The 56,377-nt window shown below is 70.3% G+C and carries 54 protein-coding genes, 2 tRNA genes and 1 pseudogene (2 of these 57 running past the window's edge); 26 read left to right on the top strand and 31 right to left on the bottom strand.

The genetic code is table 11. The features are described from left to right. The 9 genes from ACZ6ZP_RS20240 to rfbB all read right to left on the bottom strand — a co-directional run. A protein-coding gene (locus tag ACZ6ZP_RS20240; protein ID WP_399975578.1) for a ThiF family adenylyltransferase crosses the window boundary here: on the bottom strand, window positions 1-516 show its beginning. The gene continues 624 nt to the left of window position 1, outside the view; 516 of the gene's 1,140 nt are visible here — the first part of the coding sequence; the start codon lies at window positions 514-516; its stop codon lies off the left edge, out of view. 16 nt (window positions 517-532) lie between these two features. Then, the gene (locus tag ACZ6ZP_RS20235; RefSeq protein ID WP_383815664.1) at window positions 533-1,618 is read right to left on the bottom strand and encodes a ketoacyl-ACP synthase III family protein; all 1,086 of its coding nucleotides are present in this window, start codon (window positions 1,616-1,618) and stop codon (window positions 533-535) included. A gap of 52 nt (window positions 1,619-1,670) precedes the next feature. Beyond that, window positions 1,671-2,441, bottom strand: coding sequence for an SDR family NAD(P)-dependent oxidoreductase (locus tag ACZ6ZP_RS20230; RefSeq protein ID WP_351169016.1), 771 nt, complete (start codon window positions 2,439-2,441; stop codon window positions 1,671-1,673). Window positions 2,442-2,526: 85 nt separating this feature from the next. Further along, window positions 2,527-4,176, bottom strand: a complete 1,650-nt coding sequence (locus ACZ6ZP_RS20225) for an FAD-dependent monooxygenase (protein WP_469407755.1) — start codon at window positions 4,174-4,176, stop codon at window positions 2,527-2,529. 50 nt (window positions 4,177-4,226) lie between these two features. After that, on the bottom strand, window positions 4,227-4,676 hold the full coding sequence (locus ACZ6ZP_RS20220; RefSeq protein ID WP_361466594.1) for a VOC family protein: 450 nt from the start codon (window positions 4,674-4,676) through the stop codon (window positions 4,227-4,229). 4 nt (window positions 4,677-4,680) lie between these two features. Beyond that, window positions 4,681-5,805, bottom strand: a complete 1,125-nt coding sequence (locus ACZ6ZP_RS20215) for a glycosyltransferase (protein ID WP_469407754.1) — start codon at window positions 5,803-5,805, stop codon at window positions 4,681-4,683. A gap of 104 nt (window positions 5,806-5,909) precedes the next feature. Beyond that, a complete protein-coding gene (locus tag ACZ6ZP_RS20210) occupies window positions 5,910-7,115 on the bottom strand; it encodes an acyltransferase family protein (protein ID WP_469407753.1) in 1,206 nt (401 codons plus the stop codon). Window positions 7,116-7,195: 80 nt separating this feature from the next. Next, window positions 7,196-8,065 carry a glucose-1-phosphate thymidylyltransferase RfbA gene (gene rfbA / locus ACZ6ZP_RS20205; protein WP_351169031.1) on the bottom strand — a complete coding sequence of 290 codons (870 nt, stop codon included), beginning with the start codon at window positions 8,063-8,065 and terminating at the stop codon, window positions 7,196-7,198. Window positions 8,066-8,100: 35 nt separating this feature from the next. Then, window positions 8,101-9,129 carry a dTDP-glucose 4,6-dehydratase gene (gene rfbB / locus ACZ6ZP_RS20200; RefSeq protein ID WP_351169034.1) on the bottom strand — a complete coding sequence of 343 codons (1,029 nt, stop codon included), beginning with the start codon at window positions 9,127-9,129 and terminating at the stop codon, window positions 8,101-8,103. A 403-nt stretch (window positions 9,130-9,532) separates the two neighbouring features. On the opposite strand from rfbB, the gene ACZ6ZP_RS20195 reads away from it, so the two are divergent. Genes ACZ6ZP_RS20195 through ACZ6ZP_RS20145 form a run of 11 tightly spaced genes read left to right on the top strand, consistent with a single transcriptional unit; the run spans window position 9,533 to window position 22,011 of the window. Continuing rightward, window positions 9,533-10,690 carry a 3-deoxy-7-phosphoheptulonate synthase gene (locus ACZ6ZP_RS20195; protein WP_469407751.1) on the top strand — a complete coding sequence of 386 codons (1,158 nt, stop codon included), beginning with the start codon at window positions 9,533-9,535 and terminating at the stop codon, window positions 10,688-10,690. Window positions 10,691-10,721: 31 nt separating this feature from the next. Beyond that, the gene (locus ACZ6ZP_RS20190; protein ID WP_469407749.1) at window positions 10,722-11,585 is read left to right on the top strand and encodes a 2,3-dihydro-2,3-dihydroxybenzoate dehydrogenase; all 864 of its coding nucleotides are present in this window, start codon (window positions 10,722-10,724) and stop codon (window positions 11,583-11,585) included. 33 nt (window positions 11,586-11,618) lie between these two features. After that, window positions 11,619-12,278: an isochorismatase family protein gene (locus ACZ6ZP_RS20185; protein WP_469407747.1), complete on the top strand. Its 660-nt coding sequence runs from the start codon at window positions 11,619-11,621 to the stop codon at window positions 12,276-12,278. A 4-nt stretch (window positions 12,279-12,282) separates the two neighbouring features. Then, window positions 12,283-14,259: an anthranilate synthase family protein gene (locus ACZ6ZP_RS20180; protein WP_469407746.1), complete on the top strand. Its 1,977-nt coding sequence runs from the start codon at window positions 12,283-12,285 to the stop codon at window positions 14,257-14,259. Between the two features lie 5 nt (window positions 14,260-14,264). Next, window positions 14,265-15,467 carry an FAD-dependent monooxygenase gene (locus tag ACZ6ZP_RS20175; protein WP_351169049.1) on the top strand — a complete coding sequence of 401 codons (1,203 nt, stop codon included), beginning with the start codon at window positions 14,265-14,267 and terminating at the stop codon, window positions 15,465-15,467. 45 nt (window positions 15,468-15,512) lie between these two features. Beyond that, window positions 15,513-16,586: a cytochrome P450 gene (locus ACZ6ZP_RS20170; protein WP_469407744.1), complete on the top strand. Its 1,074-nt coding sequence runs from the start codon at window positions 15,513-15,515 to the stop codon at window positions 16,584-16,586. Between the two features lie 17 nt (window positions 16,587-16,603). Then, complete coding sequence (locus ACZ6ZP_RS20165) at window positions 16,604-17,884, top strand: activator-dependent family glycosyltransferase (RefSeq protein WP_361466611.1); 1,281 nt, start codon at window positions 16,604-16,606, stop codon at window positions 17,882-17,884. Further along, on the top strand, window positions 17,884-19,266 hold the full coding sequence (locus ACZ6ZP_RS20160; RefSeq protein WP_469407743.1) for an NDP-hexose 2,3-dehydratase family protein: 1,383 nt from the start codon (window positions 17,884-17,886) through the stop codon (window positions 19,264-19,266). Before ACZ6ZP_RS20165 ends, ACZ6ZP_RS20160 begins: the two co-directional genes overlap by 1 nt. A 26-nt stretch (window positions 19,267-19,292) precedes the next feature. Then, the gene (locus ACZ6ZP_RS20155; protein ID WP_351169061.1) at window positions 19,293-20,270 is read left to right on the top strand and encodes a thiamine pyrophosphate-dependent dehydrogenase E1 component subunit alpha; all 978 of its coding nucleotides are present in this window, start codon (window positions 19,293-19,295) and stop codon (window positions 20,268-20,270) included. Between the two features lie 32 nt (window positions 20,271-20,302). After that, a complete protein-coding gene (locus tag ACZ6ZP_RS20150; RefSeq protein ID WP_351169064.1) occupies window positions 20,303-21,340 on the top strand; it encodes an alpha-ketoacid dehydrogenase subunit beta in 1,038 nt (345 codons plus the stop codon). Between the two features lie 56 nt (window positions 21,341-21,396). Further along, window positions 21,397-22,011, top strand: coding sequence for a dTDP-4-dehydrorhamnose 3,5-epimerase family protein (locus ACZ6ZP_RS20145; protein ID WP_383815644.1), 615 nt, complete (start codon window positions 21,397-21,399; stop codon window positions 22,009-22,011). A gap of 107 nt (window positions 22,012-22,118) precedes the next feature. On the opposite strand, the gene fusA is transcribed toward ACZ6ZP_RS20145, so the two are convergent. Together fusA and ACZ6ZP_RS20135 are read right to left on the bottom strand one after the other, a co-directional pair. Further along, a complete protein-coding gene (gene fusA, locus ACZ6ZP_RS20140) occupies window positions 22,119-24,239 on the bottom strand; it encodes an elongation factor G (protein WP_351169070.1) in 2,121 nt (706 codons plus the stop codon). Window positions 24,240-24,304: 65 nt separating this feature from the next. After that, a complete protein-coding gene (locus ACZ6ZP_RS20135) occupies window positions 24,305-25,747 on the bottom strand; it encodes a DHA2 family efflux MFS transporter permease subunit (RefSeq protein ID WP_351169073.1) in 1,443 nt (480 codons plus the stop codon). Window positions 25,748-25,853: 106 nt separating this feature from the next. Between ACZ6ZP_RS20135 and ACZ6ZP_RS20130 the strand changes: the two genes are divergently transcribed. Continuing rightward, window positions 25,854-26,345 carry an FBP domain-containing protein gene (locus ACZ6ZP_RS20130; protein ID WP_469407742.1) on the top strand — a complete coding sequence of 164 codons (492 nt, stop codon included), beginning with the start codon at window positions 25,854-25,856 and terminating at the stop codon, window positions 26,343-26,345. Here the strand turns inward: ACZ6ZP_RS20130 and ACZ6ZP_RS20125 are convergent. Together ACZ6ZP_RS20125 and ACZ6ZP_RS20120 are read right to left on the bottom strand one after the other, a co-directional pair. Then, window positions 26,342-26,944, bottom strand: a complete 603-nt coding sequence (locus ACZ6ZP_RS20125; RefSeq protein WP_366461906.1) for a MarR family winged helix-turn-helix transcriptional regulator — start codon at window positions 26,942-26,944, stop codon at window positions 26,342-26,344. The genes ACZ6ZP_RS20130 and ACZ6ZP_RS20125 overlap by 4 nt on opposite strands. A gap of 279 nt (window positions 26,945-27,223) precedes the next feature. Further along, entirely contained in the window at window positions 27,224-28,366 is a 1,143-nt protein-coding gene (locus ACZ6ZP_RS20120; protein WP_351169082.1) for an acyl-CoA dehydrogenase family protein, read from the bottom strand. 183 nt (window positions 28,367-28,549) lie between these two features. Between ACZ6ZP_RS20120 and ACZ6ZP_RS20115 the strand changes: the two genes are divergently transcribed. Then, window positions 28,550-29,188, top strand: a complete 639-nt coding sequence (locus ACZ6ZP_RS20115; RefSeq protein WP_351169085.1) for a helix-turn-helix domain-containing protein — start codon at window positions 28,550-28,552, stop codon at window positions 29,186-29,188. A gap of 19 nt (window positions 29,189-29,207) precedes the next feature. Here the strand turns inward: ACZ6ZP_RS20115 and ACZ6ZP_RS20110 are convergent. From ACZ6ZP_RS20110 to ACZ6ZP_RS20100, 3 genes and pseudogenes are all read right to left on the bottom strand, one after another. Next, window positions 29,208-29,807, bottom strand: a pseudogene (locus tag ACZ6ZP_RS20110) (HAD family hydrolase); the annotation flags it as partial. Window positions 29,808-29,921: 114 nt separating this feature from the next. After that, window positions 29,922-30,242 (bottom strand): LysR family transcriptional regulator, encoded by a 321-nt coding sequence (locus ACZ6ZP_RS20105; RefSeq protein ID WP_351169088.1) that lies wholly within the window; start codon window positions 30,240-30,242, stop codon window positions 29,922-29,924. Window positions 30,243-30,283: 41 nt separating this feature from the next. After that, a complete protein-coding gene (locus ACZ6ZP_RS20100) occupies window positions 30,284-31,270 on the bottom strand; it encodes a ScbA/BarX family gamma-butyrolactone biosynthesis protein (protein WP_351169091.1) in 987 nt (328 codons plus the stop codon). 154 nt (window positions 31,271-31,424) lie between these two features. Between ACZ6ZP_RS20100 and ACZ6ZP_RS20095 the strand changes: the two genes are divergently transcribed. Beyond that, window positions 31,425-32,057, top strand: a complete 633-nt coding sequence (locus tag ACZ6ZP_RS20095; RefSeq protein WP_351169094.1) for a ScbR family autoregulator-binding transcription factor — start codon at window positions 31,425-31,427, stop codon at window positions 32,055-32,057. Between the two features lie 221 nt (window positions 32,058-32,278). Here ACZ6ZP_RS20095 and ACZ6ZP_RS20090 read toward each other — a convergent pair. After that, window positions 32,279-32,365, bottom strand: a tRNA-Leu gene (locus ACZ6ZP_RS20090). Between the two features lie 397 nt (window positions 32,366-32,762). Between ACZ6ZP_RS20090 and ACZ6ZP_RS20085 the strand changes: the two genes are divergently transcribed. From ACZ6ZP_RS20085 to pknB, 6 genes are all read left to right on the top strand, one after another. Further along, entirely contained in the window at window positions 32,763-33,671 is a 909-nt protein-coding gene (locus tag ACZ6ZP_RS20085; protein ID WP_351169097.1) for a DUF3662 and FHA domain-containing protein, read from the top strand. Between the two features lie 10 nt (window positions 33,672-33,681). Next, the gene (locus ACZ6ZP_RS20080; protein ID WP_351169100.1) at window positions 33,682-34,209 is read left to right on the top strand and encodes an FHA domain-containing protein FhaB/FipA; all 528 of its coding nucleotides are present in this window, start codon (window positions 33,682-33,684) and stop codon (window positions 34,207-34,209) included. Window positions 34,210-34,329: 120 nt separating this feature from the next. Further along, window positions 34,330-35,877, top strand: coding sequence for a Stp1/IreP family PP2C-type Ser/Thr phosphatase (locus tag ACZ6ZP_RS20075; protein WP_383815583.1), 1,548 nt, complete (start codon window positions 34,330-34,332; stop codon window positions 35,875-35,877). A 26-nt stretch (window positions 35,878-35,903) separates the two neighbouring features. Then, entirely contained in the window at window positions 35,904-37,331 is a 1,428-nt protein-coding gene (locus ACZ6ZP_RS20070) for an FtsW/RodA/SpoVE family cell cycle protein (protein ID WP_351169106.1), read from the top strand. After that, window positions 37,328-38,791 carry a peptidoglycan D,D-transpeptidase FtsI family protein gene (locus ACZ6ZP_RS20065; RefSeq protein WP_351169109.1) on the top strand — a complete coding sequence of 488 codons (1,464 nt, stop codon included), beginning with the start codon at window positions 37,328-37,330 and terminating at the stop codon, window positions 38,789-38,791. The genes ACZ6ZP_RS20070 and ACZ6ZP_RS20065 overlap by 4 nt, the downstream gene beginning before the upstream one ends. A gap of 168 nt (window positions 38,792-38,959) precedes the next feature. Beyond that, entirely contained in the window at window positions 38,960-40,963 is a 2,004-nt protein-coding gene (pknB, locus tag ACZ6ZP_RS20060; RefSeq protein ID WP_469407741.1) for a Stk1 family PASTA domain-containing Ser/Thr kinase, read from the top strand. 79 nt (window positions 40,964-41,042) lie between these two features. Here pknB and ACZ6ZP_RS20055 read toward each other — a convergent pair whose 3' ends face one another. The 6 genes from ACZ6ZP_RS20055 to ACZ6ZP_RS20030 all read right to left on the bottom strand — a co-directional run bounded on the left by ACZ6ZP_RS20055 (window position 41,043) and on the right by ACZ6ZP_RS20030 (window position 45,478). Further along, window positions 41,043-41,813: a class E sortase gene (locus ACZ6ZP_RS20055; RefSeq protein ID WP_469407740.1), complete on the bottom strand. Its 771-nt coding sequence runs from the start codon at window positions 41,811-41,813 to the stop codon at window positions 41,043-41,045. A gap of 24 nt (window positions 41,814-41,837) precedes the next feature. Beyond that, window positions 41,838-43,010 (bottom strand): class E sortase, encoded by a 1,173-nt coding sequence (locus ACZ6ZP_RS20050; protein ID WP_469407950.1) that lies wholly within the window; start codon window positions 43,008-43,010, stop codon window positions 41,838-41,840. A 125-nt stretch (window positions 43,011-43,135) separates the two neighbouring features. Continuing rightward, window positions 43,136-43,786: an aminodeoxychorismate/anthranilate synthase component II gene (locus ACZ6ZP_RS20045; RefSeq protein WP_351169121.1), complete on the bottom strand. Its 651-nt coding sequence runs from the start codon at window positions 43,784-43,786 to the stop codon at window positions 43,136-43,138. After that, window positions 43,786-43,947, bottom strand: a complete 162-nt coding sequence (locus tag ACZ6ZP_RS20040; protein ID WP_383284977.1) for a hypothetical protein — start codon at window positions 43,945-43,947, stop codon at window positions 43,786-43,788. The genes ACZ6ZP_RS20045 and ACZ6ZP_RS20040 overlap by 1 nt, the downstream gene beginning before the upstream one ends. Window positions 43,948-43,978: 31 nt before the next feature. Further along, window positions 43,979-44,668: a class E sortase gene (locus tag ACZ6ZP_RS20035; RefSeq protein WP_351169123.1), complete on the bottom strand. Its 690-nt coding sequence runs from the start codon at window positions 44,666-44,668 to the stop codon at window positions 43,979-43,981. A gap of 39 nt (window positions 44,669-44,707) precedes the next feature. Continuing rightward, window positions 44,708-45,478 (bottom strand): DUF881 domain-containing protein, encoded by a 771-nt coding sequence (locus ACZ6ZP_RS20030; protein ID WP_351169126.1) that lies wholly within the window; start codon window positions 45,476-45,478, stop codon window positions 44,708-44,710. Between the two features lie 92 nt (window positions 45,479-45,570). Here ACZ6ZP_RS20030 and crgA point away from each other — a divergent pair, with 92 nt between their 5' ends. Continuing rightward, the gene (gene crgA, locus ACZ6ZP_RS20025; RefSeq protein ID WP_160506128.1) at window positions 45,571-45,825 is read left to right on the top strand and encodes a cell division protein CrgA; all 255 of its coding nucleotides are present in this window, start codon (window positions 45,571-45,573) and stop codon (window positions 45,823-45,825) included. A 301-nt stretch (window positions 45,826-46,126) separates the two neighbouring features. Here crgA and ACZ6ZP_RS20020 read toward each other — a convergent pair whose 3' ends face one another. Then, the gene (locus ACZ6ZP_RS20020; protein WP_469407738.1) at window positions 46,127-47,020 is read right to left on the bottom strand and encodes a rhomboid family intramembrane serine protease; all 894 of its coding nucleotides are present in this window, start codon (window positions 47,018-47,020) and stop codon (window positions 46,127-46,129) included. 116 nt (window positions 47,021-47,136) lie between these two features. Then, window positions 47,137-47,670 (bottom strand): peptidylprolyl isomerase, encoded by a 534-nt coding sequence (locus ACZ6ZP_RS20015; RefSeq protein WP_361466636.1) that lies wholly within the window; start codon window positions 47,668-47,670, stop codon window positions 47,137-47,139. 250 nt (window positions 47,671-47,920) lie between these two features. Here ACZ6ZP_RS20015 and ACZ6ZP_RS20010 point away from each other — a divergent pair, with 250 nt between their 5' ends. Further along, the gene (locus tag ACZ6ZP_RS20010) at window positions 47,921-48,643 is read left to right on the top strand and encodes a DUF5324 family protein (RefSeq protein ID WP_351169135.1); all 723 of its coding nucleotides are present in this window, start codon (window positions 47,921-47,923) and stop codon (window positions 48,641-48,643) included. Window positions 48,644-48,722: 79 nt separating this feature from the next. Here ACZ6ZP_RS20010 and ACZ6ZP_RS20005 read toward each other — a convergent pair. Then, window positions 48,723-48,795, bottom strand: a tRNA-Ala gene (locus ACZ6ZP_RS20005). 182 nt (window positions 48,796-48,977) lie between these two features. On the opposite strand from ACZ6ZP_RS20005, the gene ACZ6ZP_RS20000 reads away from it, so the two are divergent. After that, a complete protein-coding gene (locus ACZ6ZP_RS20000; RefSeq protein ID WP_351169138.1) occupies window positions 48,978-49,526 on the top strand; it encodes a helix-turn-helix domain-containing protein in 549 nt (182 codons plus the stop codon). 49 nt (window positions 49,527-49,575) lie between these two features. After that, window positions 49,576-51,195 (top strand): serine/threonine protein kinase, encoded by a 1,620-nt coding sequence (locus tag ACZ6ZP_RS19995; RefSeq protein ID WP_383815570.1) that lies wholly within the window; start codon window positions 49,576-49,578, stop codon window positions 51,193-51,195. Window positions 51,196-51,298: 103 nt separating this feature from the next. On the opposite strand, the gene ACZ6ZP_RS19990 is transcribed toward ACZ6ZP_RS19995, so the two are convergent. Next, window positions 51,299-52,687, bottom strand: a complete 1,389-nt coding sequence (locus tag ACZ6ZP_RS19990; protein ID WP_383816245.1) for a hypothetical protein — start codon at window positions 52,685-52,687, stop codon at window positions 51,299-51,301. Window positions 52,688-52,910: 223 nt separating this feature from the next. After that, entirely contained in the window at window positions 52,911-53,039 is a 129-nt protein-coding gene (locus ACZ6ZP_RS19985; protein WP_003999697.1) for a DLW-39 family protein, read from the bottom strand. Window positions 53,040-53,375: 336 nt separating this feature from the next. On the opposite strand from ACZ6ZP_RS19985, the gene ACZ6ZP_RS19980 reads away from it, so the two are divergent. Then, window positions 53,376-53,705 carry a DUF6344 domain-containing protein gene (locus ACZ6ZP_RS19980; RefSeq protein WP_351169144.1) on the top strand — a complete coding sequence of 110 codons (330 nt, stop codon included), beginning with the start codon at window positions 53,376-53,378 and terminating at the stop codon, window positions 53,703-53,705. Between the two features lie 289 nt (window positions 53,706-53,994). Here ACZ6ZP_RS19980 and ACZ6ZP_RS19975 read toward each other — a convergent pair whose 3' ends face one another. Next, complete coding sequence (locus tag ACZ6ZP_RS19975) at window positions 53,995-54,231, bottom strand: winged helix-turn-helix domain-containing protein (RefSeq protein ID WP_469407735.1); 237 nt, start codon at window positions 54,229-54,231, stop codon at window positions 53,995-53,997. 149 nt (window positions 54,232-54,380) lie between these two features. Between ACZ6ZP_RS19975 and ACZ6ZP_RS19970 the strand changes: the two genes are divergently transcribed. Continuing rightward, on the top strand, window positions 54,381-54,599 hold the full coding sequence (locus ACZ6ZP_RS19970; RefSeq protein WP_469407734.1) for a hypothetical protein: 219 nt from the start codon (window positions 54,381-54,383) through the stop codon (window positions 54,597-54,599). 253 nt (window positions 54,600-54,852) lie between these two features. On the opposite strand, the gene ACZ6ZP_RS19965 is transcribed toward ACZ6ZP_RS19970, so the two are convergent. Both ACZ6ZP_RS19965 and ACZ6ZP_RS19960 read right to left on the bottom strand, forming a co-directional pair. Continuing rightward, window positions 54,853-54,990 (bottom strand): hypothetical protein, encoded by a 138-nt coding sequence (locus tag ACZ6ZP_RS19965; protein WP_469407733.1) that lies wholly within the window; start codon window positions 54,988-54,990, stop codon window positions 54,853-54,855. A 758-nt stretch (window positions 54,991-55,748) separates the two neighbouring features. Then, window positions 55,749-56,377: the 3' portion of a YdcF family protein gene (locus ACZ6ZP_RS19960; protein WP_469407732.1), read on the bottom strand. 37 nt of this gene lie beyond the right edge of the window; only the last 629 of its 666 coding nucleotides appear in the window; its start codon lies off the right edge, out of view — the gene reads right to left on this strand; its stop codon occupies window positions 55,749-55,751.

The raw sequence follows: 56,377 nt of genomic DNA, 5'->3' as shown, positions 1-56,377 counted from the left end.
CGGGTCCCAGAAGACGGCGGCGCGACCGCCGGTGGCGTCCATGGAGCCCCACACGAAGGGGATGCCGGCCTGGGCGCAGACGTCGTCGACGAGCCGGCACCTGGCCTGGTCCTCGCCCGCGCACACCACCAGGTCGTAACCCTCGACCAGTTCCCGTGCCGAGGTCACGTCGAACCGGCCCTCGACGGCCGTCCGCACGGAGGGATGGGTGCGCCGCAGGGCCCTGGTCCAGGCGGACGCCCGGTCGGTCGGCTCCTCGCCCGGAATGCCGAGGTAGCGGTCCCAGGGGTTGAGCGGTGATCCGTCGGAGACGCCGATGAAACCGACGCCCGAGTCGGCGAGATGGGCGATGAGCGGCGCTCCGATCTCGTCGGCGCCGATGACCAGCACTCTGCCGGCGGCGAGCCGTCGCTGGCCCGGTGCGCCGTGGCCGGACAGGATCAACTGGTGTGCGTGGCGGCGGACTTCGCTGTCGGACAGCTCGGCAACGGGCCGCACGAGGGGCGGAAAGGGCATGGCGGTCAGCTCCTCTTCACTTCTGGGGTACGGGAGCCGACGCGGCCCGGTCCCCGTCGGCGGCGGTGGCCCAGGAGGGCAGGTGCAGGATCTCGATGACCGCGGCGCCCCAGTTGAAGCCGTATCCGGTACCGGCGAGCACCACACGGTCGCCGGGCTCCAACTGGCCGGTGGTGAGGAGGTGTTCGAGCCCGGCGCACTGGTCGCCCGACCCGAGGTGGCTGACCTGGCGCCCGAACTCCCAGGTGGTGCGCTCCTGTCCGACGCCCATGTCGGCGAGCATGTTCCACCAGCGCACGGTCTGGCCGTTGTGCGGCATGACGAAGCGCCGTACGTCGGCGACGTCGGTCTTCGCCTCGTCGAGCGCCTGCTGGAGGCAGTCACCGATGCCCCCGGCGATCTGCAGGGAGATCGACTCCAGGTCGTTGAGGTTCTTGCGCATGAAGTCCGTCTTGCGGGCCCGCATGTTGAGGGGTTTGTCGCCGGAGGCCGGTGCGTCCTTGAGCCCGCGGCCCCGGTACATGTGCTCCAGCGACGAGTCCGACGTGAGGACGCAGGAGACGACCCGGGCGAAGCCGGGGGTCCGGCCGAGCACGAGGGCCGTGCCCCCGTCGGCCATGACCGTGCCGCTCTCGGTGCGGAACCGGTCGAACCCCGGCAGACAGAACCGCTCGCCGGTGGTGACCAGGACGGCGGCGTCGTCGTCGCAGCCCGCGAGGAACCCGGCCGCGAGCGACAGCGCGGCCATGCCCCCGTTCGACTTCTGGTCGATCTCGACGGCCGGTGCGTTGCCCCCGATGGTGTGGTGCTGGATGTAGGAGGCAGGCGTCCACATGTCCTGGCCCTGGAAGTACGCGCTGGCGTGCAGCAGCAGCCGTACGTCCTCGGGGGCCAGATCGGTCCCGGCGCGTTCGAGTGCCACACGGGCCGCGTCCACGGCCAGGTCGGGGGCGAACACGTCGTCCGACACTGTCACCCCCAGGAGGGCGTTGGCGACGTGCTCGGCGGAGGCGTAACGCCCGTCGGCCACGGCCTCTTCGAGGTCGAGGCGCCGTCCCAGACGGACGCCGAGGGATGTGAGGTAGATGTCGTTGAGGAGCAAGACCAGGCCTTTCTGACGTGCAACGGCGGTTCACAGCGGGACCGGAGGGATCTCACAGATAGGCGCCCCCGGTGGTCTCCACACGCTCTCCGGTGATCCACCGCGCCTCTTCCGAGGCGAGGAAGGCGACGGCGTCCGCGACGTCCTGCGGCTGTCCCAGCCGTCCGAACGCGGTGAGCGCCGCCGCCTCGGCGGCGTCCTCGGGGTGGGCGCGCAGCCGGGCGCGGTGGAAGTCCGTCTCGATCAGGCCCGGCGCGACGGTGTTGACCGTGATGCCGCGGGGGCCGAGCTGCGCCGCGAGCGAGCGGCTGAACGCCTCCAGGGCGCCCTTGCTCATGGCGTAGGCCAGCACGTGCGGGTGGGCGATCCGGTTGGCGACGGAGGAGACGTTGACGATCCGCCCGCCGTCGCGCAGCAGCGGCAGGAGCCGCTGGACCACGAACACGGGAGCCTTCACGTTGATCGCGAAGACCCGGTCGATGTCCGCACCGGTGAGGGTGGTGATGTCGGCGCGGCATCCGACGCCCGCGTTGTTGACCAGGACGTCGAGCCCAGCAGAGCCCGTGTGCTCGACCAGGCCCTGCTCGACGCCCGCGGCCAGCGCGTCGAACGCGGCCTCCTCGGTCAGGTCGGCGCGCACCGGGAAGGCCTGTCCGCCCGCGGCGCGCACCGCGGCCACGGCCTCGTCCGCCGCGGCGGTGTCGTGTCCGTAGTGGATGGCCACCACGGCGCCCGAGCGGCCCAGCCGTTCGGCGACGGCCCGGCCGATTCCCCTGCTGCCGCCGGTTACCAGAGCGGTGCGCGGTGCGATGTCCGCTGCCACGGTCGTCTCCCCCATGTGAGTCGGTTTCGAGTGATGGATCGGCTGATGGATCGGGTGGTGGGCCAGGTGGTGGGGCGGGTGTGCCTCAGGAGGGCTGTGCCGGGCGGGCGACGAGCGCGGCCAGGGCTTGTCCGAGCCGGATTGCGGGCGCGTCGTCGACGCTCCGGGCACGCCAGGCGACGAAGCCGTCGGGGCGCACCAGCAGGGCGCCGGAGTCCTCGATCCCGACCTGGGTGGTCCAGGGGGTGCCCGTCCCGTCCGCGGCGCCCTCGCCTTCCTCGACGCGGTGCCCGTCCACCGGCACGCCGATCCGGGCCGCCGCCTTGCCCAGGGCGTCGAGCCACTCCTGCCCGCGTGCGCCGGTGAGGAGGGTGAACCGGTGGTCGATCAGGTCGAGTGTGGAGACCCGGCCGTGTCCCCGGGGCAGCCAGTGGTGCGGGAGCCGGGAGCCGGGGGATCCGTCCAGGTCCCGCTCGACGTCCTCGCCGGAGGGCAGCTCGGGGTGCGCGTCGAGCACGGCCGCGGAGTCGTAGCGGTAACCGAGGTGGACCACCGGGGCGTTGAGCGCCCCGGCGCCGGCCCGGCGCTCGCGGCCTTCCTGCCCGGACGCCCAGTGCAGGGAGGGATCCTCCAGACGCAGCATCGACTGCTCCAGCGCGGTCCTCGCCACCGGCAGCCGCTCGGCCTCGTAGGTGTCCAGGAGCGCCTCGCCCGCGGTGCCGTCCAGCACGTGGGCGAGTTTCCACGCGAGGTTGTGGGCGTCGGCCACCCCGGTGTTCATGCCGAAGGCACCGACCGGCGGGATGACGTGGGCCGCGTCCCCGGCGAGGAACACCCGGCCGCAGCGGAAGCGGTCGGCGACCAGTCCGCGTACCTGCCAGGGCAGGATGCTCACCACATCGGGCCGCACGTCGGCGGCGGGGCCGATGGCCTCCCTGATCCGTTCGGCGCACTTCTGCGGGGTGAAGTCCTCGGCCTTCTGGCCGGATTCGGGCGCATAGCGGAAGTGGTAGATCCACTCCGTCCTGCCGTCGACCGGCAGCAGCCCGCCGGGGGCCTTCGGGGTGGTGATGTCGCAGACGACGAACGTGTGGCCGTGCGTCAGCTCCGTCAGGTCGGCGCGGAAGAGCACGCTGATCAGGGGGTCGCCGAGCGTGCCGGGGCCGCTGGTGGCGATGGAGAGCCGCTCCCGTACGCCGCTGCGGGCGCCGTCGGCGGCCACCAGGTAGCGGGCCCGGATCTCGCGGACACCGTCGGGGCCCGCGACCCGTGCGGTGACTCCGTCGTCGTCCTGCACGAAGTCCAGGAGCTCGGTGCCGAACTCGACGCGTGCGCCCGCCGCGCGGGCCTCGTCGGCGACCACCTGGTCGAGGCGTCCCTGGGGGCACGTGCCGCGCAGGGTCTGCGGTGTCAGCCGGCCGAAGGCGTCCCCGCGGGGCGGTGCCTGCCGGGACAGGGCGTCCAGGTCGGCCTCGGCGAGGGTGGGCGTGGCGAACATCTGGAGGTCGTCGCCGGTCATGTCCACGCACTGGGCGTCCACCGCGTCGGCGATCCCGGCCGCGCGCAGGATCTCCACGGTGCGCGGGCCGATCCCCATGGCGCGCGGGTGCTCCGGCGGGGCCTGGCGCCGCTCGACGACCAGGGTGCGTATCCCGGCCCGGGACAGGAACAGGGCCGTGCACAGCCCCACCGTGCTGCCGCCGACCACCAGGACGTCGGGATTCTCGCTGCGCATTCGGTCTCCGCTCCATTCGTACGGCTGAACTGGCACTGCGACGGGGGGAGTCACGTGTCGGACACCGCGTCGAAGACGGGCATCTGCGGGGCCCCGGGGTCCCAGGACGCGACGAACTTCCGCTGCCGCGATACGTCCATCAGTTCCAGGTCGATGCCGAGGCTGCGCACCTTGTGGTAGGCGTACGGGCGCCCGAACGGGCAGGCGCTGAACTCCTGGGTGAAGCCCGCGTCGGACAGCCGGGCGGAGCTGCGGGTCACGTCCTCGGTCCAGTAACCGAGGTGGTGGCAGCGGGCTCCCAGGGAGGAGTCCCAGGGGCTTCCCGGGGGTCCCTGGACGAGTTCGATGTACGGCGGGCCGCCGCGGGTGAACGCGAGCCGGTAGTCCCACTCCCCGAGGGAGTCCTCCAGGATGCCGGACCACTGCGCGCCGACGCTCTCGGTGAGGTCGCTCATCGCCTGTTCGATGTCCGGTACGACGAAACACACGTGGTAGAACACGAGTTCAGACCAACTTCTCGATCAGGTTCAGGACCTCGGCGGGGGCGGGCATGGCGTTGGCCTCGACCGCCAGCGACCGGGCGCGCTCGCGGTAGGTCTCCTTCGTCAGCAGATCCTCCGCCGCCGTCGCCACCGCGTCCGGGGTGTCGTCGCCCGGCAGGATCGAGCGGGCCGCGCCGTAGGCGGCGAGGCGCTCCGAAGGGGCGATCAGCTTGGGCATGTTGGGGACGAGCAGCTGAGGGATGCCGTAGACCATGCCGGTCAGCGCCGTGCCGCCGCCCGCGTGGTGGACGAGCAGGTCGCAGCTGCGGGCCACCGTGTCGAAGGGCAGCCAGCCGACCTTCGTGCCCGTCGCCCGGCTGAGTTCACCGGCGACCGCGGGCGGCGCGCTGACCAGCAGCTCGGCGTCCAAGGGCCGGAGTTTGTCGACGAGTTGGACCAGGTAGTCGAAGAAGTAGCCGGGGGCGGTCTTCGTGCCGGCGGTGATGGCGATCCGGGGCGCGGAGCCCTTCGTGTACATCCACGGTTCGAGCTGGGGCTGGAGGTTGCAGGGGACCCAGAGCATGGAGGTCCCCTGCGGGGCCTCGGGGTCCCGGACGCTCGGCGGACAGACGTCGATCCACAGGGCGGAGTCGGGGATGCCGCCCAGGCCCAGTGCGTCGAGTTCCGGCCGCATCTCGATCTCGGCGGCCACGTCGACGACCTGCGGCTCGCCGGAGTCCCAGGACTGCCGTACGTAGGGCACGCCGATGCGGGCGGCGAGGACCGCGGCCGAGTAGGTGAGGGTGCCGCCGACGATCAGATCGGGGCGCCAGGACCGGGCCAGTTCGTACAGGGGCTCCTGGTAGAGCGCCGCCATCCGGCCGAAGGCGTGGCCGATGGACCGCATCTGCTCGTCCGGGTCGTCGGACTTCGGGACGGGGTCGCCCGCGCGGTCGGTGGTGATGAGGTGCCGGATCGGGACGTCGGAGACGCAGACGCCGGGGAGCCCGGCTCCGGCGATCGCCTCCATCGTCTCCTTGTTGGAGGCGACGAGGACCTCGTGCCCGGCGTTGCGGGCGGACGTCGCCAGCGGGGTGAGTGCGTAGACGGTGGCCGGGCTGCCACCGGTGACGAAGAGGATGCGCAAGGAAGAGACCTCGTCTCGGTGTCGGAGGGGAGTCGGAGCCTCAGTCGCAAGGGCAGAGGCAAGAGGAGAGGCAGGGGTGGAGGAGAGGAGCGGCGCGGCTCGGTTCACGCGGGCGACGCGCTCTCGTCCGCGCGGCCCGGTGCCGGCTCGGGGAGCGCCGCGGCATCGGCCGGTGCGGCGGCCTTCCGGTGCCGGGAGCGGCCCCAGAGGCGCATCGCGGGCGTCTCGATCCAGTGGTACATGGCCAGCGCGAGCCCCAGGCTCACGGCGAGGGCGAGCAGCGAGAGCAGCACGCTCTCCAGCGTCGTCAGCGGCCGGCCCGCGGCCGCCACCTGTTCTCCCGCGTAGGCCAGGACGATGCCGTGGACGAGGTAGAACGCGAACGACGCCTCCCCGAGGCGACGCGTCACCGGCCCGGCGAGGACCGTACGGCCGCCGCCCGCGTCGGTGGCCGCGAGGGCGGCGGTGAGCAGCGCCAGCGGAACGACGGTCACGGCCGCGGCGGTGAACAGCATGGGCGTGTAGATCCCCGCGACGTACGCGACGGCGGTCAGCAGCGCGGCCAGGACGGGGCTCAGACCGATCCACCGTCCGCTGAGCACGATGCGCGCCATCAGCATGCCGAGCACGAATTCGAGGAGCCGGGTCAGCGGAAAGATGTAGACGAACCACAGGCCCTCGATGGACACGCCGTCCAGCCACGAACCCACCGCGGGGAAGGCGGGGGACCGCGGCAGCAAGCCCATCGCCACGAGGGGGAGCACCATGACCGCCGCGGCGGCACCGGCCGCCCACCACCACAGCCGTGCGGCGCGGATCCGGCCGACCAGCGGGAGCAGCACCGGGAACAGCGCGTAGAAGAGCAGTTCGCAGGAGAGCGACCAGCTCGCGCCGTTGACGCTCAGGAACACCGCGGGGTCGGACGACCAGGACTGGAGCAGCAGCAGGTTGAGCAGGGCCGTGCCCAGCGGGGTGGCGGCCGCGGCGTACACGACCATCGCCAGGGCGAAGGTCACCGCGTGGTTGGGGAGGATCTTCACCAGGCGGCGGCGCAGCAGGCTGCCGTAGGTCTCGCCCGGGCGGGCCGACCAGGTCAGCACGTAGCCGCTGAGGACGAAGAAGAACGAGACGCCGATGGTTCCGGCGGTCTTGGTGGCCGTCATCAGTCCGTCGGCCGGTCCCGTCCCGGCGGCGAAGAGGCCTCCGGTCGCGATGTGGCACAGAAACACGAGGCCCGCGGCGACGAAGCGCGCGCCGGTGAGGGAATCCAGACGGGGGTGGTTGCGCGGAGCACCAGCAGCGCTCTCCATAGATGTCTCCTGTGTCGATGGCCCGTTGCTCCGTGCGTCCTGTCGGGAGTCCGGGCTTCCGGTGGCGAGGTGCCGGGGGATCAGGCCTGGACCAGAGATCGCACGTGCCTGCCGTACATCGAGCCGGAGGAGAACCGCTCGGCGAGTTCGCTGAGCTGGTCCATGCCGATGTACCCCATGCGGAACGCGGTCTCCTCCAGGCAGGCGATCTGCATGCCCTGCCGTTTCTGCAGGACCTGCACGTACTGGCTGGCCTCCAGGAGGCTGTCGTGGGTGCCGGCGTCGAGCCAGGCGTTGCCGCGGCCGAGTTGGACGATCCGGCCGCGGCCCTCCTGGACGAGCAGCCGGTTGACGTCGGAGATCTCCAGCTCGCCCCGGGCGGACGGCGAGATCTTCTCGGCGTAGGGCAGGGCGTCGTTGCTGTACATGTACAGCCCGGTCACGGCGATGTTGGACGGCGGATCGGCGGGCTTCTCCACGATGTCGACGAGCTCGCCGTCCTCGTCGAGCACGGCGACGCCGAAGCGCTCGGGGTCGGAGACCGGGTAGCCGAAGACCGTGCAGCCGTCGACGGTCTCCGCGGCCCTGTGCAGCGCGGCGGGCAGGCCCTGCCCGTAGAAGATGTTGTCGCCCAGGATCAGGCAGACGTCCTCGTCGCCCGCGAACTCCCGGCCGATCAGCAGGGCTTCGGCGATGCCCCGCGGCTCGTCCTGGACGGCGTACCGCAGATCGAGGCCGAGGTCGCTGCCGTCGCCCAGCAGGGAGCGGAAGGACTCGATGTGGAGGCTGTTGGTGATGACGAGGATCTCCCGCATCCCGGCGAGCATCAGCACCGACAGCGGGTAGTACACCAGCGGCTTGTCGTAGACGGGCAGCAGCTGCTTGGAGTTGATCGTGGTCAGGGGCAGCAGCCGGGTGCCCGAGCCGCCGGCCAGCAGTATTCCGCGCATCGCGATGGGTTTCCTTGCCTAGGGGCGATCAGCGGTCAGTGGGCGGTGGTGGCCAGGGCGACGGGCGGCGCGGTGCGGGGCAGCGGGTCGGTGCCGAGCGGGCGCCACCAGTCGCGGTTGTCCCGGTACCAGCTCACGGTGGCGGCCAGCCCGGAGTCGAGGTCGTGCAGCGGCCGGTAGCCGAGCTCCTCCCGCGCCTTGCGGCAGTCGACCGAGTAGCGCAGGTCGTGGCCCTTGCGGTCGGGCACGGGGCGTACGGACGACCCGTCGCGGCCGGTGGCCAGGAGCAGCCGTTCGGTCAGCTGCCGGTTGGTGAGTTCCGTGCCGCCGCCGATGTTGTAGACCTCTCCGGGACGGCCCGTGCGGCGCACCAGTTCGATGCCGCGGCAGTGGTCCTCGACGTGCAGCCAGTCGCGGACGTTGCCGCCGTCGCCGTACAGCGGTACGGACAGCCCGTCGAGGAGGCGGGTGACGAAGAGGGGGACGACCTTCTCCGGGTGCTGCATCGGGCCGTAGTTGTTCGAGCAGCGGGTGATGCGGACGTCGAGGCCGTGGGTGCGGTGGCAGGCCAGCGCCAGGAGGTCGGCCGATGCCTTCGACGCGGAGTAGGGGGAGTTCGGCCGCAGGGGGCGGTTCTCGTCCCAGGACCCGTGCTCGATCGACCCGTACACCTCGTCCGTGGAGATGTGCACGAAGGTGCGTACGCCGTGCCGGAGCGAGGCGTCCAGCAGGCTCTGGGTGCCCAGGACGTTGGTGCGCAGGAATGCGCCGCTGTCCTCGATCGAGCGGTCGACGTGGGACTCGGCGGCGAAGTGCACCACCGTGTCCACGCCGGGCAGCAGCGCGTCGAGGACACCGGGGTCGCAGATGTCGCCCTGCCGGAAGCGCAGCCGCTCGTCGTCGGCCAGGTCGGCCAGATTGGCGAGGTTGCCCGCGTAGGTGAGCTTGTCCAGGACCGTGACCGTGCGCACGTCCGTGTCCGCGCCGCGCAGCAGCGTACGGACGTAGTGGGAGCCGATGAAACCCGCGCCCCCCGTGACGAGCAGGTGCGTGCCCTTCTGCATGTACTCCCCCTGGAAATGAAATGGAAAACGGGCCGCCAATACGGCAGAGCGACGTCAACCTAATCCTTTTCGGCGGCGACTGTAAAGCCTTGATCCATCAATGGTCGAGTCAAGCAAAAGCAAAGCGGTGCATGTAACCGCACACGCTTTGAAAGATGCGCGCAACCGCATTAAAACCGTGTCTGTACAGGCACTCTGCGCCCGCCAATGATCGCTTGACGAAGCCCACGGCATCTGCATATGTTGCAGATCCATTGCGTGTCGCATTGCCGAAAGTGCCCGTCACCAATTCGGCGGCGACTTAATTCGAAGCCCGAATTCGGAGCACCGGATCGGACGTTCTGCATATTCAAAAAGGGGGAGCTACGTGGGGCGAGATACGGCCACAGTCCACGCCGCGAACGTGGAAGAGGTCCCCCCACCCCTGGCCGCGGAACAGCAGCCCGTCTGGCGTGACCGATGGCTGCTCGACCGGGTCCGCGCGAACCTGCGCGACCGCCCCGGCCTCGTCACCGCCGAGGACACGGCCCGGCTGCTCGCACTCCTCGGCGAGGTGGTCACCGGTGACCGGCGCATCCTCCAGGCGGGCGACTGCGCCGAGGACCCGGCCGAGTGCACCACGCCCGGCGTCCGGCGCACCCTGCGCCTGCTCGACGAGCTCGCCGGGGTGATGCGCGAGGGCACCGGACGCGAGGTGCTGCGGATCGGGCGTCTCGCCGGCCAGTTCGCCAAGCCGCGCTCCCAGCCCGTCGACCGGGTCGGGGGCCTGGAACTGCCCGCCTACCGGGGCCCCATGGTGAACGCGCCCGAGGCCGATCAGGTCGCCCGGGAGCCCGACCCCCGGCGGCTCCTGACGGGCTACGACCTGTCCCGCACCGTCCAGTCGGCCGTGGCGGCACAGGGCCGCGGACCGGCGGCGGACGCCGCCTCCGCCGTGTGGACCAGCCACGAGGCGCTGCTGCTCGACTACGAACGGCCGCTGCTGCGCAGGCTGGACGACGGCGGACTGCTGCTGGCGTCCACCCACCTGCCGTGGATCGGGGAGCGCACCCGGCAGCTGGACGGCGCCCATGTCCATCTGCTGTCCCGGGTCGTCAACCCCGTGGCCTGCAAGGTCGGCCCCTCCATGACGACCGGCGAACTGCTGGCGCTGTGCGCCGCGTTGGACCCCGGCCGCACCCCCGGCCGGCTGACCCTGATCACCCGGATGGGCACCGCCCGGGTCCGCGACCGGCTTCCGGAGCTGGTGCGGGCGGTCCGCGCCGCGGGGCATCCGGTGATCTGGCTGTGCGACCCCATGCACGGCAACACCGTGCGCGCGGCGGACGGGCGCAAGACGCGGATCGTGGCCGCGCTCATCGACGAGGCCGAGGCCTTCCAGGACGTGGTGCTCGCCGAGCGCGGTGTCGCGGGCGGCCTGCACCTGGAGGCGACCGCCCAGCCGGTCGCCGAGTGCGTCTGGGCGCCCGACGACCTGCCGGGGCTCCCCTACACGACGCTGTGCGACCCCCGGCTCAATCTGACGCAGGCCCGCCACCTGGCACTCGCCTGGCACGCCTGATCCACCCCGAGCGACCCAAGGAGAAACGCTGTTGAAGGGCAAGGAGCACACCCTCAGGGAGCGCCCCGGCACGGGGCACGCCGGCACGGAGCACGCCGGCACGGAGCACGCCGGCACGGAGCACGCCGGCAAGGTCACGCTGGTGACGGGGGCCACCGGCGGCATCGGACGGGCGGTCGTGCACGCGCTCGCCGAGGCCGGTGCCTCGGTCGCCGCGGTGGACCTCGACACGGCGGCCCTCGAAGAACTGGAGCGGACCGCCGGGGACAAGGGCCTGTCCGTGACCGGGTTCCCCGCGGACGTCACCTCCGCAGCCCGGGTGGAGGCCGTGATCGCCACCGTGGAGGAGCGGCTGGGCCCGATCGACCAGCTCGTCAACACCGCGGGCGTGCTGCGTGCCGCGCCGGCGCTCTCGCTCACCGAGGAGGACTGGGAGCAGACCTTCGCGGTCAACACCGCCGGTGTCTTCCGGGTCTCCACCGCCGTGGCCCGCCGCATGAAGCGGCACGGGCGCCGGGGCTCCATCGTCACGGTGGCCTCCAACGCCGCCGTCGTGCCACGGGTCCACATGGCCGCCTACGCGGCCTCGAAGGCCGCGGCCGTCGCGTTCACGAAGAACCTCGGCCTGGAGCTGGCGCGCGACGGCATCCGCTGCAACGCCGTGTGCCCCGGCTCGACCGACACGCCCATGCTCCGCTCCCTGTGGGAGGACGAGTCCGGGCCCGCCCACTCCCTGGACGGCGTGCTGTCGGAGTACCGGGTCGGCATCCCGCTCGGCAAGTTCGCCACCCCCGGCGACATCGCCGACGCCGTCGCGTTCCTGCTGTCCGACCGTGCCGCCCACATCACCATGCACGACCTCCACGTCGACGGCGGCGCCGCTCTGGGTCGCTAGACACCCGCCTCGAACCCCCAGGAGAACCCCCTCATGGCCATACCCGGCATCGCCCCCTACCCCATGCCCCATCAGGACGTCCTGCCGGCCAACACGGCCTCGTGGCGGCCCGATCCCCGGCGCGCGGCCCTCCTCGTGCACGACATGCAGCGCTACTTCGTGGCTCCCTTCCCCGCGGCCGAGGAGCCCGCGCTCAGCCTGGTCGGCAACGCCCGCAAGCTGGTGGAGCGGTGCCGGTCGCTGGACATCCCGGTCTCCTACACCGCGCAGCCGGGAGACATGACCGAGGACCAGCGCGGGCTGCTCAAGGACTTCTGGGGTCCGGGCATGCGGACGACGCCCGAACACCGCGCGGTCATCGACGAGGTGGCGCCCGCCGCGGACGAGACGGTCTTCACGAAGTGGCGCTACAGCGCCTTCCACGGCAACGGCCTGATGGACCATCTGCGGCGCGCGGGCCGCGATCAGTTGATCATCTGCGGTGTCTACGCCCACGTCGGCGTCCTGATGACGGCCGTCGAGGCCTTCACCCACGACATCGAGACGTTCCTGGTGGCGGACGCCGTCGCCGACTTCTCCGCGGACCACCACCGGATGGCCCTGGAGTACGCCGCGTCCCGGTGCTCGGTCGTCGCGTCCACCGACACGCTGCTCAGCCAGTTGGGCGCCGCCCAACTCATCGGACAGGACTGACACGATGGCGCCCGAAGACCGTCGGTTCACCGACCTCCTGGGACGCGTGCTCGGACCCGACGCGCCCGCCTTCGCACTGCTGCACCGGCCCGAGGCGGTCGGGGACCGGGTGGAGCTGCTGCTCGGCGACGTCGACGAAGTGGCCCGCCTGGCCGACCTGCCGCTCACCGCACCCCATGAGGGCCCGCCCGGACCCCACCACGAGACGCTCGTCCTGGTTCCCTACCGCCAGGTCTCCGAGCGCGGCTTCGTCTGCCACGACGACGGCGCACCGCTGCTGTCCCTGACCGTGACCGAACAGGCCGCCCACCCCCTGGACGACGTCCTGGCGCTGCTGCCCGACGTGCCGGTCGACGTGTCGGACGCGCACTTCGACGTCGACGACGAGGAGTACGCCTCCATCGTGCGCCGGGTGCTCGAGCGCGAGATCGGCAACGGCACGGGCGCCAACTTCGTCATCAGCCGCTCCTTCACTGCCGACATCACCAACTGGTCCCCCGCGGTGGCCCTGAGCCTGTTCCGTCGGCTGCTCGGCGGTGAGCGCGGTGCGTACTGGACGTTCGTCGTGCACACCGGGGACCGCACCTTCGTCGGCGCCACCCCCGAGCGGCACGTCAGCCTCTTCGACGGCACCGCCGTGATGAACCCCATCAGCGGCACCCTGCGCTATCCGCCCGAGGGCCCCGCGCTCGGCGACGTGATGCGGTTCCTCGCCGACCCCAAGGAGGCCGGTGAGCTGTACATGGTGGTGGACGAGGAACTGAAGATGATGGCCTGGATCTGCGCCGAGGGCGGCCGGGTCGTGGGTCCGTATCTGAAGGAGATGGCCACCCTCGCGCACACCGAGTACCTCATCAAGGGCCGTACCACCTGCGACGTGCGCGAGATCCTGCGCGAGACGATGTTCGCGCCCACGGTCGTCGGCAGCCCCCTGGAGAGCGCGTGCCGGGTGATCCACGCGTACGAACGCGGTGGCCGCGGCTACTACAGCGGGGTCGCCGCGCTGGTCAGCCGTGACATCAACGGCGGTACGTCCCTGGATTCGGCGATCCTGCTGCGGACCGCGGCGGTCACCGCCGGGCGGCTCGAACTGACGGTGGGCGCCACCCTGGTGCGCGACTCCGACCCCGAATCCGAAGTGGCCGAGACGCACGCGAAGGCGCGCGGTGTGCTGCGCGCCCTGGGCATCGCCGAACCGTCGGCCGCCCGGCGGTCCGTGGCCCCCGCGCTGGCAGGCCACCCCTTGGTCCGCGGTGCCCTCGAAGCACGCAACGAGAGCCTCGCGCGCTTCTGGCTGAGCTCGTCCCCGGCCGACGACGACCGGCCGCTCACCCGGACACCCGGTGGCCGGCGCGTCCTCGTGGTCGACGCCGAGGACAACTTCACCGCGATGATCGCCCACCTGCTGCGCGCGCTGGGGTTCGAGGTGGACGTGCGCCGCTTCGACGCGTCGTACGCCACGACGGCGTACGACCTGGTGGTCATGGGCCCGGGTCCCGGCGACCCCCGCGACACCACCGACGCCAGAATCCGCTCCCTGCGCGGGACGATCCGGCACCTGCTCGATACGTCGACGCCCTTCCTCGCCGTCTGCCTCAGCCACCAGGTGCTCGGCACCCTGCTCGGGCTCGACGCCGTACGCCGCGAACGCCCCAACCAGGGCGTGCAGAAGAAGATCGACCTCTTCGGACGGCCGGTCGTCGTCGGCTTCTACAACACCTTCGCCCTGAGCAGCGCCGAGGACACGATCGGCTCCGACGCGGTCCGGGGCACCGTCGAGGTGAGCCGCGACCCGGCCACCGGTCAGGTGCACGGCCTGCGCGGCCCCGGCTTCGCCTCTCTGCAGTTCCATCCGGAGTCGGTGCTCAGCCGGGACGGGGCGGCCGTGCTCGGCGAGACGGTCACCGCGCTGCTCACGGCGGCCCCGCCGGCCCACCGCGAACCCACCCACCTGACCCTGTCCCTGCCAGCCACAAGGTAAGAAGAGTGCTGAACATCGCGATAGCGGGCGGCGGGATCGGCGGCCTGGCGGCCGCCCTGGCCGTCGCCCGGTCCGGCCACACCGCCCATGTCATCGAACGCAGCGCCGAGTTCGTCGAGCTCGGCGCGGGCATCCAGCTGGCGCCCAACGCCTTCCACGCCCTGGAGCGGCTCGGCGTCGAGGAATCCGTACGCGCCCGTGCCGTCCACGTCGACGCCCTGCGGCTCATGGACGGCCGCTCCGGCGCCGCCCTGGTCTCGCTGCCGCTCGGCGAGGCGTACCGACGGCGGTTCGGCAACCCGTACTCCGTGGTCCAGCGCGGCGATCTGCACACCGCGCTGCTGCGTGCCTGCCACGACCACGACCGCGTCACGCTGCTCCCCGGCGTGGCGGTGACCGGCTACCGCGACACCCCCGGCTCGGTGGATGTCCTGACCTCCGACGGCCCCGGCATCGAGGCGGACGCCCTGATCGGCGCCGACGGGATGCGCTCCAAAGTGCGCGCCCAGATGGTGGGCGACGGCCCGCCGCGGGTCTCCGGCCACACCATCCACCGCACGGTCGTGGCCATGGAGGAGGTGCCTCCTGCGCTGCGCTGGAACTCCGTCAACCTGTGGGCGGGCCCCGGCTGGCACTTCGTGCACTACCCGATCGCGGGCGGCACCAAGCTGAACCTCGCGATCACCCGCGACGACGGCGCCCGGGACGCGGTGTCCGGTGTCCCGACCGGCCGGGACGAGGTGCTCGCGGGCTTCCCCGAGCTGCACCCGGACGCCCGCCGCCTGCTCGAACTGGGCCGGGACTGGCGGACCTGGGTGCTCTGCGACCGTGCGCCCACCGACACCTGGACCGACGGGCGGGTCGCCCTCACCGGTGACGCCGCGCACCCCATGCTTCAGTACGCCGCCCAGGGCGCCTGCATGGCGCTGGAGGACGCGGTGGTGCTCGGCGAGACGCTGGACGGCGCGTCCCCGCACGCCGCGGGCCCGGACGTCGCGGAGCGTCTGGCCCGGTTCGCCGCACTGCGGCGGGAGCGCACCGCGCGGGTCCAGGAGGTGTCCCGGTGGATGGGCCACGCCCTGTACCACCCGGAGGGTGCCGAAGCCGGCACCCGCGACGCGCTGCTCGCTTCGCTCTCCCCCGACGGCCTGATGGACGCCATGGACTGGCTCCACGCCGGCCTCGCGCCGGCCGCGGCGCTCCGGTAGCGGCCGTACCGCCCTCCACCACCCTGGACAGGAAGGATTCCCAACGTGTCACACACGGACCGAGGTCTGGGGCGTCGGCTGCAACTGCAGCAGGGCCTCATATGGCTGGCAGCCGCGCAGGGAGACACCTACGCGGCGCTGCTGCGGGGACTCGACATCGACCCCCGGGACCACTGGCGCGCCCTGCGCGCACAGCCGCTGTCCCGCAGCGCCACCGGCGACTGGGTCGCCGCGCGGCATCCGGTCGCGCAAGCCGCCCTGACGGCGCCCGAGTTGCGCGGCCTGCCGCTGTTCGACGCCCACGACGACGCCTCCTGGCCCGACGCCGTGGCGGCCGCGGCCCGCCGCGCCGCGCCGTCCTGGGAACACACCCTGGACCGGACGGCCTCCGACGGAGCCGACCTGGTCGCCGTCGCCCGCGACGCGGCCGTCAGCGCGCTGGCGCGGGCCTGCGGGCTCGACGAGGCCGCGGAACGCGCCCTGCACACCGCCGTCCTGCGGACCCGTGGCGCACTGGACGCCCCGTTCTATCCGCAGAGCCGGACCCGCACCCGGGAGATCGTCGACGGCCTGGCGGCCCTGCGGGCCCTGGTCCCCGCCGGGTTCGACATCGCCGTGGCCGGCATACCGATGGCGACGGACCTGGTGGCCGACGCCGTCACCCATGGCGCCGCGACCGGCGACGGCGCCCCCGAACTGTGGGACCGGCTGACGGCGGAGCCGGGCCACGCCGATCGGGTGGTGCGGGAGACCCTGCGCCTGGCCCCTCCCCTCCGGCTGCACGTCGCCGTCGCCGACGCCCCCTGCGAGCTCGGCGGGCAGCACATCGAGGCCGGTGAGCGCGTGGTGACGGTCCTGGGCGCCGCCCACCGGGACCCCGAGGTGTTCCCCGATCCCGACCGGTTCGACGCGGACCGTCCCCGGGAGCAGCAGGACGCCGTCCTCGTACCGGACACGGCCCGGTCGTCGGTGCTGCCGTTCGCGGTGGCCTGCGCCCGGGAAGGGCTGCGCGCCCTCGCCGCTCGTCGCCCCCGCCCGGTCGGCACCGAGCCGCTCGTCCGCCGCGCCGCCGCCCCGGTGTCCCCGTCGTTGGTCGCCCGCCCCATGGCCACGGTCTGAGCCAGGAAGAACACGTCATGAAGATTCTGTTCGCCAGCATGCCCCACCCGACGCACTTCCAGCCGATGCTGCCGCTGGCCTGGGCGCTGCGCGCGGCCGGGCACGAGGTGCGCGTCACGGGGCACCCCGACCTGACGGAGACCACCACCGGCAGCGGCATGACCGCCGTGCCGGTCGGCGAGCCCGGCTGGTACCGCAACGACACCTACGAGCCCGAGCTGTACGGACAGTTGATGGGCAACGGCGCGTCCGACTTCCTCGGCACCTTCGACTGGCCGATGACCGACGCCGCGGCCTGGAGCTGGGAGGGGCTGCTCGGCCTGGAGAAGGTTCTCGTGTCCGCCCTGTACGCCGGGATCAACAACGACCCGGTGATCGACGAGATGGTCGCCTACGCCCGCCACTGGCAGCCCGACCTCGTCGTCTGGGAGCAGCTCACCGTCGCCGGCGCCGTGGCCGCCGAACTCATCGGCGTACCGCACGCCCGGTTCGTGTACGGCCTGGACTTCATCGGCCGGGCCCGCGAGGCGTTCCTGCGCCGCCACGACGAGCAGCCCCCGGCGCACCGCGAGGACCCCACCCGCGAGTGGCTGGAGGAGACCATGCACCGGCTCGGCGGCACGTGGACCGAGCGGCTGCGCACCGGCGATTTCACCATCGACACATCGGTGCCCGGCACCCGCCTGGACACCGCGGGCCCCGTCGAGAGCCTGCGGTACATCCCCTACAACGGGCCCTCCGTGGTGCCCGACTGGCTGCGCGAACCGGCCGGGCGCAGGCGGGTGTGCCTCACGCTGGGCCTCTCGAACGAGATCGAGAACACGACGACCACGGTCGGCGACATCCTCGCCGGTCTCGCCGGCCTGGACGTGGAGGTCGTCGCCACCCTGAGCGCCGACGACGCGGCCGGGCTCGGCCGGCTCCCGGACAACGTCCGCCTGGTGGACTTCGTCCCGCTCCACGACCTGCTGCCCACCTGCGACGCCGTCGTGCACCACGGCGGCATCGGCTCCCGTCTCACCGCCGTCCACCACGGCGTGCCCCAACTGGTCCTGGGCCACGGCTACGACACCCTGATGATCGCCCGGCGGCAGGAGGAGCTGGAGGCGGGGCTCGCCCTGCCCGCCGACAGCGCGACCGCCGACACCGTCCGCGATCACGTCGCCCGGCTCCTGGACGAGCCCCGCTTCGCCGCGGGCGCCGCCAGGATGCGTGCCGAGCTGCTGGCCCAGCCCTCCCCCGCCGACCTGGTCGCGACGCTGGAACGCCTGGTGGGCGAGCGGGCGGAGGCGGCCTGATGACGGCGCTCTCCGACTACCACCGGTGGTTCGCCGCGTGCGCCGAACGGTCCTCCACCGAGGTGGAGCCCGTCCCGCTCGACGAGCTGACCGGCTGGCACCGCGAGCCGGGCACCGGCAACCTCGTGCACGAGAGCGGGCGCTTCTTCTCCGTCGGGGGAGTCGCGGTCGAGCGGCCCGGCGCCGCGGTCCCCGGCTGGAGCCAACCGGTCATCAACCAGCCCGAGACCGGCATCCTCGGCATCCTGACGTCCGAGTTCGACGGCGTCGCCCACTTCCTGATGCAGGCGAAGGTGGAGCCGGGCAACCACAACGGGCTCCAGCTGTCACCCACGGTGCAGGCCACCCGCAGCAACTACACCGGCGCCCACCGCGGGCGTCCGGTCCCCTATGTCGAGTACTTCCGCGACGCCGCACGGCACACGGTCATCGCCGACGTACGCCAGTCCGAGCAGGGCGCCTGGTTCTACCGCAAGCGCAACCGCAACATGATCGTCGAGGTCCGCGAACCCGTCCCGGTGCACGACGGTTTCCGCTGGCTGACGCTGAGTCAGATCCATGAACTGCTCGCCCTGGACGACATGGTGAACATGGACTCCCGCGCCGTGCTGTCCTGTCTGCCCATCACCGGCCCCGGCGTCGCCCGCGCCGCGCCCCGGGAGCCGGACGCGTTCCAGGCCGCGCTGCTCAGGTCCTGCGAGATCGGCGCCGACGGCGGCCGGCACACCACGGCCGAGATCCTGAACTGGATCACCGAGTCGCGCAGCACCACGGAACTCCTGGTCCACCGGGTGCCGTTGGACCAGGTCACCGGATGGCACGAGACGGACGGCCGGATCAGCCACGAGAGCGGGCTCTTCTTCGACGTGATGGGCGTACGGGTGCGCGCCAGGGGCCGCGAGGTCGACCGGTGGACCCAGCCCATGATCGCCGCCGAACGGACCGGTCTGATCGCGTTCCTGACCCGCCGGATCGACGGCGTCCTGCACGTCCTCGTGCAGGCCAAGGCCGAAGCGGGCCACAACGACGTCATCGAGCTGGCCCCGACGGTGCAGTGCACCCCGGACAACTACACCGTCCTGCCGGCCGAGGCCCGGCCTGCCTTCCTCGACGAGGTGCTCGCCGCCGACCCCCGGCGCATCCGGTTCGACACCGTCCTGTCCGAAGAGGGCGGGCGCTTCTACCGCACCCGCAACCGCTACCTGGTCGTCGAGACGGACGACAACGCCGACACCGACGGCCACGCCGCCGACGACCACCCCGACTTCCGCTGGGTGACCCTGCGGCAGCTGACGGACCTGCTGCGCCACAGCTACTACCTCAACGTGGAAGCCCGCAGCCTCGTCGCCTGCCTGCGGAGCCTGCTCACCGGGCCGCAGTGACGCAAACACACCGAAAGGACTTGAAGATGGTGTCTGCCCGCGCCCGGCTGATCCGGGACATGGTGCGCATCCGCACGGTGGAGGAGATCCTCGCCGACTACTACCGCGACGAGCAGGAGATGCGTACGCCCACGCACTTCTCCATCGGGCAGGAGGCGACCGCGGTGGGGGTGTGCTCGGCCACCACCACCGCGGACTGGCTCTACTCGGGGCACCGCTCGCACGCGCCCTACCTCGCCAAGGGCGGCGACCTCGAAGCGCTGGTGGCCGAGCTCTACGGCAAGGAGGACGGCTGCTCCCGCGGCCGTGGCGGCTCGATGCACGTGATGGACCAGTCGGTGGGCTTCGCGGGCTCGGCCGCCATCCTCGGCGAGATGATCTCCGTGGCCGTCGGCACCGGCTGGACGTTCGCCCGCACCGGTGAGAAGCGCGTCGCGCTCACCTTCTTCGGTGACGGCGCGGCCGACGAGGGCGTGTTCGCCGAATCCCTGAACTTCGCGGCGGTGCACCGGATTCCGGTGGTCTTCGTCTGTGAGAACAACCTGTACTCGATCTCCTCGCCGCTGGGTGTCCGGCATGCCGAGGGCACCTCGGTGCACGGGCGCGCCGAGGCCGCCGGAGTGCGGGCCCTGTCGGTCGACGGCAACGACGTGTTCGCCGTCGAGGCGGCGGCGCGGGACGCGGTGGAGCACGCCCGCCGCGGCGAGGGACCGGTCCTGCTCGAACTGGCGACGTACCGGTGGCGCGCCCACGTGGGGCCCGGTCTCGACCACGACCACGGCTACCGCTCCCAGGAGGAGATCGACTCCTGGATGGCGGGCTGCCCGATCCTGCGGGCCACGGACGCCCTGCGCGCGGACGAGCCCGACATCGACGCGGCCGTGTCCGCCTGGCGCACCGAGTTCCGCCAGGAGATCCACGCGGCGATCGACCGCGCCAAGGCGCTGCCGTTCCCGGACACCGCCCGTCTGCTCGACGGCGCGTATCTGCCCGCGACCCACTGACCACCGCACATCCCAGGGAAGAGAGACCGGATATGCGCACCCTGACCTACTGGCAGGCCATCAGCGAAGCCACCGTGCAGTGCATGGAACGCGATGAGCGGATCTTCGTCGCCGGCGAGGGCGTCGACGACGTGAGCGGCAGTTTCGGCACCACGAAGGAGGCCTTCGCCCGGTTCGGCCCCGGCCGGGTGGTCGACATGCCCAACGCGGAGAACGCCACGGCCGGCTTCGCCATCGGAGCCGCCGCCGCGGGACAGCGCCCCCTCGTGGTGCACGTCCGCGCGGACTTCATGTTCCTCGCCATGGACCCGATCGTGAACATGGCCGCCAAGTGGCGCTACACCTACGGCGGCGACAAGGGCGGCGTCCCGGTGGTGACCCGCGGTGTCGTCGGACGGGGCTGGGGGCAGGGTTCCACCCACTCCCAGAGCCCCCACGCGACGTTCGCGCACTACGCGGGGCTGCATGTGGCGACGCCCGCCACCCCGGCCGACGCCAAGGGCATGCTGGTGCAGGCCCTGACCGGTGACACCCCCGTCGTACTGATCGAGAACCGCAACCTCTACCAGCTCACCGGCGAGGTCCCCGAGGAGCCGATACCGACGCCGTTCGGCATCGGCCGCATCGCACGCGCGGGCAGCGATGTCACCGTCGTCGCGGCGTCGTTGATGGTGCACGAGGCGGAGCGCGCGGCCGAGCAGCTGGCCGAGCGCGGCATCAGCGTCGAGGTGGTGGACGTACGCAGTCTGCGTCCGCTGGACGAGGGCATCATCTGCGAGTCCGTCGCCAAGACCGGGCGGCTCGTCGTCGCCGACACCAGCTGGGCCCGGTACGGGTTCACCTCCGAGGTGGCCGCGGTGGTCGCCGAACACGTCCCGCACATGCTGCGCGCGCCGGTACGCCGCGTGTCGCTGCCGGACAGCCCGGCGCCCGTGTCGCGCCCGCTGGAGGAGGCCTTCCACCCCGGCGCGAGCAGCATCGTGTCCGCCTGCCTGGACGTGTGCGGCGAGCGGGAGGCCGTGCTGCCGCAGCTGGCCGATGTGTCCGCAGGGTTCCAGGGTCCGTTCTGAACGCGTTCGGTGTGCCGTCCCGGGGCGGCACACCGTCACTACATGAGGAGAAACCGGTGCAGGTACGCCAGTTGAAGATCGAAGGGGCCTACGAGTTCACCCCGCAGGTGTTCGGGGACGCGCGCGGCGTCTTCCTCTCGCCCTACCAGGAGGACGTGTTCACGAAGGCCGTGGGGCGCCCGCTCTACCCGGTGGTGCAGTCCAGCTACAGCGTCTCCAAGCGGGGCGTCGTGCGCGGCATCCACTTCACCGCGATTCCGCCCGGCATGGGGAAGTACGCCTACTGCACGCGCGGGAAGGCCGTCGACTACATCATCGACACCCGGGTGGGCTCCCCGACCTTCGGCATGTGGGACTCGGTGGAGCTCGATCCGCAGGACCGCCGGTCGGTGCACATCCCGATCGGGGTCGGGCACCTGTTCGTGGCCCTGGAGGACGACACCACCATCTCCTACCTGCTCTCCACCGGCTACGAACCCCAGCGGGAGCACGCCATCCACCCGCTGGACCCCGACATCGCCCTGCCCTACCCGCAGGGCCTGGACCTCGTCCTGTCGGACCGCGACCGCGCGGCCCCGACGCTGGCCGAGGCGAAGGAGCTCGGCATCCTCCCCGACTACGCGCAGAGCCTGCGCCTCGACGCGCGGTCGGGAGCGGTGCGCGGCGGCTGAGGGCCAAGACGCACGAACGCCGTGGCGGGAGGCTCCCTGTGAAGGGCCTCCCGCCACGGCGTTCGGTGTCTGTGCCGGGGCGGGCCGTCCAGGGTCCGTCCGGGCCGCTATTCGCCCTTGGTCTTCGCGATGATCTCCTCGGCGACGCTCCGGGGGACCTCGGCGTAGGAGTCGAACTGCATCGAGTAGTTCGCCCGGCCCGAGGTCTTGCTGCGGAGGTCCCCGACGTAGCCGAACATCTCCGACAACGGCACCAGACCGGTGACGAGCTTGACGCCGTGGCGGTCCTCCATGGACTGGATCTGACCGCGGCGGGAGTTGATGTCTCCGATGACATCGCCCATGTACTCCTCGGGCGTCGTCACCTCGACCTTCATCATCGGTTCGAGCAGGGCGGGGGAGGCCAGGCGCGCGGCCTCCTTGAAGGCCATCGAACCGGCGATCTTGAAGGCCATCTCGGAGGAGTCGACCTCGTGGTAGGCGCCGTCCAGGAGGACCACCCGGACACCCGTGAGGGGGTAACCGGCGAGCACGCCGAAGTCCATGGCCTCCTGGCAGCCGGCGTCCACGGACGGGATGTACTCGCGCGGGACACGGCCGCCGCTGACCTTGTTCTCGAACTCGTAGCCGTCGCCGTCGAGGGGTTCGAGTGCGATCTGCACCTTCGCGAACTGGCCGGAGCCGCCCGTCTGCTTCTTGTGCGTGAAGTCGTGCTTCGGGACGGTCCTGCGCAGCGTCTCGCGGTAGGCGACCTGCGGCTTGCCGACGTTCGCCTCGACCTTGAACTCGCGCTTCATGCGGTCGACGAGGATGTCGAGGTGGAGTTCGCCCATCCCGGCGATGATGGTCTGCCCGGTCTCCTCGTCGGTCTTGACGCGGAAGGACGGGTCCTCCTCGGCCAGGCGCTGGATGGCGACGCCCAGCTTCTCCTGGTCGCCCTTGGACTTGGGCTCGATCGCCACCTCGATGACCGGGGCCGGGAAGTCCATGGACTCCAGGATGACCGGGCTCTTGTCGTCGCACAGCGTCTCGCCGGTGGTGGTCTGCTTCAGGCCCATGACGGCGACGATGTCACCGGCGCCCACCGAGTCGATCTCCGTGCGCTTGTTGGCGTGCATCCGGTAGATCTTGCCGATGCGTTCCCGCTTGCCCTTGACGGAGTTGAGCACCGCGGTGCCGGCGTCCAGGCGGCCGGAGTAGACCCGGATGAAGGTGAGCTTGCCCAGGTGCGGGTCGCTGGCGATCTTGAACGCGAGCGCCGCGAGCGGCTCGTCGTCGGCGGGCCTGCGCAGCACGACCTCCTCGGGGTCGTTCACCGCGTGGCCCTCGATGGCCTCGACGTCCAGGGGGGACGGGAGATAGCGCACGACCGCGTCGAGCAGGGGCTGGACGCCCTTGTTCTTGAACGCGGTGCCGCAGAACACCGGGGTGACCGTGGTGTCCGAGGACTTGCCCGACGCGATGGTGATGCGCCGGATCGCGGCGTACAGCTGCTCCACCGAGGGGTCCTGGCCCTCCAGGTACAGCTCCATGAGCTCTTCGTCGTTCTCCGCGACGGCCTCGAGCAGCTTGCCGCGCCACTCGGCGGCGGCCTCGGTGTGCGTGGCGGGGATCTCGACGGTGTCGTAGGCCTCGCCCTTGGCGGCATCGGCCGACCAGACGTACGCCTTCATCGTCACCAGGTCGACGACGCCCTTGAAGTCGGCCTCCGCCCCGATGGGCAGCTGCATGACCAGCGGGGTCGCGCCGAGCCTGTCGGTGATCATGGTGACGCAGCGGTGGAACTCCGCCCCGGTGCGGTCCAGCTTGTTGACGAAGCAGATCCGCGGCACGCCGTAGCGGTCCGCCTGGCGCCAGACGGTCTCGGACTGCGGCTCGACACCGGCGACGCCGTCGAACACGGTCACGGCGCCGTCGAGCACCCGGAGGTTGCGCTCGACCTCGACGGTGAAGTCGACGTGGCCGGGGGTGTCGATGATGTTGATCGTGTGGTCGACGTCCTCCAGCGGCCAGTGGCAGGTCGTCGCGGCGGACGTGATCGTGATGCCGCGCTCCTGCTCCTGCTCCATCCAGTCCATGGTGGCGGCACCGTCGTGGACCTCGCCGATCTTGTACGAGACACCGGTGTAGTACAGGATCCGCTCGGTGGTCGTCGTCTTGCCCGCGTCGATGTGGGCCATGATCCCGATGTTGCGGACCTTGGCCAGGCCAAGCGAAGTGATAGCCATGACTGAGTACTTTCCTGGACGGAGGGGTGGGGCGGGTTCCGCGGGCTCGGGCCCGCGGGGCCTGCTCAGGCCTGCTTGGGGGCGCCCGACGGGAGGAACAGCGCGGGAATCGCGGTGACGACCACGAAGGCGAGGGCCCACCAGAACACGGGGCCGAAGTCCGCCGCCGTGCCGTCGGCCGAGTAGACGTAGTGCTGCAGGAGCAGCGCGACGACGGTGGTGCCCACGGCACCGCCGAGCTGCTGCGAGACCGCGTTGGCCGTGGTCGCGGCCGGCACGCTGGTGACCGGGAGCGAGTGGTAGAGCGTGACCATGATGGGCGCAGCCGCCAGCGCCAGGCCGATGCCCTGGGCGAACAGGGCGCCGAGCAGCAGGGCGTTCACCTCCGCGGTGTCGGCCATGGCGAAGGTCGTGAGGCCCACCGCGACCAGGAGGAGCCCGACGAGGACCAGGGCCCGGGGGTTGCTCTTGGTGTCGATGACCCGGCTGACGAGCAGCACCGCGGCCGCCGTTCCCACACCCTGCGCCACCATGATCGCTCCGGCGCCCAGCGGGCCCTTGCCGCCGGCCTGCTGGAAGAACAGCGGAACCAGCACCACGACTCCGTACAGACCGAAGTTGTTGAGCAGGGTGATGGAGGTCGAGGCCGTGAACATCCGGTCGCGGAAGAGCGAGAAGTCCACGACGCCAGGGGTCTGGGCGCGGGCGGCCCGCACTCCGTGCACCGCGAGCAGGACCGCGCCCGCCGCGACCGGCAGGAGTACCGGCGTGCTGGTCAGCGACGTGCCCTTGGCCAGGTTGCTGAAGCCGAGGATGACCGCGGCCAGACCACCGCCCATGGTGAGCAGTCCGACGAGATCGAGGCGCCCGGGCGCCTGCCCCTTGGAGTTCGGCAGGAGCCGCGCGGACAGGACGATCACCGCGAGGATGATCGGCACGTTCAGGAAGAACGCCCACCGCCAGGAGAACTCCTGGATGAGCGTGCCGCCGAGCACGGGGCCGAGCACCGGCGCGACCAGGAGCGGGACGGCCATCATCGTCATCATCCGGCCCATCTGGGCCCGGCCCGCGACCTCGACCACGATGATCCGCATCAGCGGGAAGAGCATGCTGGCGCCGAAGCCCTGGAGCGCCCGGAAGGCGATGAGGCTGCCCAGCGACCAGGCGGCACCGGCCAGCACCGAGCCCAGCAGGAAGACGGAGAGCGAGGCGGTCCAGGTGGCCGCCGCGCCGAAGCGCTGAGCCGCCCATCCGGTCGCCGGGATGACCGACGACATCGCGAGGAGATACGCGGTGGACGCCCACTGCGCGTCCGCGAGGCCGGCGTCGAAGTACTCGGTGAACGAGTGCATGGCGACGCCGACGATCGTGGTGTCCAGCAGGGCGACGAACGCGCCCAGGGCCAGGACGAGAGCCACGACGACCGGTGAGCGCTCCACTGGCGGAGCGGCCGCCGCTTCCGCCGGCGCCTCCTCCTGGGCGCTCGTGGTGCTGATCTCCTCGGACATGAACTCTTCCTTTCCTGTACAGCGTCGGGGCGGTGACGCCTGGGCTCTAACCTAGACCCCCTTGGGCTTTGCCTAATATACACAGGCATTGCTAGGGTCCGGGATCATGAAGGAATTGACCGACCCGCAGATCCGCGCATCGTTCGTCAACTGCACGAAGGGCGAGGCCAGTCGGCTCACGGTGCCGCGGGATCTTCCCGAACTGCCCTGGGACGACCTGGACTTCCTCGGCTGGCGTGACCCGGGCGCGCCGCAGCGCAGCTACATCGTGGCCGAGCACGAAGGCCGACTGGTGGGCTTCGCGCTCCTGTTGGCGCCGCGCAGCGGCAACGCGTACCACCGCGCCATGTGCTCCATCTGCCTGACCACCCACCCCGCGAGCGGGGTGACGCTGATGACCGCCCGCAAGGCACGCGAGAGCGGCAACAACGAGGACACGGTGGGCGAGTACATCTGCAGCAATCTGGCCTGCTCCCTGTACGTGCGGGGCAAGAAGCGGGCCCAGCCCGGGGGCCGCCTCCAGGAGTCCCTCACCGTGGAGGAGAAGGTCGAGCGCATGCAGACGAAGCTCGCCGACTTCCTGAACAAGCTGTTCTAGCGGCCCTGCGGGGCGCCCGGGGCTCCGCGCAGGACGTCCAGCGTCTGGGCGAGCGCCATCCGGTAGGCGGGCACCGCGGCCTCGTACAGGTCGCGTCCCCGCTCGGTTATCCGGCCGTGCACCGTGCGCCGGTCGCCCGTACTGGGCATGCGCACGGCCAGCTCGTCCCGGACCAGGCGGTCCACGACCCGGGACGTCGACGAGGGGCTGAGACGGATCTCCTGGGCGAGTTCCGCGATACGCAACTGCCCGGGGTGCAGAGCGAGTTGCTCCAGGGCGAGATACGTCGACGGGGACAGCCCGAGGCGGGCGAGCTCACGCGTCAGCGCCCGCTCGAAGTGACAGCGCAGTTCCTCCATGCGCTGCCACCAGGTGAGCTCCCCCTCGGACGCCTCGCGTCTGGCGCGACGGGAGCCGGGCAGGACGGACGCCTCCGGCAGGGCCGGCGCGCCTCCCCTGCCGCTTCCCTCGCCACAGGCCGGGGCGGCGAGCGCGACCCGAGGGGCAGGACGGCGGGAGTGGCCGCCGCCCTGATCGCCCGGGTGGACCGGGCGGTGCGCGGCGAATGTGGTGGTCGGTTCGGGATATGCCGTCGTCACTGAGGATCACCCAATCTCGGTCGATGCCAGGTGGGGGGCGGCGCCTGCAACGAGAAAATCATTCCTTCGAGAAGGTTTCAAATTGGATCAGGGATCCCGATAACAGGTGTCCCGGGCGCCCGACAGCCTGCGCCGACACGGCCCCCGCCCCTGCCCCTGCCCCTGCCCCAACGCGAACGGCCCCCGGCAATGCCGGGGGCCGTTCTTCGGAAGGGTGCGGGCCGTGCGGTGGGCGGGCTCACCGCACGGCCCGTGACCCCACCACGTCGGCGCAGCGCGTCAGCGCAGGTCCGCCCCGGCCGCCGCCCACCGGCCGTAGGCCGCCGCGGCGGGCGCCAGCCGCAGGGCGCCGTGCCCCGCGAGGGCGTGCACATCGCGCCAGAACCTCTGCAGCGGCTCCCCGTCGGCCTGGGCGCGTGCGCCGCCGCTGCGGATGAGCCGCTCCACGGCACCGACCAGCATCTCCACGGCGACCGCCGCGTCACGCATGTTCAGGGCCACCGGCAGGTCGTCCAGCGGCGCCCGGTCGGCCCGTTCGGCCGCGCGCCGCAGCAGCAGATGCGCCGCGTCGACCTCGGCGGAGGAGACGGCCAGGGTCTGCTGCGCGACGGCGTCGTCGTCGAGGAGGCGGCCACCGCCCGCCGTGGCGCGCCCCGCGGCCAGCGCGGTCCAGGCGCGCAGGGCGCCGCGCGCCGCGCCGAGCGCGGGCGCCGCGAACATCAGAGACGCGACCAGGGTGTACGGGATGCGGTGGCAGCGCGCGGCGTCCTCCTCGTCGCGCCCCGCGGCCAGCGCGTCGCGCAGGACGGTGCGGTGCTCGGGCACGAAAGCGGCGTCGACCGTGACGCTGTGACTCCCGGTGCCCCGCAGGCCGCTGTTGTGCCAGGTGTCGTGGATCAGGAAGTCGGCGCGCGGCACGGCGAGTATCCGCTGACCACCACCGCCGCCGAGGTCCGGCGCGGCGAGCAGGATCCAGCGGGCGTGGTCGACCCCGCTCGCGAGGTTCCACCGCCCGGTCAGCAGATAGCCGCCGGGCGCCGCGGCGAGCTCCCCGGCAGGCGGCACCACGGCGGCCGCGACGGGCGTGTCCGCGCCGGTCTCCCACAGGTCGGCCTGGCCCTGGCGGGGGAGATGCGCGGCGAGTCTGCCGTGGGCGGCCTGCAGCGCGGCCCACCAGGCGGCGGAGGTACACCCTTCTCCCACCTCGGCGACCGCCTCCAGGAGTTCGGCGAACGTGCCGGTGGAACCGCCGAATTCGGCGGGCACGAAGTGGCGCGCGAAGCCGGCCCGGACCAGGGCGTCGGCCACGGCCGGGTGCAGGGTGCGCGCCTGCTCCGACTCCGTCGCGTACCGGGCTCCCAGAGCGGCGGCGTCATGGGCACGGACGGCGCGCGTCGCCGCGGCCTGCGTGGTGGTGGGCATCAACTTGTCCCCTTCTTGCGGCGTCTCGGGGCATCTCGCGGCTGCACGCAGCTGGATTGTCCGAATACGAAGCTGTTTACGATCGGAATTACGGGATTGACTTGCCCTCCAGCGCCCCTACAGGAAAAGATTCCGTTGCGTAGGAATTTTTGGAGAGCGACGGTGCCGGCTGGGGGCCTGACCATGGGGAAGCAGGACAGGGCGCGGCGTACGCACGCGCTGGTCCTCGACGCGGCCGCCGTGGAGTTCGCCGCACAGGGGTTCGCCGCCACCAACTTGCAGGTGGTCGCCCGGCGTACCGGCCTCACCAAAGGGGCGCTCTACGGACACTTCGACTCCAAGGCCGAACTGGCCGCCGAGCTGACCCGGCAGTTCGAGGAGCGCTGGCAGGCGCTGCTCAACGCGGCCCAGGCCTCGGGGGCGCAGCCCCTGCGGGTGCTCGACCTGCTCCTGACCCAGCTCACCGACCACGCGCAGCACGACACGCGGTTCCGCGCGGGCCTGCGTCTGGTGACCGAGAAGGCTTGGGCCGAGGGCACGAACACCGTGCAGGTGGAGCAGTTGCGGACCCTGCTGCTGCACCTGGTGGCGGGCGCGCAGGAAAGCGGCGGGATCGACCCGGGCCACCGGCCCGAGGTGCTCAGCCAGCTGTTCCTGGCCGTACTCCTCGGGCAGACCCACACGGTTCCCGCCGGGCCGCCGGAACAGGACGGCCGGCAGACACATCACCTGTGGAAGACGTTGCTGCCCGCCATGCGCCACCCGGCGGCCGGACCGGCCCGGCAAGCAGCCCCCATCCCTCGCTCCGCGCAAGGGAGTTGAGCACCGGGTCGTCGCCGACCACCACCGGGTGACCGACGGCCCGCAGCAGATCCACGTCGCTGGCGTGATCGCCGTAGGCGTGGCAGTCGCGTGGGGACGCCCGGTGACCGCTCATCGTCCGCCGGGCGAGCTCCGCCTTCCGCGGACCGATCACCGGGGTGCCGACGTTCCCGGTCAGGACCCCGTCGTGTTCCTCGGCGGTGGTGCACAGGACCACGTCGGCCCGCAGCTCCTCGGCTATCGGCGCCAGGCACGGCAGGAACGACCCGGAGACCAGCGCGACGAGGGCTCCGTCGCGGCGGTGGCCTCGCAGGGCGTCCACGGCAGGCTGGTGGAAGAGGCCTCCCCCCGCCTGTTCGGCCGCGAACCAGGCACGCCCCGCCCGGTTCAGCTCGGCGACCGGGACTCCCCGGAAGTGGCGGTAGAAGGAGCGGTTGAGCCGGCTGCGCGGCACACCCGCCGCCTGGTCACGGAGGTGCTCGTCGCGGGCGCGCAGGAAGCGGGCCCGGTCCTCGCCCGCCCGGTCCCAGTGGAAGGCGAGGAAGCGGGAGAGGCTCGTGACGTTGATGAGCGTCTCGTCCACATCGAAGAATGCGACGGCCGGCGGAACGGCGTTCATGGAGTCCTTGCCACCGCCCGCGAGCGGGCGGCATCGAGTCAGGAGAGAACGAACGGAAACGAACGGAAGCAGACGGAAGGGAGCGAAGGACGGCGCGGCGGCGACGCCCTGCCCCTACAGCGGGTGGGCGTGCGCATGGTGGACCGGACGCCGGACCAGGTCGCCGCGGCGGCCGACCGCGCCGCGGACCTCCCGGCCCGTCGTGTCGACCGCCTGGAGGATCTGGTCCACCCGGCCCTGCAGCACCGCGCCCGCCGGTGTCAGCTCGATCGGGCAGCGCCCGCGACGCAGGAACAGCACGGCGTCGAGGGAGGACTCCAGACTCTTGATCTGGCCGGTGACGGTGGACTGGGCGCAGTGCAGGTTCCTGGCCGCCCGGGTGAAGCTCAACTCCCGTGCCACTTCACGGAAGACACGCAGCTGCTGAAGTTCCATCGCTCGTCCCCTCGGGGTGCGCGCTCGGTTCCGGATGCCGGTCAACAGGCCGGCACGACGCGGTGCGGCCGGTACACGGAAGTCGCGCGGGCGAGGGTGCGTTCGCCCTGGACCGCAGCCAGCCGGATCAGCCGGTCGGCCGGGGCGTCCGCGAGCCCTTCGTGCGCCTGGACCGTGACGGGCGCGTCCAGTTCGCCGAAGCAGTCGAAGCTGACCTCGCACGCCGTCATCAGATGGGACCGCGGGTCGCCGGACTGACGCAGCAGCTGGTGCCCCGCCTGCCGGAAGGCCTCGACGAGGGCCATGCCGGGCACGTGGTCGCTGGCGTGCTCGAAGTACCCGGGGTGCTTCGTGTCCAGGTGCATGCCGTACGTCCCCGGTCCCTCGCTGCTCAACAGGACGTTCTCCGGGCGGACCTGCCCCACCTCGGCGGCCGGGAGCAGCGTCCGGGACCACGGCGGCTGCGGACCGCCGGCCGGGGCGCTGCGGTAGCGAAGGGTGCTGTAGAGCTCGTCGCCCACCGACAGGAGCCGCACCGAAGCCCGCCCGCAGTGCAGGCCGTTGACCTTGAGCGCGGTCTCGAAGCGGGCGCCGAAGCGCTTGGTGGACTGGTTGGTGTCGGGCGTGAACCGCCCGTCGAGCACGACCCGCAGCGGGGCACCGCCCACGCGCAGCGGGGCCGGATCCTGGATCTGGAAGTCGAGGTCGCAGAAGATGAAACGGTGGGCCAGCGGCACCTCGTGGAAGCGGTGCGCGGTGTAGATGGCGGCCTGGCGCACGGTCTCGACCAGCAGCACCGGATCACTGAACCCCGCCGCGTCCGGCTCGTACAGCGCGTGGCTGCGCGGCCACTGGGCCGCGATGAGGACCCGCTCCGAATCCTCCATCCTGCAACCGTCCGTCAGGAAGACCTCGGTCACGGCCGCACGGTGGACCAGGGTGCGCGGCACCGTCTGGTCGTACGTGAGGAGATGGCGTACCGGCTTTGCGTCCTCGGTACATATTTCCGGAAACGTGCTGATCGACATAGGTGAACCCCCCCGGCCCAGTCCCAGAATGTGGGACTACCAATCGGCTAGCGGAAGGAAAATATACCTTCTCGAATGTATATTACAAGGCACGTACAACCGCAGCTCACTCGTCGGGATCCCGGAGTGCTGACCCAGGAAGGGGACGGAGCCGGTGCGGAACACGAACAGTTCGGGCGCGACCCAGCAAGCCACCAGCCAGCCCAAACAGGAGCGCTCACGACGCACGAAGGCCCAGATCCTGCGGGTCGCGGCGGAGATCTTCGCGGAGCAGGGGTATCCGACCGTCACCCTGCAGGCCGTCGCCGAACGCGCCTCGATGACGAAGGGTGCCGTCTACTTCCACTACGCCAACAAGCAGGCGCTGGCCGTCGCCGTCATGGAAGGGCACTACGCGCACTGGCCGCCCCTCGTCGAGCAGGTGGAGGCCATGGAACTGCCGCCGCTCCAGACCCTGCTGACGATCCTGGACCGCACCGCCGAGGCCTTCCACACCGACAGCATCGTCCAGGCCGGCGCCCGGCTGCAGATCGAACGCTCGTTGATCGGCACCGACCTGCCCCAGCCGTACGTCGGGTGGTCCAAGCTGCTCGTCGGGTTCATCGCCGCGGCGAAGGAGGCCGGACAGCTGCGTCCCGAGACCGACCCGCAGGCCCTGGCCCGGGTCGTCGTCGCGTCCTTCTTCGGCGTGCAGCACATCTCGGACGTCCTCACGGGCCGCGCCGACTTCATGGAGCGCTACGCCGAGATGCGCGACGCCCTCTTCAAGGGGTTCACCGTCACCTGAACCGACCGCGGACCACGTGAACCGTCGGGTCCCGCCACCAGCTCTGAGGCGTTCCTCACACCGACGCGACACCCCTGCCACCGCCGACGGCGCCGAGCCGTCGGCGGTCGGCTTCCGCCCGCGACTCCGCCCACCCCGTCAACGTCCGGCCCGCAGTCCGCCCCCAACGCGAGAAGCGGGCCCCCACCAGGACTTCCGTCCTGGTGGAGACCCGCTCCACATGGTGCGCGAGGGGGGAGTTGAACCCCCACGCCCTTTCGGGCACTGGAACCTGAATCCAGCGCGTCTGCCTATTCCGCCACCCGCGCATGGGTGTTGTCTTGGGTCTCTCACTGCTTGGTGCGAGCGCCTTCCGACATCCAGAAGATTAGCACGCTGCCGGGGGTGGATTCACATCCGTATTCGGGGGCACCTGCCCGAGTGATGCGTAGAGATCCGGAGGGATCCGGGACCCGGGCGACCGACTTGCGCCGTACCCGGCGAAGCTCCGCGGCCGGGTGCGGGACACTGGTTTGAGGCCCCCTCTACGATCCCTGGTAGAGGAGCCCGAGAGGAGTCCGGAAGGATCCCGGAACCCTGGTGCGGGCATGCCTTGTGAGAGGCGACACTCATCGACTGGGCGGACAGGGGGAACCAGCCGATTTCCCGGCGCGTGGATACGATCAGTAAGCAGTACCAGGATGACTACGACGGAGGAGGTGCCCCATGGGAGTCATGAAGAAGTTCGAGCAGCGACTCGAAGGTCTCGTCAACGGCACCTTCGCCAAGGTGTTCAAGTCCGAGGTCCAGCCCGTCGAGATCGCCGGCGCCCTGCAGCGCGAGTGCGACAACAACGCGACGATCTGGAACCGCGAGCGGACCGTCGTCCCCAATGACTTCATCGTGGAGCTCAGCGCGCCCGACTTCGAGCGTCTGAGCCCCTACTCGGGACAGCTCGGCGACGAGCTCTCCGGGATGGTGCGCGAGTACGCCAAGCAGCAGCGGTACAGCTTCATGGGCCCCATCAAGGTCCACCTGGAGAAGGCCGAGGACCTCGACACGGGGCTGTACCGAGTGCGCAGTCGCACGCTCGCGTCCAGCACCTCGCAGAGCTCCGAGCGCGCTCCTGCCGGTCCCCCCGGGGTCGGCCCTTCCGGGGGCCCCACGAACGCCGGCCAGAGCCCCGCGAGACCGCCCGCGGGCGGCCAGGGCGGTGGCTACGGCTACCCGCCTCCTCAGCCCTCCGGCGCTCCCCCCATGCCCGCCGCGCCGCCCCCGGGCGGTCGCCCGGGCGGGCCCGCTCCGGTACCGAGCCGCCCCCAGGGGCCCGGCGCCGGGCCTCTTCCGGGTGCGCAGGTGCGGCGCTGGATCGAGATCAACGGCAATCGCCATCAGATCTCCCGCCCGACGCTGGTGCTGGGACGCAGCACCGACGCCGATGTGCGGATCGACGACCCCGGCGTATCGCGCCGGCACTGTGAGATCCGGACCGGAACGCCCTCGACGATCCAGGATCTCGGGTCTACCAACGGCATCGTGGTAGACGGGCAGCACACCACCCGCGCTACGCTCCGCGACGGCTCGCGGATCGTCGTGGGCCAAACCACCATCGTTTACCGGCAAGCCGAAGGGTGAAGCGGGGGCAATGTCAGAGCTGACCCTGACGGTCATGCGGCTGGGTTTCCTAGCCGTTCTGTGGCTGTTCGTGATCGTGGCCGTCCAGGTCATCCGAAGCGACCTGTTTGGAACACGTGTCACGCAGCGCGGTTCGCGCCGCGAGAACGCGCGACCGCAGCAGGCCGCACGCCAGCAACAGCAGGCGGCGGCCGCACCACCTCCCCAGCGCCAGCAGCAGGGCGGCGGGCGGCAGCGCCGCGGCGCCCCCAGCAAGCTGGTCGTGTCCGAAGGAATCCTGGCGGGCACGACGGTCGCCCTGCAGGGTCAGACGATCACGCTGGGCCGAGCGCACGATTCGACGATCGTGCTGGACGACGACTACGCGTCCAGCAGGCATGCCAGGATCTACCCGGACCGTGACGGCCAGTGGATCGTCGAGGATCTCGGGTCCACCAACGGCACGTATCTCGACCGGACCCGACTCACCACCCCGACGCCCGTTCCGCTGGGCGCGCCGATCCGCATCGGCAAGACCGTCATCGAGCTGCGGAAGTAGTACGACAATGAGCGAGCGGAGCGAGCGAGCCGACGCGGTCCACACACTGGACGCCAGCGCGCTCCCGACCGGAGGGTGGGCACCGTGCGGATGTACCCGGAGCCGACGGGCGAGGTGCGCATGAGTCTGTCTTTGCGCTTCGCCGCCGGATCGCACAAAGGCATGATCCGGGAGGGGAACGAGGACTCCGGTTACGCCGGTCCGCGTCTCCTCGCGATCGCCGACGGCATGGGGGGCCAGGCCGCGGGTGAGGTGGCGAGCTCCGAGGTGATCTCGACGCTCGTCACCCTCGACGACGACGTGCCGGGGTCGGACATCCTCACGTCGCTCGGCACCGCCGTGCAGCGCGCCAACGACCAGCTGCGTCTGATGGTCGAGGAGGACCCCCAGCTCGAGGGCATGGGGACGACCCTGACCGCCCTGCTGTGGACGGGACAGCGGCTGGGCCTCGTCCATGTCGGCGACTCGCGCGCCTATCTCCTTCGGGACGGCGTCCTCACGCAGATCACCCAGGACCACACCTGGGTGCAGCGGCTGGTCGACGAGGGCCGGATCACCGAGGAGGAGGCCACCACCCACCCGCAGCGCTCCTTGCTGATGCGCGCGCTGGGCAGTGGTGAGCACGTCGAGCCGGACCTCTCCATCCGCGAAGTCCGCGCCGGCGACCGCTACTTGATCTGCTCGGACGGTCTCTCCGGCGTCGTCTCGCACCAGACGATGGAAGACACCCTCGCGAGCTACCAGGGCCCCCAGGAGACCGTGCAGGAGCTCATCCAGCTCGCGCTGCGCGGCGGCGGCCCCGACAACATCACGGTGATCGTCGCCGACGTCCTGGACATCGACAGCGGCGACACCCTCGCGGGCCAGCTCTCCGACACCCCCGTGGTCGTCGGCGCGGTCGCCGAGAACCAGCTCCAGGCGCAGGACGACGGCGCCATGCAGACCCCCGCGGGCCGCGCGTCCGGCCTCGGCCGTCCCGTCCCCCCGCAGCCCTCCGGAGGCGGCTTCGGGCCGCCCGGGAGCGGCGACACGGCGGGATACGTCCCCGAGGGGAGCTTCGGCGCGTACAGCGACGAGGACTTCGTGAAGCCCGGCGGCGGCCGCAAGTGGCTCAAGAGATCGCTCTACACCGTGCTCGCCCTGGCGGTCGTCGGCGGCGGCCTGTACGGCGGCTACCGCTGGACCCAGACCCAGTACTACGTCGGCACGAACGACACGAACGTCGCCCTGTACCGCGGCATCGACCAGGATCTGGCGTGGGTCAGCCTGTCGAAGGTCGAGGAGAACTACCCGAAGATCGAACTCAAGTACCTGCCGCCGTACCAGCGCAAGCAGGTCGAGGCGACCATCGCCGAGGGCAACCTCGACGACGCCAAGAGCAAGATCGAGGAGCTGGGTCTGCAGGCCTCGGCCTGCGAGAAGGACGCCAAGCGCCGCGAGGCCGAGCGGGAGAACGCCAAGCCGGGCGAGGGCGAGGCGGGCGGCACCACCGGTCTGGCCGCCAAGGCGCCCACCGACGATCCGACCGACCCGGCGGACACGAACGACAAGAACGACAAGAACAGCTCGACCGACAAGAACAAGTCCAAGACCGCACCGACTCCCACACCCGGCCCCAGTCTCTCCGAGGACGAGGAGAAGCTGGTCCCGCTGTGCGGTAAGCAGTAAGCAGCCGTTGGGGGCCTTTGCACGCCATGAGCAGTAGCACTACACACACGTCGACCATCGGCGCGATCGGGGCGCCGAGCAGGCGCAACACCGAGCTCGCGCTCCTTGCGTTCGCCGTCGTCATCCCGCTGTTCGCCTACATCAACGTGGGCCTCGCGATCGACGGCAGGCTGCCGTCCGGCATGCTCGGCTACGGCTGCGGGCTCGGACTCCTTGCATCCGTCGGTCACATCGTGGTGCGCAGGTACGCGCCCTACGCGGACCCCCTGCTGCTGCCGATCGCGACGCTGCTCAACGGCCTCGGTCTGGTGGTCATCTGGCGCCTGGACCAGTCGGAGAAGCTGCAGGGTCTCGCCAAGGCGGCGACCGGCTCCTTCAGCCCGTCCGCGCCCAAGCAGCTGATGTACTCCGCGATCGGCATCGCGCTCCTGGTGGCCGTGCTGCTCGTGCTGAAGGACCACCGCGTCCTGCAGCGCTACACGTACATCTCCATGGTCGCGTCCCTGGTCCTGCTGCTGCTGCCGCTCGTGCCGGGGCTCGGCATGGATGTCTTCGGCGCCAAGATCTGGATCAGCGTCGGCGGATTCTCCATCCAGCCCGGTGAGTTCGCGAAGATCGTCATCGCGATCTTCTTCGCGGGCTATCTGATGGTGAAGCGCGACGCGCTCGCCCTGGCGAGCCGCCGCTTCATGGGCATGTACCTGCCGCGTGGCCGTGACCTGGGCCCGATCATCGTCGTCTGGGCGATGTCGATCCTCATCCTGGTCTTCGAGACCGACCTCGGTACGTCGCTGCTGTTCTTCGGCATGTTCGTCGTGATGCTGTACGTCGCCACGGAGCGCACCAGCTGGATCGTGTTCGGTCTGGTGATGTCATCGGCCGGCGCGGTGGGTGTGGCCACGTTCGAGCCGCACGTGCAGGAGCGTGTGGACGCCTGGCTGAACCCGTTCTCGGACGCCGTCATCGCCTCCACGGGCAGCGACCAGATCGCCCAGTCCCTGATGGCGTTCGGCTCCGGCGGTGTGCTCGGCACCGGCCTCGGTCAGGGTCACTCCGACCTGATCGGCTTCGCCGCCAACTCCGACTTCATCCTCGCCACCTTCGGCGAGGAGCTCGGCCTGGCCGGTGTCATGGCCATCCTGCTCATGTACGCACTGATCGTGGAACGCGGCGTGCGCACCGCCCTCGCGGCCCGTGACCCGTTCGGCAAGCTCCTGGCGATCGGCCTGTCCGGCGCCTTCGGCATCCAGGTGTTCGTCGTCGCGGGCGGCGTCATGGGCCTGATCCCGCTGACCGGTATGACCATGCCGTTCATCGCGAACGGCGGTTCCTCGGTGATCGCCAACTGGGCGCTGATCGGAATCCTCATCCGCATCAGCGACACCGCGCGCCGCCCGGCGCCCGCCCCCGCCCCGAACCCCGACGCCGAAATGACCCAGGTGGTCCGACCGTGAACAAGCCCCTGCGCCGGATCGCGATCTTCTGCGGGCTCCTCATCCTCGCCCTGCTCGCCCGGGACAACTGGCTCCAGTACGTGCAGGCCGACACCCTCGCCGAGCACACGAAGAACCGCCGTGTCTCCATCGAGCGGTACGCCCAGCCGCGCGGCGACATCATCGTCGACGGCAAGGCCATCACCGGCTCCAAGGAAGCCGGCGGCGGCGACTACAAGTACCAGCGGACGTACAAGAACGGGCCCATGTGGTCCCCCGTCACCGGCTTCGCCTCGCAGCGCATCGGCGCCACGCAGATCGAGAGCCTCGAGGACGGCATCCTCACCGGCAACGACGACCGGCTCTTCTTCACCCGCAGCCTGGACATGATCACGGGCAAGAAGAAGGAGGGCGGCAACGCCGTCACGACCCTCAACGCCGCCGCGCAGAAGGCCGCGTACGACGGTCTCAAGGGCCGCGGCAAGGGCGCGGTGGCCGCGCTCGACCCGTCGACCGGTGCGATCCTCGCGCTGGCCTCGGCTCCTTCGTACGACCCCTCGACCTTCGCGGGCAACACGGACAAGGAAGCCGAGCAGTTCGGGAAGCTGGACAAGGACAAAGACCAGCCGATGCTCAACCGCGCCCTGCGCGAGACGTACCCGCCCGGCTCCACCTTCAAGGCGGTCACGGCGGCTGCGGCCCTTGAGCACGATCTGTACACCGACATCGACTCGCCCACCAAGTCGCCGCTGCCGTGGACGATGCCCGACACCCAGACCCCGCTGCCGAACGAGGGCAACATCCCCTGCAAGAACGCCTCGCTGCGCGAGGCGCTGCGGGTGTCCTGCAACACGGTCTTCGGCAAGATCGGCTCGGACCTCGGCAAGGACAAGATGCTCGAGACGGCCGAGAAGTTCGGCTTCAACGAAGAGCAGTTCGTGCCGGTCCGTTCGAACGCCTCCGTCTTCCCCGAGAAGATGGACCGGCCGCAGACCGCCCTCTCCTCCATCGGCCAGTTCGAGACGGCCGCGACGCCGCTGCAGATGGCCATGGTCGCCTCGGCCATCGCCAATGACGGCAAGCTGATGGAGCCGTACATGGTCAGCGAGCTGCAGGCGCCGAACCTGGACGTGATCGAGAAGCACGCGCCCAAGGAGATGAGCCGGCCGCTCTCCGAGGAGAACGCGCAGAAGCTCCAGGACATGATGCAGACGGTCGTCAACGACGGCACCGGCACGAACGCCAAGATCCCCGGCGTGACGGTCGGCGGCAAGACCGGTACCGCCCAGCACGGCGTCGACAACAGCGAAAACCCCTACGCCTGGTTCATCAGCTACGCCAAGACCGACTCCGGTTCGCCGGTGGCCGTCGCCGTGGTCGTCGAGGACAGCAAGGCCGGCCGCGACGACATCTCCGGTGGTGGTCTGGCCGCCCCCATCGCCAAGGACGTGATGCAGGCGGTGCTCGACAGCAAGAAGTGACCCCCGTCACGGCCCCTTCACATCAGTGCACGTTGCGATACCGGTCCTGTATCGGGTGACGGTGGTGGCCGGGTCACGTAAGGCGAGCCGGGTACGGTATGCCCGGACAGCACACCGCCGGACCACACAAGGGTGCGGTCGGGACTGACGGAGAGGGCTGGATTAGCTATGGAAGAGCCGCGTCGCCTCGGCGGGCGGTACGAGCTGGGCCAGGTGCTCGGCCGAGGCGGGATGGCGGAGGTCTACCTCGCGCACGACACCCGCCTCGGACGCACCGTGGCGGTGAAGACGCTGCGGGTCGACCTCGCGCGTGATCCGTCGTTCCAGGCCCGGTTCCGCCGTGAGGCCCAGTCGGCCGCCTCGCTCAACCACCCTGCGATCGTCGCGGTCTACGACACCGGCGAGGACTACGTGGACGGGGTCTCCATCCCGTACATCGTGATGGAGTACGTCGACGGGTCCACCCTGCGTGAGCTGCTGCACTCGGGGCGCAAGCTGCTGCCCGAGCGCGCCATGGAGATGACCATCGGGATCCTCCAGGCCCTGGAGTACTCCCACCGCAACGGCATCGTCCACCGCGACATCAAGCCCGCGAACGTCATGCTGACGCGCAACGGCCAGGTCAAGGTCATGGACTTCGGCATCGCCCGCGCCATGGGCGACTCCGGGATGACGATGACGCAGACCGCGGCGGTCATCGGCACCGCGCAGTACCTCTCGCCGGAGCAGGCCAAGGGCGAGCAGGTGGACGCGCGAAGCGACCTCTACTCGACCGGCTGCCTGCTCTACGAGCTCCTGACGGTGCGGCCACCCTTCGTGGGCGACTCCCCGGTCGCGGTCGCCTACCAGCACGTACGGGAGGAGCCCCAGGCCCCGAGCGTCTTCGACGGCGAGATCACGCCGGAGATGGACGCCATCGTCCTGAAGGCCCTCACCAAGGACCCGGACTACCGCTACCAGTCGGCCGACGAGATGCGCGCCGACATCGAGGCCTGCCTGGACGGCCAGCCCGTCCAGGCCACCGCTGCCATGGGCGCGGTCGGCTACGGCGGCCACCCGGACGACCAGCAGACGGCGATGCTGCGCCCGCAGAACGGCGGCGCCCAGACGTCGATGATGCCGCCGGTCGGCCCGGACGACGGGTACGACGACCACTCACGGCGCCGCCAGAAGAAGAGCAACACTTCTACGGTGCTGCTGATCCTGGCGGGACTCCTCGTCCTGGTGGGCGCGATCCTGATCGGGAAGTGGGCGTTCACCGGGGGCGGTGGCGACGACACGATCAAGGCACCCGACTTCGTCGGCGAGAAGCTCGCGGACGCGAAGGAGTCGGCCAAGAACGTCGACCTCGTACTGGACGCCTCCGAGCGCAAGCCGTGCGAGAAGTACCCCGAGGGCGAGATCTGCGACCAGGACCCGGGCGCGAACGCCACGGTCAAAAAGGGCGACACGATCTCGGTGACCGTTTCGACGGGGGCGCCGAAGGTGGCTGTGCCGAGCGTCATCGGCCTGGACATCGACGAAGCCACGGAAAAGCTCGAAGCGGACAAGTACCAGTTGAGGGTCAAGCCCAACCCGGTGGAGTCCCCTGAGACTCCGGGCGAGGTCCTCGAACAGGATCCGACCTCGGGTACCGAGGTGCAGAAGGGCAGCACCATCACCCTTGACGTCGCCAAGGAGGCCGCCAAGTCCACGGTCCCCGACGTCACCGGCAAGACCTGCGCCGAGGCCAAGGCTCAGCTGCAGAGCAACGACCTCACCGGTACGTGCGAGGAAGAAGAGAGCGACTCGGTCGATCCCGGCAAGGTCATCTCCCAGAGCCTGCCCCCGCAGAGCCAGGCCGACCCCGGCTCCACGGTCACGCTGAAGGTCGCCAAGGCCGCCGAGAAGACCACCGTTCCGGCGCTCGCGGGCCAGAAGCTCAAGGACGCCCGCAAGGCCATCGAGGACGCCGGTCTGACGGTCGGCACCATCACGGGCCCGCAGGAGGACGACGCTCTCGTGGTCCTCTCCGACCCGCCCGCCAATCAGGAGGTCGCACCCGACACCGCGATCAACCTGACGACCGCCGGCGGCGGTGGCGGCGGCGACAACGGTGGCGGCAACGGCGGGGACGACGGCGGAGGCTTCCTCGGAGGCAGCGCCGGGTTCTCCCGCCACAACGAGGACTAGCCCCCTCGGCAGTACATGAGAGGAGCCCCGGACCCGCCTGCTCGGCGGTGTCCGGGGCTCCTCTCGTGTCCGGGGGGGCTCAGTCCAGCTCCGCCGGCGGCGTCCGCTTGTTGTCGACCTTTTCGATGCGCTCCAGCTCGCCCCACACCACGTAGCGGTAGTTGGACGTGTAGACCGGCGTGCACGTCGTCAGGGTGATGTAGCGGCCGGGCTTCTTCGCGCCTGATTCCTTCGGGACCGGGTTGAGGACGTTCACGTTGTACTTCGAGGTCTCGGGGAGCGTCGAGTACACCTTGTACACGTACCACTTGTCCCGGGACTCGAAGACGATCGCGTCGCCCTTCTTGATCTTGTCGATCTTGTGGAACTTCGCGCCGTGCCCGTCGCGGTGCGCGGCCAGCGTGAAATTGCCTTCCTTGTCCTGCGGGAGCGCCGACTTGATCGGGTCCGTGTAGTAGCCCGCGACACCGTGGTTGAGTTCCTTGGTGCCGGTGCCCTTGGTGACGAGGATGTCGCCGTTGCCCATCGCGGGCACGTGCAGGAAGCCGATGCCGTCCTTGGTGTTCAGGTTCCCCGGGCCGCCCGCCCAGCGGTCGCGCACCTTGTCGCCCTGCTTGTGCGCCTCGCGGTCCGCGACGACGTTGGTCCACCACAGGGAGTAGACGACGAAGAGACCGAGCACCAGGCCCGCGGTGATGAGGAGTTCGCCGAAGACGCTGACCGCCGTGGCGATGGGTCCGCGTCCCCGCGGCCGCGGTGCGCGCACGGGTGCGGGTGCCTCGGTCCGCTCCTCGGTCCGCTCCTCGGTCCGCTCCTCGTCGTGGTCGGCGTGGTCGGTCGTCGCTGCCACTGGATCTGCCCCGTTCTCACCGTGCTAGTTGACGAGCGCGCTCGGCTTTCCCTTGCCGCGCGGCCGTTCCTCGACCATCTTGCCCCAGACGATCATTCGATACTTACTCGTGAATTCCGGGGTACAGGTGGTCAGTGTGATGTACCGGCCCGCTTTGGTGAAGCCCGACCCCGGAGGGACCGGCGCGATCACCGAGATGTTGCTGGGCTGGGTCTGCGGCAGGATGCTCGCCATCTTGTAGACGTAGTACTTGTCCTGCGTCTCCACGACGATGGGGTCGCCCGGTTCGAGCTGATTGATGTAGCGGAACGGTTCGCCGTGGGTGTTGCGGTGCCCGGCGACCGCGAAGTTGCCCGTCTTGGCGTCCGGCATGGGCGTCTTGGTGCCGCCCTCGTTGTAGTGGCCGACCATGCCGCGGTCCAGGACCTTCGACTTGTCGATGCCCTCGGCGATCGGCACGACCACGTCGAGGCGGGGGATGTGCAGGAGCGCGAAGCCCTGGCCGGGCTCGAAGGCGCCCGGTTTGCCCTTGCCGTCGGCCCACCTCTGCTGGAGGTCGCTGGCGGCGCCGTTGGCCTGCTGGTGGGCACGGATGTTCGTCCACCACAGCTGGTAGGTGACGAAGAGAAGCATCAGTACGCCGACGGTGATGAAGACCTCGCCGAGGCCCCGGCTGATCACCGTGCCCGCGGAGGGCTTCCTGGCGCGCTCGGCGCGACGGGCCTCCACGCGGGAAAGGGGGGCCGCGGAGCCTGCCGTCGCGCTGGAGGCGCGCGGGGCGCCCTTCTTGGCGGCCTTGCGGCGGGCGGCACGGCCCTCTGTGGGGCGCTCCGGTGCCGGCTCGGCTATTCGGCGCGTGTCCGCCGCCCGCAGGGCCACCGTCTCGTCGTCGACCGGCTCCGGGGGCCGCGGCGCGGATCGGGGGGCGTACGCGCCGTACAGCTCCTCGTACGTGGGTTCCTGGGACGGCGGTTCCTGGTACTGCTGCGGCTGCCGCTCCCCGTGCCAGTCGCGGGCGTACCCCTGCGGGTCGTACCACTCCTGGGGCTGGACGACCGGCTGTTGGACGACCGGCTCAGGGGCGGGCGTCGGCGCCGGCTCCGGCTCCGCGGGCCCGCTGCGGAACCACGGCGAAGGGTGCTGACCCGGCTGCTGACCCGGCAGGGGATCGGTCAGCGGATCGGCGAGGTCGTCCACGGCCGCCTCGTACGCGCCAGGCTCCTCGTACGCCCCGGGCTCCTCAAACGCCCCAGGGTCCCCGTACGCCGCGTGGTGCTCGTCGTACGGAAGTCCGGAGGAGTCGCGCTCGGGGCGCAGCGCGGTCACGCCGTGGCCCTGCCCACCACCGGGGCAAGACCCCTCGACCGACCGATCGCCCCCTTGTCGCCGCACTCGACCAGCCAGTTGGCGAGCATGAGGTGGCCGTGCTCGGTGAGTACCGACTCGGGGTGGAACTGCACGCCCTCGACCGGCAGTTCACGGTGGCGCAGGCCCATGATGATGCCGTCCTCCGTGCGCGCGGTCACCTCCAGCTCGGCCGGGACCGTGGCCGGCTCGGCGGCGAGCGAGTGGTAGCGCGTCGCGATGAACGGCGACGGCAGTCCGGCGAAGACACCCCTGCCCTCGTGGACCACCGCGGACGTCTTGCCGTGCAGCAACTCCGGCGCGCGGTCCACCACTCCGCCGTACGCCACCGCCATCGACTGCATGCCGAGGCAGACGCCGAACACGGGCACACCGGTGCCGGCGCAGTGCCGCACCATGTCCACGCAGACGCCCGCCTGCTCGGGCGTTCCGGGGCCCGGCGACAGCAGGACGCCGTCGAAGCCGTCCTGCGCGTGGCGCAGCTCGACCTCGTCGTTGCGCACGACCTCGCACTCGGCGCCCAGCTGGTAGAGGTACTGGACGAGGTTGAAGACGAAGCTGTCGTAGTTGTCGACGACCAGGATGCGGCGGGGGCGCTCTTCGGTCATCACTGGCCGTCCACCGTCACATCGTTGAAGGGAAGCAGCGGCTCGGCCCAGGGGAAGACGTACTGGAAGAGCACGTAGACCACAGCGAAGACGAGCATCAGCGAAAGCAGCGCCCTTACCCAAGCGTTTCCCGGCAGATGCCGCCAGATCCAGCCGTACATGCCGTCCCTTCCGTAGCCGTACGGCACCAGACTAACGGCGCAGTGCCTCCGGTTTCCCGGCCTCGACGGGCTGGGTCGCGTCGAGGTGCGCCCAGGCGATCAGCCGGTGGCTGTGGCCCCACTCTGGTTCACAGGTTGTAAGGGTGAGGTAACGCCCCGGCCCCTCGTATCCGGACTTGCGGGGAACCGGATCGATGACCCCCGTGTCGCCGGGGAGCGTCTTGTAGGGCTTCTTGTCGATGCGGTACGTGAACCACGTGGTGCCGTCGGTCAGGACCACGGGGTCGTTCGGCCGCAGCTTCGGGAAGTCCTTGAACGGGTCCCCGTACGTGCGGCGGTGGCCCGCCACGGAGAAGTTGCCCTTCTGGCCGAGCTGCGCGGTGTCTGCGTAGTGACCGAGTCCCTTCTTGAGGGTGTCGGTCCCGGTGCCCTGGAGCACCGGCTTGTTCCACGTGAAACCAAAGCGCGGGATGTACATGACGGCGAAGGGCTTGCCGTCCTCGTAGGGGCCCGGTTTCTTCAAAGAGGCCTCGGCGGGCTCGTCGTCCGTCCCCGAGGGCACCGAGCCCTGCGCCCACTGGTCCTGCAGGGTGTCGATCTGGCTGTCCATGGCGTTGTCGGCCTTCACGCCGGTCCAGAACAGGACGTACACCACAAAGAGCACGATCAAGGTGCCGACGGTGATGCACAGTTCGCTGAACGTCCTGACGAGCACTCGCACCGACACAGGCTTCCCCCAGCGGCTTGCTCCACGGGCGGCTTACTCCACGGGCTTCGCGTAGTGGAGATCCACTGTGCCCGAGTAGCCGGGAAGAGTCATCGCCCCGTCGTCATCGACTTTCCAGCCGAGGCCGTACGCGTTCACGTACAGCATGTAGTTCTGGATCTGCGGGGACGCGGCGAGCGCCGTCTTGAGCTTCTCCGGGTCACCGACCGCCGTCACCTTGTACGGCGGCGAATAGACGCGGCCCTGGAGGATCAGGGTGTTGCCCACGCAGCGGACGGCGCTGGTGGAGATGAGCCGCTGGTCCATGACCTTGATGCCCTTGGCGCCGCCCTGCCAGAGCGCGTTGACCACGGCCTGGAGGTCCTGCTGGTGGATGACCAGGTCGTTGGGCTGGGGCTCGGGGTAGCCGGGGAGCTTGGCGGTGGCGTTCGGCGGGGCGTCGGCGAGGGTGACGGAGACGGCCTCACCGCTGAGCTTCTTGGTGCCCGCGTTCTTCTCCAGGGCCTTGAGCCGGGCGTCGTCGGCCTTCGTGCCGCCGTTGTCACGCTCGGCCAGGGACTCGACGTCGTCGCGCAGCGAGCCGTTGGACTCGTCGAGCTTGCCGTTCTTGTGGCTGCGTTCCTCGATCAGGTCGGAGAGCTTCAGGAGCGAGGCGTCGGTGCGGATGTTCGTGCCCTTGGCCGTGTTGAAGCTGGTGAAGAAGAGGAGGCCCGCGAGCGCGAAAACGGCGGCCGTGAGGAACCGGACCGCCCGCCAGCGTGGACGACGACCCGGACCTGTGGGGGAGTCGGCAGAATTGCTCAACGTACCCTTATCTCCTTCAGCGCCGCGGAAGCACTACGCTAACGGACGCCCGGGGGAGGGCTCAGCTCCCCGTATCGACAGGAGAGACCCTCGTGCCGAAGTCACGGATCCGCAAGAAGGCCGACGATTACACGCCGCCCGCCAAGAAGGCGACGAACATCAAGCTGACCAGCCGTAGCTGGGTGGCTCCGGTGATGCTCGCGATGTTCCTCATCGGGCTCGCCTGGATCGTCGTCTTCTACGTCACCGACGGCAAGCTGCCGATCGACCCGCTGGGCAACTGGAACATCGTGGTCGGCTTCGGCTTCATCGCCGCAGGGTTCGGCGTCTCCACGCAGTGGAAGTAGCGCGCATCCCACAGGGCCGCGCGCAAGCCTTGCCCTGAGTTATCCACAGCGCTATCCACATCCCGGCCCCGGCTGGGGAAAAGAAAGACGATCTGTGGATAACCCACTGGGCGTTGACGCCGGTACGACTGGCTGATCGCCATGCAAGCCCTCGCAGGCCCCTTGTCCTTCCTGGGGAAACCCAGGTCAGCGACAAGGGGCACTGTTGTTCCCCACAGAATGCACAAGCGTGGGCACACGCTGTGGACAACCTTGGCCATCGGACGACATCGGTGAGCTTCGGAGGGACCTTCGAGGGCCTTCAGCCGAGCTGAGCGGTCCTGATGGCCACAGCCGCCAGGACCACGATCAGCACCACGGCACAGGTCCCCCACTGCACGAGCGCCCGCCGCTCGCGGGGCGCGTGCACCATCCCGTACGCGATCGCGACACCGGCGACCAGACCGCCGACGTGCGCCTGCCAGGCGATGCCGCTCCACGTGAAGGTGAAGAGCATGTTCAGCGCGAGCAGCGCGATCACGGGGCGCATGTCGTAGTTCAGGCGCCGCATCAGGACCGCGGTCGCGCCGAGCAGACCGAAGATCGCTCCGGATGCCCCGAGCGAGGCGTCGCTCGGGCCGACGAGGAGATAGGTGAGCGCGCTGCCGGCCAGGCCGGAGAGCAGATACAGCGCCAGGTAGCGGGAGCGGCCGAGCGCGGCTTCCAGCGGGCCGCCGAGCCACCACAGACCCAGCATGTTGAACGCGATGTGCCAGATCTCCTGGTGCGCGAACATGGACGTGACCAGGCGGTACCACTGGCCCTGGGCGACGCCCTCGTCCGGCGCGTACGGATAGGGCGGCCATTCGCCGATCAGGACGAGATCGCCGACGAGCCGGTCGTTCGTACTGATCGCGATGAACAAGAGAACGTTGATCGCGAGCAGGATCTTGGTGATCAGACGCGGGTCCGCGGCGATCGAGCCGCCCGCGATGGTGCGCGGCTGGTTGGCCGCGGGCGAGTGGCCGGTGCCCGATCCCTCGCGCACGCACTCGGGGCAGTGGAAGCCCACCGAGGCGTTGATCATGCACTCCGGGCAGATGGGGCGCTCGCAGCGGGTGCAGCTGATGCCGGTCTCACGGTCCGGATGCCGGTAGCAGCCGGGCAGGTCCGGTGCGTCCTGTGGCCCCTGCGGGCTGCCTGGTGCCTGGTCCATGGGGTCCCCTCAATATCCGTACGAAGGCACAGCTACGCGCACGCGGCGAACGCACCGCCCCGCCCTTCCTTACGGATGGGCGGGGCGGTTTGGTTCCCTCGCGGGGTGCGCCGGTGTCAGGCGGCGCGGGTCTCGATGACGACGGACTCGATGACCACGTCGTTCACCGGGCGGTCGGTGCGCGGGTTGGTCGGCGTGGCCGCGATCTCGTCGACGACCTTCTGGCTCGCCGGGTTCGTGACCTCACCGAAGATGGTGTGCTTGCGCGTGAGCCAGGCGGTCGGGGAGACCGTCACGAAGAACTGGGAGCCGTTCGTGCCCGGGCCCGCGTTGGCCATGGCGAGCAGGTAGGGCTTGTCGAAGGCGAGGTCGGGGTGGAACTCGTCCTCGAACTCGTAGCCGGGGCCGCCCGTGCCGTTGCCCAGCGGGTCGCCGCCCTGGATCATGAAGCCGCTGATGACGCGGTGGAAGACCGTGCCGTCGTAGAGCCGGCCCGTCGTCTTCTTGCCGGTCTCCGGGTGGACCCACTCCCGCTCGCCCTGCGCGAGCTCGACAAAGTTCTTGACCGTCTTGGGCGTGTGGTTCGGGTGCAGCAGCACCTCGATGTCGCCGCGGTTGGTCTTCAGGGTGGCGTAGAGCTGCTCGGCCACGATCTGCCTTCCGTTGTCTTCTGTGACGCCCCGATCCTCGCACGGACCGGATTGCGACGAGTAGCCACCGAGTGGGAGCGCGCCGCGACGATCCGTGGCATTGTCGGCGAAGAACTCTCCTTGTACCGATTTGATCAAATTGATCACACCCGGATGCCCGCCCTCTCATGCCTCGGAGTCATCCGGAAGGCATGATCCTTGAAAGGGTGGAAAGGTGACATACCTATAAGCCACCGAGGAGGAGGATCCCGTGACCCGCATCGACAGCGTGCGCGCCGCGACCGGTTCGGCGAGGGACAGCGTGCGGCATGCCGCGGAGGCGGTGGCCCCCTACGCCGGCACGGCCAAGGGACAGGCCGTCCACTACGTGCATGAAACTCGCGTCCGCGTCGCGCCCAAGGTCTCGCAGGCCGCCGAACAAGCCCGTGCCCAGTACGGCGCTCACGTCGGACCGCGCCTCGAACAGGCCCGTACGCATGTGCCGCCGAAGGTCGACCAGGCCGCGCACGAAGCAGCCGTCCGCACCCGCAGGGCGGCCAAGCAGACCCGCAAGGCCGCCCGACAGGCCGCCGACTACTCGAAGCCGCGGATCGAGCACGCCGTGGCCGTGGCTCAGCCCGTCCGTGACGAGGCTGCGTCCCGCGGGGCCGCGGCACTCGCCGCGCTGCGCGGCGAGGTCTCGCCCAAGGAGATCCAGCGGCTGGCCCGCAAGCACAACCGCCGGGCCCGCGCCGGACGTGCGGCCAAGGGCCTGATCGTCCTGGGCGTCCTGGCGGGTGGTGCGGTAGCTGCCTGGAAGTGGTGGGACAAGCAGGCCAACCCGGACTGGCTCGTCGAGCCGCCGGCCGCGACCGAGGTTCCCGACAGCGCGCCGCTGACCTCGGTCGACGGCAGCGGTCAGACCTCCCTCGACCCCGAGGTCCAGGCCAAGCAGGCCGAGTCCGAGGCCGCGGACCACGACGACCTGCGCTGACCTGCACTTATCTGCACAGCAACAACGCCGTAGGGCGGGAGAACCTCAGCTGAGGTTCTCCCGCCCTACGGCGTTTCTGTGGAGCCTAGGAGATTCGAACTCCTGACATCTGCCTTGCAAAGGCAGCGCTCTACCAACTGAGCTAAGGCCCCGAAAAGGGTGCGCCCAGCCGGAAGGATCTCGCTCCGGTGAGCAACGCAGACCAGAGTACCGGGTCACCCCCCAGATCTCGCAAAAGGATTGGGGGTCCCGGTGAACGACCACGCTCCGTAAGATGCTCGGCGTGGTTCGCGGCAGCGAACCACGGTTTTTGGGGAAGCGATGGGGAGACGCAATGGACGCCGCACAACAAGAGACGACCGCGAGAGCACGAGAGCTCCAGCGGAACTGGTACGGAGAGCCGCTGGGGGCGCTCTTCCGTCGTCTCATCGATGATCTGGGCCTCAACCAGGCACGCCTCGCCGGCGTACTCGGTCTGTCCGCGCCCATGCTGTCCCAGCTGATGAGCGGGCAGCGCGCCAAGATCGGCAACCCCGCGGTCGTCCAGCGCGTCCAGCTCCTCCAGGAGCTGGCGGGCCAGGTCGCCGACGGCAGTGTGAGCGCCGCCGAGGCCACCGAGCGCATGGACGAGATCAAGAAGTCCCAGGGCGGCTCCGTCCTGACCAACGCCTCGCAGACGACGACGAGTTCGGGTGCGCCCACGGTGAAGCGTGTGGTGCGCGAGATCCAGTCGCTGTTGCGCTCCGTCGCGGCGGCGGGCGACATCATCGATGCCGCTGACTCGCTCGCCCCGACCCACCCGGAACTGGCAGAGTTCCTTCGGGTATACGGCGCCGGACGCACCGCGGACGCGGTCGCCCACTACGAGGCGCACCAGAACTGAGCCGTCGGCCGGGCCACCGGGCGGCCCGGAGGGGAAGCAATGCGCGACCATGGGTGAGGTCTTCGCCGGCCGCTACGAACTGGTCGACCCGGTCGGACGTGGGGGAGTCGGAGCGGTCTGGCGCGCCTGGGACCACCGGCGGCGTCGGTATGTGGCCGCCAAGGTCCTGCAACAGCGCGACGCGCACGCCCTGTTGCGCTTCGTGCGGGAGCAGGCGCTCCGGATCGACCACCCCCATGTGCTCGCGCCCGCCAGCTGGGCCGCCGACGACGACAAGGTCCTGTTCACCATGGCCTTGGTCGGCGGCGGCTCGCTGGCTCATGTGATCGGTGACTACGGTGCGCTGCCGCCCCGCCTGGTCTGCACGCTTCTGGACCAGCTGCTCTCCGGTCTCGCCGCGGTGCACGCCGAGGGGGTCGTGCACCGTGACATCAAGCCCGCCAACATCCTGATGGAGGCCACCGGCACCGCGCGTCCGCATCTGCGGCTCTCCGACTTCGGGATCTCGATGCGGTTGGGCGAGCCCCGGCTGACCGAGACCGACCATGTGGTGGGGACGCCCGGCTACTTCGCTCCCGAGCAAATGATGGGTGCCGAGCCGGACTTCACCGCCGACCTCTTCGCCGTCGGCCTGGTGACCCTCTATCTGCTTCAGGGTGCCAAGCCGGACGCCAAGGCCCTGATCGAGCACTTCGCCGCGCACGGCACGCCCAGGGCGCCGCAGGGCGTGCCGGAGCCGCTGTGGCAGGTCGTCGCCACGCTTCTCCAGCCGGACCCGCTCGCGCGGTTCCGCACCGCCACGGGCGCGCGCAAGGCGCTGAATTCGGTCACCGAGCTGCTGCCCGAGCCGGGGCCCGACGACGAGATCGTCGAGATCTTCGACCAACTGGGGCCGCTCCCCCGGGGGTTCGGGCCCGACGGCCCCCTCACGACCCCGCCCCCGCCGGATTTCGCTCCCCCCTCCGTACCGCCCCCGCCCCTCTCCGCTCCGCAGACGGGAAGCTTCCCACCGGCTCCACCACCGCAGTCCACGCCACCGCAGAGCACGCCACCGCAGGCCATGCCACCACAGAGCACGCCGCCGTCGGGCCTGCCGGTACAGCCCGTCCAGGCCCAGCCGGTGCCGGGTCAGCCGGTCCCGGCACAGCCCGTCCCGGCCCAGCCGATCCCGGCCCAGCCGGTGCAGACCCAGTCCCTGCAAGCCCAGCCGGTGCAGGACCAACAGGACCAGCCACAGCAAGCGCCGCCGCAGCAGCAGCCGGCCACGCCGCCCCCGCCTCCGCCCCCCGCTCAGTTCCCGCACGTCCCCTCCCCCCATCAGATGCCTGCTCAAGTGCCGGCTCAGGTGCCAAATCAAGTTCCGGCCCAGGTGCCGATTCCGGTCCACGCCCAAGCCCCGACTCCGACCCCGGCCGCCCAAGCTCCCACGCACCTCCCGGCTCACGATCCATCACTCTCCGTGACACCATCGGTGCACCACGTATCCACCCCTACTTATCCATACACCGCTCACGCCCCGCAGGTTCCGCTCGCAAGCCGACCGGTTCCGCAGCGCCATCGGCAGAAACGACCGGGGCCGCCCCTGAAAGTGGCGATCCCGATGCTGCTGGCCTCGCTGGCGTGCTTCGCGGTGGGCATCTGGGCCCTGACCCAGCTGACCCAGAGCTGACCCAGAGCTGACCCTGAGCTGCCCCAGAGCTGACCCACCGCCTGCCGCGCCCAGCCCAGCCCTGCCCAGCCCTGCCCTGCCCCGCTGCCCGGCGCCGCCCCAGCTACCAAGCCGGTGGCGGCCCGTACTGCGAAGCCGGAGCCGAGCCCGAAGCTGCCGCTGAATCCGAAGCCGCGGCCGCAGCCGAAGCCGCGGCCCGCCTCCGCCCGATCAGCGTCCACACGCCCAGGACCAGCAACAGCGCGGACCCGGCACCGAATCCCCCGGCAGCGACCAACTTCATCCCGTCCCGGTTGCCGCCCGAGCCCCCGTCCCCGCTTCCGTCCCCGGCAGCCGTATCGCCCCGCACCGCCGCGTCCTTGTCCTGGCCGGTGACGCTGAACTGGTCCGCGGGCCGCGCCCTCCCGACGTACGCGGGCCCCGACTTCGCTGCTCCGTCGACATTCACCCGCAGCGTCAGATCCAGCGGCCCCTTGCCGAACTGCGGGGCGACCTTCGGATTGAGGTGGACCGAGAGGTAGTACCACCCGGCGAACCGCGTTCCGGCCACTCCGTCGATCGGGGAGTATCGGTTCTCGTACGCAACGGGAGCCAGTGGGTCGAGCGTGGTCGTCTTCTGCTGGCCGTCGTACGCCGTGTCGACGTCGTCGAGGCGTGCGCGCACCGGATTGGACAGCGACATGACAAGCGCTGACGCGACGAACTCGGACCTGCCCCCGCTCGCACTGCCCAGCTCGGCACTGGCGGAGATCTGCTGCCCCCAGTCGACCGGCACGCGGTAGAAGAGCGTCTGACCGGGCTCGATCCGGTCGCCCCACACGCCCGTCCGCAGCGCCCTGGCGTCGTTGAAGCCCGTGCCGCCCCTGCGTTCCGCGCGGGTACCGGTGGGAGGCGTGGGCGATGCGGAGTTCCACGACTCGGGCGGCGTCGTGGAGGCGCTCTTGGCCACTCCGGGCTCCGAGACGACGCGCAGCTCCGTGTCCCACGTCTCCGTGCTGGAGCCCGGATCGCTGTTCCGCTCGACCACTACGTAGTAGGTGCCGGCCACCTTGCACCGGTTCTCGGCGGGACCCACGGCCCGTACCGCCCAGGCGGTGATGGGCCGCGGGCTCTGCGACGTACCGAATCGCGCGTCTCCGGAGTCGCACCTGTTGCCGTTCGCGTCCTGGAGGGACACCTCGACGCCATCCCCGTAGACGACCTTGGCGTCGAGCCCGGGAACGGCGGTGGCAGAGACGTACACGGTCTCCCTGCCATCGAGTTGCAGCTGGTAGTAGACCTTTCCCCCGCGCGCGAGGGAGCTCTTGTACGTCGACCCTGGCGTGAGTTTCACGCTGTCGACGGTGTTCCGCGCGCCGTCGACCGGCATGGCCCGGCCGTCGAAGGCGTACGGACTCGGCGTGCCCGCCGCGGCCTGGCCCGGCAGCGCCATCACCACGCACAGCGCCGCTCCCGCGGCCAGCGTCGGCCGGACTCTGCGCAGCCGCCCCATCACGTGCCACCCCTCCCCGAAGACCCGCCCACCCCGGCCATCCCGGTCACCCCGACCGCCCCAGTCGTCCCGGCCACACATGCCCGCGCGGCGGCGCGACAACCTTTGCCCGCGCGCGGAGATGGCTTGCGTGAGCAAAGACGAGGGGCCGGAAAGATCCGGACAGCACAAAGCCCCAGCCGCAGAAGCGACCGGGGCCTTGTGAAGAGACTGTTGCCAGTACTCACGAACCCGTGGGCACGGAGTCAGTCGCCTCCGTCCACAGATCCTGCTCGGCGCGATCCGCCTGGATCTGGCGGTACACGAGGAGCCCGCCGATGGCGGCCAGTGCGACCAGGAGAAGCTTCTTCACCGCGCGACCTCGTCTTTCTTGACGTAAGGGACTTCTGGCGCCCGACTATACACACCGATCGATACCGATCGGTGACCTGGATCCACCCCAACTCCCGCCCCGAACACAGCAGTCGAATCGGGCGCCGCCACTCCTCGGCGTCTCACGGCCCGTCGCGACATTCGCCGCTCTGAACCTCACCCGGACCTCTCCCAGGCCCCTCAGAGGCCGTTTACGGCCATCCGGGTGGTGTTCATCTGAACATCGACGCGCCACGAGCGTCGGTCCCCCACTCTCGGCCCCGCATACACATCATGAGGAAAGTACGCAAATCGCCCAACCCGAAAGTGAGAAGCCATGACCGGCACCAAGGCCATGAAGCTGTGGACCACGCTCATCACCGCCTTCCTCGCACTCTTCGCCACACTGGGATTCACGACCACGGCAACGGCGGCCACGCCGGTACAGCAGGCCACGGAAACGTGCAAGAGCGCGCCGACCATGACGGCTCCACTCGCGGCCTACTGGGCAGCAGCGTACGAACGGTCCTTGCCGCCCACGATGAAGCAGCGCATCCGCGCCGAGGCACACGGATCATCCCCCAGCTGCCGTCAGATCCCCACGGACGACACGGAGACGGCCGTTGAGGCCGAGGCCCATCCGGGCGGGCTCGCCGCGGAGCCGTAGTCACGGCCCCGGCCGGCCCGGCCGCTGCCCCCCCCAGGGGCACCACAGCCCCACAGACATGAAGAAGACCCCCAGCCCGTATCGGCTGGGGGTCTTCTTCATGTCTGTGGGGCTAACAGGATTTGAACCTGTGGCCTCATCCTTATCAGGTCGATCACGAGGCACTAATGACCTTGGCTCTCGGCTGCTTGGCGGCCTGGTGCTGATCGCCAAGGTGCGGCCCGGTCCGGCCCAGTACGCGGTTGTTGGTGTCAGCCGGTGATGTCAGACAGCAGTGAGCGCTTGACAGCTACTGCTTGGGCAGTTCGGTGACGAAGGTTCCGATGCCCGGCTGCATGTACGCCAACCCCGCCTTGCGCAGCTCCGTCAACACGCGCTTGGCCGTGACCTGGCTGATCCCGAACTCGTCGCAGATGTCCATCGCAGACGGAAGCCTGCCCTCAGGCGGATAGGTCCCGTCCAAGATCCGCTCCGACATGACGGCATACACCTGCCGCCACCTCGGCACATCCGGCTCCCACCTCATGATCCTGAAGTTAGGCGGGCTTACCCGTACACGCGAGATCAGACGACCCATACGACCTATACCGCCTATCCCGCAGCGGTACCCTGCAAGAGCAGGGCCCCGACCGCCTGGACGGCCCAGGGGAGTGGACGACCGAAGACGGAGTCGACGTGAACGAGGGCACACAGGAACCGAACGTCGTGGACAGCCTGAACATGGCGACGACGGCGCCGGTCAGCTACGGCTACTGCAACTGGCACCACGGCTATAGCGAGGGCACCCGCCTCATCAACGTGCAGGAACAGGGTTCCGGCCCGGGAGGCGTGCAGTTCGCTTGCGCCCCTTGCCGCCAGAAGTACCGCCTGGTCCCCTTCGCCGACCGCCCATGAACGAGGCTTCGCGGCCGGAGCCGCCGCCCGCCAAGGGGCTCAACGCCTGGCAGTTCCTCGGCTGGCACTGCTGCTGGTGCGACGAGTTGCTGAGGAAAGGGGCTCGGTCCGCGGGTCGGGCAGAGGGGCGCGTTGGTGCGCATGACTTGTCCATCGAGGTGTACGAGTGCGGGCCGGACTGCCCGAAGCGCCCGCCGGATGGCAACGTCGAGTAGATAACTTGAGCCCCGACCTAAGCCGGGGCCCTGAGCCGTCATCCCTCGCAGTAGTCGAGGGAGTCGCGCGGGTCGTAGCCGTAGTTGCACTCGGGGCAGAGCGTGAGGTCCTCAGGGTCGTCGGAGTACGGATTCGGGACGATGCCGCCGTTGCACTGCGGGTTGGTGCAGGTCACGGTGTGCTCCTTCGAGGTCGGTGCCGTTGTCCTGATGGGCTTCGCCCGGCACGGTTCTGGGAGGGCGCACAAGGTGGAGCACTCCACGACTGAACGACCTTGTGCGCCCTCCCAGGTTCGTGCTGCCCTTGGGCATCAGGACAGCGGTGCCGACCGGCAGCCACCCCCCGCCAACCTGGACAACGACGGACCCCCGCACGGCCGCCCCCCACCGCCACACCATGGGCCGCGCACCACCGCTGGTCTGCTGACGGCCTCCTCCTCAGCCCACTACCGCCCCCAGCTCCCATCCCGTCTGCCGTCGACCCACATACCGTGGAGCGGGCGTGGTTCAGGGCGTCAAGGTGGAGCGCGCCACTGTACGAACGACCTTGACGCCCTGGGCCTCGTCCGCTCGGCTCTGCCTGGGTCGATGGCAGACGGGATGGGAGCTTCCCTACGCCCGCCCCATTCGGCCGGCACTCGCAAGCGGCGCCCCCGCCATCCCAGAGTCAGAGCGCCCCCGCCGGAGGCATGTCCTTGACCAAGGCCGCCGTGGTTGCGGTGTTCGCCTTATGGCCCCGGGCCCTATCCACAATGGGCGGGCGTAGGCGCAGCCGGGGCGGAGCGGGCCGAAGGCAGGAGCGGCAGCCCCGAGCGGAGCCGAGAGCCCGCCCGGCGGAGCGGAGCGCAGCCGGGGCTTGATGAGGTAGAGAAACTTGTAACAGCTCTCAGGCCCTGAGGGCAGGTGGGCTAGGCACCGTACGGGGTTGCTGGCCTTAGACCGAGGGGCGGTTGGTGGCGAGGAGTCGGCTTGTGAAGCCTTCGGCGCATAGCCGCTCGTAGGCCTCAAGCACGTCGTCCGGCACGGACTGGCTGATCATGAATCCCTGATCCGGGTAGATCAGCAACCGCTGAAGCGCACCCACAAGCATGTCGATCACCAGACGGGCGTCCTGGATCGAATCGACGTACTCCGTGAACGTCATCGGGGTGGACGCGCTGATGACCTCGACTTCGGGCCACAGTTTCCGCGCCGTGGCGTATGCGCGCCTCTCTTCATACGGCTTGCTGATCAAAAGCACGGAGGACACGTCCACTCCGGCTTCCTCAAGCACGGCCTTTGAGAAGTGGATGTTCTCGCCGGTATTGCGCGCTCGGGGCTCTACAAGCACCGCTGAGCCGGGGACACTGAGTTCAAGAGCCCGCTCACGGTAGTGGACGGCTTCACCCCGAGGCATACGTTCTTGACTCGTGGGGCTTGTAGCGCCGGTGAACACAAGCACTGGAGCCAGTCCGCGCTGGTACAGATCTACCGCCGTATCGGCCACACCCAGATCGTGGCTGCCCAAGCCGATCGCGACTGAGCAGGGCCGGAGGGTGTGGCCCATCAGGTGGTAGTCCCACA

The organism is Streptomyces sp. NPDC054047 (genome assembly GCF_055585065.1).
This window is presented reverse-complemented; position numbering and strand designations above follow the sequence as displayed.

Excerpts from the sequence above, each read along its gene's own strand:
- ACZ6ZP_RS20080 (WP_351169100.1), top strand. The coding sequence starts at position 33,682 with ATGTCAGAGCTGACCCTGACGGTCATGCGGCTGGGTTTCCTAGCCGTT.
- ACZ6ZP_RS20000 (WP_351169138.1), top strand. The coding sequence starts at position 48,978 with ATGGACGCCGCACAACAAGAGACGACCGCGAGAGCACGAGAGCTCCAG.
- ACZ6ZP_RS20105 (WP_351169088.1), bottom strand. The coding sequence starts at position 30,242 with ATGGAACTTCAGCAGCTGCGTGTCTTCCGTGAAGTGGCACGGGAGTTG.
- pknB (WP_469407741.1), top strand. The coding sequence starts at position 38,960 with ATGGAAGAGCCGCGTCGCCTCGGCGGGCGGTACGAGCTGGGCCAGGTG.
- ACZ6ZP_RS20210 (WP_469407753.1), bottom strand. The coding sequence starts at position 7,115 with ATGGAGAGCGCTGCTGGTGCTCCGCGCAACCACCCCCGTCTGGATTCC.
- ACZ6ZP_RS20180 (WP_469407746.1), top strand. The coding sequence starts at position 12,283 with ATGGCGCCCGAAGACCGTCGGTTCACCGACCTCCTGGGACGCGTGCTC.
- ACZ6ZP_RS20045 (WP_351169121.1), bottom strand. The coding sequence starts at position 43,786 with ATGACCGAAGAGCGCCCCCGCCGCATCCTGGTCGTCGACAACTACGAC.
- ACZ6ZP_RS20020 (WP_469407738.1), bottom strand. The coding sequence starts at position 47,020 with ATGGACCAGGCACCAGGCAGCCCGCAGGGGCCACAGGACGCACCGGAC.
- ACZ6ZP_RS20085 (WP_351169097.1), top strand. The coding sequence starts at position 32,763 with ATGGGAGTCATGAAGAAGTTCGAGCAGCGACTCGAAGGTCTCGTCAAC.
- ACZ6ZP_RS20070 (WP_351169106.1), top strand. The coding sequence starts at position 35,904 with ATGAGCAGTAGCACTACACACACGTCGACCATCGGCGCGATCGGGGCG.
- ACZ6ZP_RS20165 (WP_361466611.1), top strand. The coding sequence starts at position 16,604 with ATGAAGATTCTGTTCGCCAGCATGCCCCACCCGACGCACTTCCAGCCG.
- ACZ6ZP_RS20185 (WP_469407747.1), top strand. The coding sequence starts at position 11,619 with ATGGCCATACCCGGCATCGCCCCCTACCCCATGCCCCATCAGGACGTC.
- ACZ6ZP_RS20135 (WP_351169073.1), bottom strand. The coding sequence starts at position 25,747 with ATGTCCGAGGAGATCAGCACCACGAGCGCCCAGGAGGAGGCGCCGGCG.
- ACZ6ZP_RS19975 (WP_469407735.1), bottom strand. The coding sequence starts at position 54,231 with ATGAGGTGGGAGCCGGATGTGCCGAGGTGGCGGCAGGTGTATGCCGTC.
- ACZ6ZP_RS19980 (WP_351169144.1), top strand. The coding sequence starts at position 53,376 with ATGACCGGCACCAAGGCCATGAAGCTGTGGACCACGCTCATCACCGCC.
- ACZ6ZP_RS20225 (WP_469407755.1), bottom strand. The coding sequence starts at position 4,176 with ATGCGCAGCGAGAATCCCGACGTCCTGGTGGTCGGCGGCAGCACGGTG.
- rfbA (WP_351169031.1), bottom strand. The coding sequence starts at position 8,065 with ATGCGCGGAATACTGCTGGCCGGCGGCTCGGGCACCCGGCTGCTGCCC.
- ACZ6ZP_RS20115 (WP_351169085.1), top strand. The coding sequence starts at position 28,550 with ATGGGGAAGCAGGACAGGGCGCGGCGTACGCACGCGCTGGTCCTCGAC.
- fusA (WP_351169070.1), bottom strand. The coding sequence starts at position 24,239 with ATGGCTATCACTTCGCTTGGCCTGGCCAAGGTCCGCAACATCGGGATC.
- ACZ6ZP_RS19995 (WP_383815570.1), top strand. The coding sequence starts at position 49,576 with ATGGGTGAGGTCTTCGCCGGCCGCTACGAACTGGTCGACCCGGTCGGA.
- rfbB (WP_351169034.1), bottom strand. The coding sequence starts at position 9,129 with ATGCAGAAGGGCACGCACCTGCTCGTCACGGGGGGCGCGGGTTTCATC.
- ACZ6ZP_RS20075 (WP_383815583.1), top strand. The coding sequence starts at position 34,330 with ATGAGTCTGTCTTTGCGCTTCGCCGCCGGATCGCACAAAGGCATGATC.
- ACZ6ZP_RS20040 (WP_383284977.1), bottom strand. The coding sequence starts at position 43,947 with ATGTACGGCTGGATCTGGCGGCATCTGCCGGGAAACGCTTGGGTAAGG.
- ACZ6ZP_RS20155 (WP_351169061.1), top strand. The coding sequence starts at position 19,293 with ATGGTGTCTGCCCGCGCCCGGCTGATCCGGGACATGGTGCGCATCCGC.
- ACZ6ZP_RS20130 (WP_469407742.1), top strand. The coding sequence starts at position 25,854 with ATGAAGGAATTGACCGACCCGCAGATCCGCGCATCGTTCGTCAACTGC.
- ACZ6ZP_RS20120 (WP_351169082.1), bottom strand. The coding sequence starts at position 28,366 with ATGCCCACCACCACGCAGGCCGCGGCGACGCGCGCCGTCCGTGCCCAT.
- ACZ6ZP_RS20150 (WP_351169064.1), top strand. The coding sequence starts at position 20,303 with ATGCGCACCCTGACCTACTGGCAGGCCATCAGCGAAGCCACCGTGCAG.
- ACZ6ZP_RS20160 (WP_469407743.1), top strand. The coding sequence starts at position 17,884 with ATGACGGCGCTCTCCGACTACCACCGGTGGTTCGCCGCGTGCGCCGAA.
- ACZ6ZP_RS20100 (WP_351169091.1), bottom strand. The coding sequence starts at position 31,270 with ATGTCGATCAGCACGTTTCCGGAAATATGTACCGAGGACGCAAAGCCG.
- ACZ6ZP_RS19990 (WP_383816245.1), bottom strand. The coding sequence starts at position 52,687 with ATGGGGCGGCTGCGCAGAGTCCGGCCGACGCTGGCCGCGGGAGCGGCG.